General features: G+C 50.3%; 59 protein-coding genes and 1 tRNA gene (1 of these 60 cut by a window edge). 31 read left to right on the top strand and 29 right to left on the bottom strand.

The features are described 5' to 3' along the window. Positions 1-145 precede the first annotated feature (145 nt). The 6 genes from flgB to flhB all read left to right on the top strand — a co-directional run bounded on the left by flgB (position 146) and on the right by flhB (position 3,564). The gene (flgB, locus tag J0M34_01480) at positions 146-550 is read left to right on the top strand and encodes a flagellar basal body rod protein FlgB (protein ID MBN8542917.1); all 405 of its coding nucleotides are present in this window, start codon (positions 146-148) and stop codon (positions 548-550) included. Between the two features lie 7 nt (positions 551-557). Further along, a complete protein-coding gene (gene flgC / locus J0M34_01475; GenBank protein MBN8542916.1) occupies positions 558-968 on the top strand; it encodes a flagellar basal body rod protein FlgC in 411 nt (136 codons plus the stop codon). 43 nt (positions 969-1,011) lie between these two features. After that, positions 1,012-1,320 (top strand): flagellar hook-basal body complex protein FliE, encoded by a 309-nt coding sequence (locus J0M34_01470; GenBank protein ID MBN8542915.1) that lies wholly within the window; start codon positions 1,012-1,014, stop codon positions 1,318-1,320. Positions 1,321-1,389: 69 nt separating this feature from the next. Further along, positions 1,390-1,656 (top strand): flagellar biosynthesis protein FliQ, encoded by a 267-nt coding sequence (gene fliQ / locus J0M34_01465; GenBank protein MBN8542914.1) that lies wholly within the window; start codon positions 1,390-1,392, stop codon positions 1,654-1,656. A gap of 1 nt (position 1,657) precedes the next feature. Beyond that, positions 1,658-2,434, top strand: a complete 777-nt coding sequence (gene fliR, locus J0M34_01460; protein MBN8542913.1) for a flagellar biosynthetic protein FliR — start codon at positions 1,658-1,660, stop codon at positions 2,432-2,434. Continuing rightward, positions 2,434-3,564, top strand: coding sequence for a flagellar biosynthesis protein FlhB (gene flhB / locus J0M34_01455; GenBank protein ID MBN8542912.1), 1,131 nt, complete (start codon positions 2,434-2,436; stop codon positions 3,562-3,564). The genes fliR and flhB overlap by 1 nt, the downstream gene beginning before the upstream one ends. Before the next feature lie 2 nt (positions 3,565-3,566). Here the strand turns inward: flhB and J0M34_01450 are convergent, their stop codons facing one another. After that, the gene (locus J0M34_01450; GenBank protein MBN8542911.1) at positions 3,567-3,980 is read right to left on the bottom strand and encodes a hypothetical protein; all 414 of its coding nucleotides are present in this window, start codon (positions 3,978-3,980) and stop codon (positions 3,567-3,569) included. A gap of 130 nt (positions 3,981-4,110) precedes the next feature. Here J0M34_01450 and J0M34_01445 point away from each other — a divergent pair, with 130 nt between their 5' ends. The 11 genes from J0M34_01445 (at position 4,111) to J0M34_01395 (ending at position 16,743) form a co-directional block, all read left to right on the top strand. Further along, positions 4,111-5,139, top strand: a complete 1,029-nt coding sequence (locus J0M34_01445) for a PAS domain-containing protein (protein MBN8542910.1) — start codon at positions 4,111-4,113, stop codon at positions 5,137-5,139. Then, positions 5,132-6,754, top strand: coding sequence for a response regulator (locus J0M34_01440; protein MBN8542909.1), 1,623 nt, complete (start codon positions 5,132-5,134; stop codon positions 6,752-6,754). Before J0M34_01445 ends, J0M34_01440 begins: the two co-directional genes overlap by 8 nt. A gap of 10 nt (positions 6,755-6,764) precedes the next feature. Continuing rightward, complete coding sequence (locus J0M34_01435) at positions 6,765-7,544, top strand: prepilin-type N-terminal cleavage/methylation domain-containing protein (protein ID MBN8542908.1); 780 nt, start codon at positions 6,765-6,767, stop codon at positions 7,542-7,544. A gap of 103 nt (positions 7,545-7,647) precedes the next feature. Continuing rightward, positions 7,648-8,445: an HAD hydrolase-like protein gene (locus J0M34_01430; GenBank protein MBN8542907.1), complete on the top strand. Its 798-nt coding sequence runs from the start codon at positions 7,648-7,650 to the stop codon at positions 8,443-8,445. Positions 8,446-8,550: 105 nt separating this feature from the next. Beyond that, positions 8,551-9,609, top strand: a complete 1,059-nt coding sequence (recA, locus tag J0M34_01425; protein ID MBN8542906.1) for a recombinase RecA — start codon at positions 8,551-8,553, stop codon at positions 9,607-9,609. 51 nt (positions 9,610-9,660) lie between these two features. Then, positions 9,661-10,434: a hypothetical protein gene (locus tag J0M34_01420; protein ID MBN8542905.1), complete on the top strand. Its 774-nt coding sequence runs from the start codon at positions 9,661-9,663 to the stop codon at positions 10,432-10,434. 62 nt (positions 10,435-10,496) lie between these two features. Continuing rightward, positions 10,497-13,235, top strand: a complete 2,739-nt coding sequence (gene alaS, locus J0M34_01415) for an alanine--tRNA ligase (GenBank protein MBN8542904.1) — start codon at positions 10,497-10,499, stop codon at positions 13,233-13,235. Continuing rightward, the gene (locus J0M34_01410) at positions 13,232-13,645 is read left to right on the top strand and encodes an EVE domain-containing protein (protein ID MBN8542903.1); all 414 of its coding nucleotides are present in this window, start codon (positions 13,232-13,234) and stop codon (positions 13,643-13,645) included. The genes alaS and J0M34_01410 overlap by 4 nt, the downstream gene beginning before the upstream one ends. 125 nt (positions 13,646-13,770) lie before the next feature. Then, positions 13,771-15,240 (top strand): NADP-dependent isocitrate dehydrogenase, encoded by a 1,470-nt coding sequence (locus tag J0M34_01405; protein ID MBN8542902.1) that lies wholly within the window; start codon positions 13,771-13,773, stop codon positions 15,238-15,240. Beyond that, entirely contained in the window at positions 15,240-15,761 is a 522-nt protein-coding gene (locus J0M34_01400; GenBank protein MBN8542901.1) for a hypothetical protein, read from the top strand. The genes J0M34_01405 and J0M34_01400 overlap by 1 nt, the downstream gene beginning before the upstream one ends. Positions 15,762-15,849: 88 nt before the next feature. Then, a complete protein-coding gene (locus J0M34_01395) occupies positions 15,850-16,743 on the top strand; it encodes a hypothetical protein (protein ID MBN8542900.1) in 894 nt (297 codons plus the stop codon). Here the strand turns inward: J0M34_01395 and J0M34_01390 are convergent. Next, complete coding sequence (locus J0M34_01390; GenBank protein ID MBN8542899.1) at positions 16,740-17,423, bottom strand: RNA pseudouridine synthase; 684 nt, start codon at positions 17,421-17,423, stop codon at positions 16,740-16,742. The genes J0M34_01395 and J0M34_01390 overlap by 4 nt on opposite strands. Positions 17,424-17,449: 26 nt before the next feature. Beyond that, a complete protein-coding gene (locus J0M34_01385; GenBank protein MBN8542898.1) occupies positions 17,450-18,079 on the bottom strand; it encodes a NeuD/PglB/VioB family sugar acetyltransferase in 630 nt (209 codons plus the stop codon). A 63-nt stretch (positions 18,080-18,142) separates the two neighbouring features. Here J0M34_01385 and J0M34_01380 point away from each other — a divergent pair, with 63 nt between their 5' ends. Both J0M34_01380 and J0M34_01375 read left to right on the top strand, forming a co-directional pair. After that, on the top strand, positions 18,143-18,739 hold the full coding sequence (locus J0M34_01380) for a sugar transferase (GenBank protein MBN8542897.1): 597 nt from the start codon (positions 18,143-18,145) through the stop codon (positions 18,737-18,739). Further along, the gene (locus J0M34_01375) at positions 18,736-19,863 is read left to right on the top strand and encodes an aminotransferase class I/II-fold pyridoxal phosphate-dependent enzyme (protein MBN8542896.1); all 1,128 of its coding nucleotides are present in this window, start codon (positions 18,736-18,738) and stop codon (positions 19,861-19,863) included. The genes J0M34_01380 and J0M34_01375 overlap by 4 nt, the downstream gene beginning before the upstream one ends. Here the strand turns inward: J0M34_01375 and rnc are convergent. From rnc to wecB, 9 genes are all read right to left on the bottom strand, one after another. Then, complete coding sequence (gene rnc / locus J0M34_01370) at positions 19,852-20,541, bottom strand: ribonuclease III (protein ID MBN8542895.1); 690 nt, start codon at positions 20,539-20,541, stop codon at positions 19,852-19,854. The genes J0M34_01375 and rnc overlap by 12 nt on opposite strands. Beyond that, positions 20,531-21,295, bottom strand: coding sequence for a signal peptidase I (lepB, locus tag J0M34_01365; GenBank protein MBN8542894.1), 765 nt, complete (start codon positions 21,293-21,295; stop codon positions 20,531-20,533). Before lepB ends, rnc begins: the two co-directional genes overlap by 11 nt. Before the next feature lie 2 nt (positions 21,296-21,297). Next, positions 21,298-22,650 (bottom strand): 30S ribosomal protein S12 methylthiotransferase RimO, encoded by a 1,353-nt coding sequence (gene rimO / locus J0M34_01360; GenBank protein ID MBN8542893.1) that lies wholly within the window; start codon positions 22,648-22,650, stop codon positions 21,298-21,300. Between the two features lie 96 nt (positions 22,651-22,746). Beyond that, complete coding sequence (locus J0M34_01355) at positions 22,747-23,712, bottom strand: hypothetical protein (GenBank protein ID MBN8542892.1); 966 nt, start codon at positions 23,710-23,712, stop codon at positions 22,747-22,749. Between the two features lie 133 nt (positions 23,713-23,845). Next, complete coding sequence (locus J0M34_01350; GenBank protein MBN8542891.1) at positions 23,846-24,757, bottom strand: hypothetical protein; 912 nt, start codon at positions 24,755-24,757, stop codon at positions 23,846-23,848. A gap of 289 nt (positions 24,758-25,046) precedes the next feature. Further along, a tRNA-Ser gene (locus tag J0M34_01345) sits at positions 25,047-25,138 on the bottom strand. An 88-nt stretch (positions 25,139-25,226) separates the two neighbouring features. Further along, complete coding sequence (locus J0M34_01340) at positions 25,227-26,450, bottom strand: glycosyltransferase family 4 protein (GenBank protein MBN8542890.1); 1,224 nt, start codon at positions 26,448-26,450, stop codon at positions 25,227-25,229. A gap of 1 nt (position 26,451) precedes the next feature. Further along, a complete protein-coding gene (locus tag J0M34_01335) occupies positions 26,452-28,203 on the bottom strand; it encodes a heparinase II/III family protein (GenBank protein ID MBN8542889.1) in 1,752 nt (583 codons plus the stop codon). Between the two features lie 22 nt (positions 28,204-28,225). Continuing rightward, positions 28,226-29,308: a UDP-N-acetylglucosamine 2-epimerase (non-hydrolyzing) gene (gene wecB / locus J0M34_01330; protein ID MBN8542888.1), complete on the bottom strand. Its 1,083-nt coding sequence runs from the start codon at positions 29,306-29,308 to the stop codon at positions 28,226-28,228. A gap of 48 nt (positions 29,309-29,356) precedes the next feature. Here wecB and J0M34_01325 point away from each other — a divergent pair, with 48 nt between their 5' ends. After that, positions 29,357-29,965, top strand: coding sequence for a LysE family translocator (locus J0M34_01325; GenBank protein ID MBN8542887.1), 609 nt, complete (start codon positions 29,357-29,359; stop codon positions 29,963-29,965). Here J0M34_01325 and J0M34_01320 read toward each other — a convergent pair. The 4 genes from J0M34_01320 to J0M34_01305 form a co-directional block, all read right to left on the bottom strand. Continuing rightward, positions 29,937-30,434, bottom strand: a complete 498-nt coding sequence (locus J0M34_01320) for a hypothetical protein (protein MBN8542886.1) — start codon at positions 30,432-30,434, stop codon at positions 29,937-29,939. The genes J0M34_01325 and J0M34_01320 overlap by 29 nt on opposite strands. An 11-nt stretch (positions 30,435-30,445) precedes the next feature. After that, positions 30,446-31,471 (bottom strand): hypothetical protein, encoded by a 1,026-nt coding sequence (locus tag J0M34_01315; GenBank protein MBN8542885.1) that lies wholly within the window; start codon positions 31,469-31,471, stop codon positions 30,446-30,448. A gap of 114 nt (positions 31,472-31,585) precedes the next feature. Next, on the bottom strand, positions 31,586-31,798 hold the full coding sequence (locus tag J0M34_01310; protein ID MBN8542884.1) for a cold-shock protein: 213 nt from the start codon (positions 31,796-31,798) through the stop codon (positions 31,586-31,588). 228 nt (positions 31,799-32,026) lie between these two features. Next, entirely contained in the window at positions 32,027-32,239 is a 213-nt protein-coding gene (locus J0M34_01305) for a cold-shock protein (protein MBN8542883.1), read from the bottom strand. A 274-nt stretch (positions 32,240-32,513) separates the two neighbouring features. On the opposite strand from J0M34_01305, the gene J0M34_01300 reads away from it, so the two are divergent. The 5 genes from J0M34_01300 to J0M34_01280 all read left to right on the top strand — a co-directional run bounded on the left by J0M34_01300 (position 32,514) and on the right by J0M34_01280 (position 37,722). Next, the gene (locus J0M34_01300; protein ID MBN8542882.1) at positions 32,514-32,705 is read left to right on the top strand and encodes a 2-hydroxymuconate tautomerase family protein; all 192 of its coding nucleotides are present in this window, start codon (positions 32,514-32,516) and stop codon (positions 32,703-32,705) included. Then, a complete protein-coding gene (locus J0M34_01295) occupies positions 32,705-33,727 on the top strand; it encodes an ATP phosphoribosyltransferase regulatory subunit (GenBank protein ID MBN8542881.1) in 1,023 nt (340 codons plus the stop codon). Before J0M34_01300 ends, J0M34_01295 begins: the two co-directional genes overlap by 1 nt. Position 33,728: 1 nt before the next feature. Then, entirely contained in the window at positions 33,729-35,024 is a 1,296-nt protein-coding gene (locus tag J0M34_01290) for an adenylosuccinate synthase (GenBank protein MBN8542880.1), read from the top strand. A gap of 95 nt (positions 35,025-35,119) precedes the next feature. Continuing rightward, entirely contained in the window at positions 35,120-37,225 is a 2,106-nt protein-coding gene (locus J0M34_01285; GenBank protein MBN8542879.1) for a hypothetical protein, read from the top strand. After that, a complete protein-coding gene (locus J0M34_01280) occupies positions 37,225-37,722 on the top strand; it encodes a hypothetical protein (protein ID MBN8542878.1) in 498 nt (165 codons plus the stop codon). Before J0M34_01285 ends, J0M34_01280 begins: the two co-directional genes overlap by 1 nt. Here the strand turns inward: J0M34_01280 and mnmA are convergent. The 4 genes from mnmA to J0M34_01260 form a co-directional block, all read right to left on the bottom strand. Next, positions 37,719-38,834, bottom strand: a complete 1,116-nt coding sequence (gene mnmA / locus J0M34_01275) for a tRNA 2-thiouridine(34) synthase MnmA (GenBank protein MBN8542877.1) — start codon at positions 38,832-38,834, stop codon at positions 37,719-37,721. The two genes, J0M34_01280 and mnmA, sit on opposite strands and share 4 nt — an antisense overlap. Before the next feature lie 39 nt (positions 38,835-38,873). Next, positions 38,874-39,990 (bottom strand): peptide chain release factor 2 gene (gene prfB / locus J0M34_01270; protein ID MBN8542876.1). Its coding sequence is split into 2 segments (ribosomal slippage): positions 38,874-39,920 and positions 39,922-39,990, totalling 1,116 coding nucleotides; the frame shifts between segments, so codons are not numbered across the junction. After that, on the bottom strand, positions 39,990-42,662 hold the full coding sequence (locus J0M34_01265; GenBank protein MBN8542875.1) for a penicillin-binding protein 1A: 2,673 nt from the start codon (positions 42,660-42,662) through the stop codon (positions 39,990-39,992). The genes prfB and J0M34_01265 overlap by 1 nt, the downstream gene beginning before the upstream one ends. Positions 42,663-42,673: 11 nt before the next feature. Next, positions 42,674-43,846 (bottom strand): N-acetylmuramoyl-L-alanine amidase, encoded by a 1,173-nt coding sequence (locus tag J0M34_01260; protein MBN8542874.1) that lies wholly within the window; start codon positions 43,844-43,846, stop codon positions 42,674-42,676. 370 nt (positions 43,847-44,216) lie between these two features. On the opposite strand from J0M34_01260, the gene J0M34_01255 reads away from it, so the two are divergent. The 3 genes from J0M34_01255 (at position 44,217) to J0M34_01245 (ending at position 48,959) form a co-directional block, all read left to right on the top strand. Next, complete coding sequence (locus tag J0M34_01255) at positions 44,217-46,778, top strand: Rne/Rng family ribonuclease (GenBank protein ID MBN8542873.1); 2,562 nt, start codon at positions 44,217-44,219, stop codon at positions 46,776-46,778. 24 nt (positions 46,779-46,802) lie between these two features. Then, complete coding sequence (locus J0M34_01250; protein MBN8542872.1) at positions 46,803-48,155, top strand: M48 family metalloprotease; 1,353 nt, start codon at positions 46,803-46,805, stop codon at positions 48,153-48,155. 66 nt (positions 48,156-48,221) lie between these two features. Next, complete coding sequence (locus J0M34_01245) at positions 48,222-48,959, top strand: thioredoxin domain-containing protein (GenBank protein MBN8542871.1); 738 nt, start codon at positions 48,222-48,224, stop codon at positions 48,957-48,959. On the opposite strand, the gene J0M34_01240 is transcribed toward J0M34_01245, so the two are convergent. Further along, a complete protein-coding gene (locus tag J0M34_01240; GenBank protein MBN8542870.1) occupies positions 48,952-49,794 on the bottom strand; it encodes a 4-(cytidine 5'-diphospho)-2-C-methyl-D-erythritol kinase in 843 nt (280 codons plus the stop codon). The two genes, J0M34_01245 and J0M34_01240, sit on opposite strands and share 8 nt — an antisense overlap. Position 49,795: 1 nt before the next feature. Then, positions 49,796-51,580: a tetratricopeptide repeat protein gene (locus tag J0M34_01235; GenBank protein ID MBN8542869.1), complete on the bottom strand. Its 1,785-nt coding sequence runs from the start codon at positions 51,578-51,580 to the stop codon at positions 49,796-49,798. 82 nt (positions 51,581-51,662) lie between these two features. Between J0M34_01235 and J0M34_01230 the strand changes: the two genes are divergently transcribed. Beyond that, positions 51,663-51,860 (top strand): hypothetical protein, encoded by a 198-nt coding sequence (locus tag J0M34_01230; GenBank protein ID MBN8542868.1) that lies wholly within the window; start codon positions 51,663-51,665, stop codon positions 51,858-51,860. Positions 51,861-51,911: 51 nt separating this feature from the next. On the opposite strand, the gene J0M34_01225 is transcribed toward J0M34_01230, so the two are convergent. From J0M34_01225 to J0M34_01210, 4 genes are read right to left on the bottom strand one after another with little or no spacing between them, the layout of a single operon-like run. Next, entirely contained in the window at positions 51,912-52,349 is a 438-nt protein-coding gene (locus J0M34_01225; protein ID MBN8542867.1) for a periplasmic heavy metal sensor, read from the bottom strand. Next, positions 52,350-52,652 (bottom strand): hypothetical protein, encoded by a 303-nt coding sequence (locus tag J0M34_01220; GenBank protein MBN8542866.1) that lies wholly within the window; start codon positions 52,650-52,652, stop codon positions 52,350-52,352. After that, positions 52,642-53,214 (bottom strand): sigma-70 family RNA polymerase sigma factor, encoded by a 573-nt coding sequence (locus J0M34_01215; protein ID MBN8542865.1) that lies wholly within the window; start codon positions 53,212-53,214, stop codon positions 52,642-52,644. Before J0M34_01215 ends, J0M34_01220 begins: the two co-directional genes overlap by 11 nt. 37 nt (positions 53,215-53,251) lie before the next feature. After that, complete coding sequence (locus J0M34_01210; protein ID MBN8542864.1) at positions 53,252-53,554, bottom strand: hypothetical protein; 303 nt, start codon at positions 53,552-53,554, stop codon at positions 53,252-53,254. Positions 53,555-53,821: 267 nt separating this feature from the next. Here J0M34_01210 and J0M34_01205 point away from each other — a divergent pair, with 267 nt between their 5' ends. Further along, positions 53,822-54,436: an NYN domain-containing protein gene (locus tag J0M34_01205; GenBank protein ID MBN8542863.1), complete on the top strand. Its 615-nt coding sequence runs from the start codon at positions 53,822-53,824 to the stop codon at positions 54,434-54,436. A gap of 2 nt (positions 54,437-54,438) precedes the next feature. On the opposite strand, the gene J0M34_01200 is transcribed toward J0M34_01205, so the two are convergent. From J0M34_01200 to J0M34_01190, 3 genes are all read right to left on the bottom strand, one after another. Beyond that, positions 54,439-56,031, bottom strand: coding sequence for an electron transfer flavoprotein-ubiquinone oxidoreductase (locus tag J0M34_01200; GenBank protein MBN8542862.1), 1,593 nt, complete (start codon positions 56,029-56,031; stop codon positions 54,439-54,441). 139 nt (positions 56,032-56,170) lie between these two features. After that, positions 56,171-56,377: a hypothetical protein gene (locus J0M34_01195; GenBank protein MBN8542861.1), complete on the bottom strand. Its 207-nt coding sequence runs from the start codon at positions 56,375-56,377 to the stop codon at positions 56,171-56,173. After that, entirely contained in the window at positions 56,370-56,657 is a 288-nt protein-coding gene (locus tag J0M34_01190) for a hypothetical protein (protein ID MBN8542860.1), read from the bottom strand. Before J0M34_01190 ends, J0M34_01195 begins: the two co-directional genes overlap by 8 nt. Before the next feature lie 78 nt (positions 56,658-56,735). On the opposite strand from J0M34_01190, the gene J0M34_01185 reads away from it, so the two are divergent. After that, a protein-coding gene (locus J0M34_01185) for a uracil-DNA glycosylase (protein MBN8542859.1) crosses the window boundary here: on the top strand, positions 56,736-57,363 show its 5' portion. It continues 212 nt past the right edge of the window; only the first 628 of its 840 coding nucleotides appear in the window; it begins with the start codon at positions 56,736-56,738; its stop codon lies beyond the right edge, outside the window.

Here is a 57,363-nt window from a genome sequence, read left to right as displayed (position 1 = left end):
TATAGCACCACTCAATTCGCTAGGCTAGCGCAAATAGTTCTTGCAATATAGGTAATAATTTCCTATATTACACTTAACACCAAGAAGAAGCTAGACGTCGGTTGGCATTCCCCTTGCAAAGTATGCACTCAGAGGAGCTAAAAAAATGGACTATAACGACGTGACAATCATGAGTATGGCTAAGAACCATATGCGCTATCAAACGCAGCGCCAAAAAGTACTGTCAGAAAACATCGCGAATATTGATACTCCCGCTTACAAGGCGAAGGACTTGAAGCCCCTCGATTTCGGTAAAATAGCCGAGGCGGAATCCAAGCGCTTAGAAATGCGCGCCACCTCGCCTAAGCACATGGAAGGCGTTCACGCATTTGGTGGCCCCTTCCGCGAGGAAAAACTACGCGAGACCTATGAGACGACACCCACCAAAAACAATGTGGTGCTCGACGAGCAAATGGCCAATGTGAACACTACGCAGGCGCAGTTCCAACTTTCTTCATCGCTCTATCGGAAAATGAACGCCATGTTCCGTAGCGCGATTGGCAACCGATAGGTAATTTATGGATTTAATGGACACCATGGCTATCTCTGCATCGGGCATGAAAGCGCAGTCCGACCGCTTGCGCGTCGTATCCGAAAACATTGCCAACGCAGAATCAGTAGGTACGCGCCCAGGCGAGCAACCCTATCGCCGTAAAACAATTACATTTGAAAATCACCTCGACCGCGAAACAGGCGCACAGTTGGTGGATACAGGCAAAATCGGTTTTGATAACCGCACCAATTTCCAACGCCGCTATGACCCAAGCCACCCCGCCGCCGATGCACAAGGCTATGTCGAATTCCCTAACGTAAACCCCATCGCAGAGATGATGGACATGCGTGAGGCGCGCCGTGGATATGAAGCCAATCTGAACGTGATTGAATCGAGCAAGTCGATGCTTTCACAAACCATGAATTTACTGCGATAGGAGCTAATCAATGAGCATCACCAACGCCAATGTATCCAGCGCCATGAGTGCGTATAATAATGCGCTTAAAGTTGCAGACCGCATCCTAAGCCAAACATCGATTGCGCAACCTGAGCCACAAAAACCTATTGCTGGCCCAAGCTTCAGCGATCTCGTGGGCGGCGCCCTGAAAAATGCCGCAGCAAGCGGCTATAAAAGCGAGGCCACCTCGACCCGCGCACTAGCAGGTAAGGCCGACATTACAGACGTCGTCACCGCCGTATCGAATGCCGAAATCGCGCTGAACACTGTTGTGGCAGTGCGTGACCGCGTCATCAGCGCCTACCAAGACATCATCAAGATGCCGATATAATAGAATTGGTGTCAAAAAATTTTAGAATAAACTACCACTGACAAACAATTTTGGTTAAGCCATGAGCTTATGCAAGAAACCGAAGTCATAGATGTTGCGCGCGAAGCTTTGTGGACGATGATGATCGTCGGCTGGCCGATGATGATTACCGCGCTGATTGTCGGCCTTGCTGTATCGCTCTTTCAAGCACTCACTCAAATTCAGGAAATGACTCTGACCTTCGTACCGAAGGTGATTGCTATGGTCTTCATCATGATGCTCACCCTTCCCTTCATGCTCAACACCCTCAGGGATTTTAACAACAACCTCTACGAACGCATTGCGAACATAGAGTGATATGAGCTTCAACTTACTAGACCACTTCCTGCTTAGCCAAGTTTTCACGTTCATCTTGATTTTTTGCCGTCTTGGTAGCGCTATTATGGTGTTGCCAGCCTTTTCTGAAAACTATGTATCACCGCGCATCAGGCTCATGCTCGGCTTCGCGATGAGCGCGCTACTCACCCCCTTATTACAAAACATGGTTCCCGATGTTCCCAGCACCATGGGCGACATGCTCCTCCTCATCATTGCTGAAATTTTGGTGGGGGTGTTTCTAGGCTTGTTGGTACGGATGTTACTTTCCGCCATGCACGTCACAGGCACTATCATTGCGTCGCAATCCTCACTCGCGCTCGCCAGCGTGTTCGACGTAAGCCAAGGCGGACAATCCGCCATCGTCAGCAATTTCTTGTCGATCACCGCTATCACTTTATTTTTTGCACTTAACATGCACCACATCGTGTTCGCAGGGCTGGTAGATAGTTATCAGGTGTTTCAGGTTGGCAGCTTCCCCATCATCGATGATATGAGCCAAATGATGGTTCGCAAAGCGACGGATGCATTTATGGTCGGCGTACAACTCGCCGCACCACACCTTGTATTCTCACTCATTTTCTATCTAGTGGGCGGCTTGCTCACACGCTTGATGCCCAACTTCCAGATATTCTTCGTACTCGTTCCTCCACAAATTCTGCTTTCCGTGTTACTATTGATCATGCTGCTCTCATCAATGATGATGTTCTACATGACACATGTAGAAGATGAGCTCATGAACCTGACAGGAGGCCTGTAATGGCTGAAGAAAGTCAGGATGAATCCTCTAAAACCGAAGAACCCACGCAACGGAAACTCGACGAAGCCCGCAAGAAAGGTCAAATCCCTGCCTCGCGTGAGGTGAACCACCTCTTCATGCTTCTAGCATTTACTTTTGTGGTGGTTGGGCTTGGCCCCTCATTGTTAGAGCAAGCAGGCAGCATTCTTGCCCCGTTCATTACGCAGCCCGACATGCTAGAGGTAAGCGGCCTAGCATTCGAAGATCAAATGAAAGAGCTGATGACCAATGTCGCCATTCTACTCGTATTGCCGATGTTCCTATTCATTCTCGCTGCGTTTGCGCCCAGCGTTGTGCAGAACAAATTCGTTGTCAGCACCGAACACATCAAACCCAAGTTTGAAAAGATCTCGCCCATGGCAGGCCTTAAGCGGTTGCTTGGCATGCGCGCCATCATCGAATTTATCAAGAACCTGCTTAAAATATCGATAGTGGGCATTGCCTGCGTCTTGGCAATTCTTCCTTTCACTGACCATTTTGCTGTGCTTCTAAATTCTGGCTTAAAAGAAGCTTTGCATTTTGCGCGCATGTTGGTGCTACGCATGCTCATTACCGTAACCTGCATCATCTTCTTGTTGGCGATTGTCGATTTTATCTATCAGCGCTTCATGATGCTCAAACAAATGCGCATGACCAAGCAAGAAGTGAAAGACGAATATAAACAGCAAGAAGGCGACCCGCACGTGAAGGCTAAGGTGAAACAACTTCGCCGCGATCGCGCCCGTAAACGCATGATGGCCAATGTGCCAAAGGCAGATGTTATCATCACCAACCCAACCCACTATGCAATTGCATTGGAATATGACCCAGCCACCATGAAAGCACCCAAGCTAACGGCCAAAGGCGTTGATCTGGTCGCCAAGCGTATTCGTGAAGCTGCTGAAAAACATAAAGTGCCGATTATCCGCAACCCGCCCTTGGCGCGGATTTTATACGACACCACCGATATCGACGAAGAAGTACCCTATGAGCATTATCAAGCGGTCGCGAAAATCATCGGCTACGTCTACAAACTCAAGGGCAAACAACCCAAAAAGCGTGATGATAAATCCGCAAATCCCTTTCAGAACGTGAAGATGAAGAAGAAGTAACTCTAGCCTCTGGAGCGCCTGCGGTTGTTAGAAGGTGCAGGTGGTGCTGGTGGCCTATCATCCGTGCGGCCCCTCAATTCAGGCCCTGGAAGCGAATCAAGATACGCGTCCTCAATTGGCGTTGGGGTAATTGTTCTAGCTGTTTGAATGCCTAAAAAACTTCTACCTATTTCTACAGAATTAGCCCGACTAGTATCTACTTCACCAATCCTTACTTTATCCTGCATATGAAGAAATACTGTCTCCAAGTCCGCATTCGGGATTATATTTCCATCAATGACTAGGCTTCCAGTAAAGCCAGGACCAATCGTCAAAACATCGCGTTCTGCTCCAGACCCTGATTCGAAAATTAATAAATCAACGCCATCACGTGTAACGCTGCGATAGGTAATTTCACCTGCGGTTATATCTGCCATAACGTTCCATAAATTTATGAGCTCTGAGTCATTATCGCTCTGAAATCGTTAATATTTCATTATAAAACCACCAAATTGATACTTTAGGGCAACCCAATAGCTCTAGAATTACCTTAGCGACAGTTTCGCTATGATTTTGATTGCCTTAGAAAATAAGCCCCCTAAACTGCCCTTCATGCGCTTTTCGGACGAAGATTTTAACACACCCAGCCTAATCGAGTTCATGCCGCGCGAGCGCGGAAAACAAATTTGGCGCATTATCATCGCCTTCGCGGTAGTTACCACCATCATCATACTCATCAATTTTTCGCCCAAAACAATGGGTGGCAACGGCATCACCAGCTTAATCACGATTTTGGCGGCTGCATCACTGTGCTTCTATGTAGTGCTACGCAAGCAACAAAGCCTCGACCTTGTCATGATGACGGAATTCCAAAACATGCTGTTTGCGCAAGCAGCCGCGCTTGGCTCAAACTTCTGTATGTTTGTGAAGCGCGACGGCACTATTGAATACGCGAATGAAGGTGTAAAAAACCTGCTACCGCATTATTCGCACGGCGAAGCGCACGCACTGGAAGCACTGCTCAATATGTCCAACGTCAATAAAACGGATATTGATCGCCTCATGGGCGCGATCATCAGTGGTCAGCGCGACCGCCTGATTTTCCCAATCGTAACGAATGACAATAAAGTGCACGAATACATCCTGACCGTGGAACCCCTCACCCGCCCTGCGGGTTATACGGTGGTGCGTGGTCGTGAGTACCGTGATCATCGCGCTGGCTCCGTCGTGATGCCAGAAGTGCTACGCTCCACATCTGCCGAGAAGGTGGACCATCTGCTTACCCATAGCGGTATTCCGCACTACATCGTCAATGAGTATGGAAAATTTGAATATGTAAACCCAGTGTTCGAGCAAGCACTTGGCTACCGCGCAGGCGAAGTGATCGACAGCCGCTTGAGCTTTTATCACGTGATTTACCAGCTTAAAGGCCAGCCTGTTACCGAAGACTTCAAACTCGGCGATATGCTGGAGCACGCAACCTTGCAGCAAAAAAGTGGCGCACTCATACCTGCCGCTATCAAGCAAACCGCTATCCGCGACGAAAATGGCAAAGTCATCGGCGCAACGGGAAGTATTGTACTAGGCAATGGTTGAAATGGTCGCGCAGAGAGGCTTGCAATTCAGCTCCGCCAATCCTACGGGATTGGACATTAACAGCTTCATTGAAAAATCCCCTATCGCGGCAGTACATCTTGACCCGCAAGGCTATATTGTTGAGGCCAACACTGCATTCTTGAAGCTATTCCAGCACACCATTCCACTGAACCGCCCCAGCAAACTACTCGATTTAATCGACAGTGACGACAGGCCAAAATTTACTGAAGCGTTAGAAAAAACCTTCCGCGACCATGCGGAATTGCCGCCATTATCGCTCACCATTCGCTTGAGTAACGGCGCAACGGTTGTTGCCTACACCTATATCAGTCTTATGCAACCTGAGGACAAGCAAAAGCCCGTTCTCTTCTTGCACATGGTCGATCAAACGGAGCAGAAGAACCTCGAATTACGTTTTGCCCACTCGCAAAAGATGCAGGCCGTCGGCCAACTTGCAGGCGGCGTTGCGCACGACTTCAATAACCTACTCACTGCGATGATTGGCTTCTGCGATCTGCTGCTTATGCGCCACCCTGCGGGTGACCCCAGCTTCGCCGATATTATGCAGGTGAAGCAGAACGCCAACCGCGCCGCAAACTTGGTGCGCCAACTTCTTGCCTTCTCACGCCGCCAAACATTGCAGCCCAAAATGCTCGACATGACCGACGTGTTGGCAGAATTGAGCAACCTTATTCGCCGTTTGATCGGTGAGAATATTACTATGAATATGCAGCATGGTCGTGACTTGGGCCTCGTGAAGGCCGACCAAGGGCAGCTTGAGCAAGTCATCATCAACCTTGCCGTTAATGCGCGCGACGCGATGAAGGACGGCGGCAGCCTCTCCATTCGCACTTCGGCTATCACTATCAAAGCGGGTGAGCCGATGGACCGCAAACTCATTCCCCCCACCGATGATGAGGTGATTATCCCAGGCGATTACGTGCTCGTCGAAGTAGAGGATACAGGAACTGGTATCCCGCAAGAGATTATCAAAAACATCTTCGAACCTTTCTTCTCCACCAAGGAAGTAGGTAGTGGCACAGGCCTCGGCCTTGCGACCTGTTATGGTATCATCAAGCAAACAGGCGGCTATATTTACGTGAAAAGCACACCAGGCGCTGGCACGAATTTCCATTTGTTCCTGAAACGCTTCATGCCTGACACGGCGGTCGAGAAACACACCGAAGTCGCTGAAGAAAAAACCACGGGTGACTTAACAGGCAAAGCAACCATTATGCTGGTGGAAGACGAAACACCGGTGCGCATTTTCGCAGCACGCGCCCTACGTAACAAAGGTTATGAAGTGCTCGAAGCAGATAGCGGTGAGAACGCCATCGAGGTGTTCAACGACCACGTAGGCCCCATTGACTTGATCATCTCCGACGTGGTGATGCCTGGCATGAATGGCCCGAAAATGATTCAGCACCTTGAAAACAACCATACGGAGCGTATGAAGGCGATCAAGGTTGTCTTTATATCAGGTTACGCCGAGGACGCCTTTATCGACACATTCGGCCCAGATCGTAGCTTTAATTTCCTCCCCAAACCCTTTACCCTCAAGCAGTTAGCCAGCAAAGTCAAAGAGGTGCTTGATGGTAATGCAGCCTCCGCATAAGATGATATCTATGCGTGGTTTCTCACTTGTTGAGCTCTCAATAGTTCTTGTCATCCTTGGTCTGCTTACGGGTGGTATCTTAGCGGGACGGTCGCTCATCCGCGCAGCTGAGCTCCGCTCAATGCCAACAGAAGTCCACAAATACAATGCGGCTATGATGGCCTTTCGTGATAAGTATTTCGCACTGCCAGGTGATATGCGTAATGCCGTAAGGTTCTGGGGTGCGCAGGCAGGCGGCGCCGCAGATGGCACAGATGCGGCATGCCAAGCTTTGGATTTCTCAAGCCCCGCTACAACCCAAGCGACCTGCAATGGCAACGGTGATGGTATGATCGGATGGCTGGAATCTTGGCGCGCATGGCAACAATTGGCAAATGCAGGACTGATCGAAGGAACCTACACGGGCGTTCCAGGCCTGTTGGCCGACACCACTTGGGGAACGCCCGGACTGAATATACCACGCTCGAAAGTCGACCCGAATGGTGGTTATACCTATACATGGCAGGGCTCGGTAGCGGTTGGTAATCCAAGCCTATTCGCAGGTAATTATGGCAATATGCTGCGTTACGGTGGACAAAATGGTGTGGATCAGGCCGGCTACTTGCTGGCGCAGGAGGCATGGAACATCGACACGAAGATGGATGATGGCAAGCCTTCAACAGGCAATATGCGTGGCCCTAAGAACGCATCACGTCCGAACTGTGTGTCAACCGATGTTGAAACTACTGCGGAATATCAACTTACTACCACGATTAAGCAGTGTAACCTGTTCTTTATTTCTGGTTTCTAGCACCCATCGGACGGCAGCTCCGTCGCAACTGCCTGAGTTTTCACACAATCTTCACATTATCCAATAGCACCATAGGCTAGACTCTACACTGGAGTAGTATCGTATGGCCGAAGACTTCTGGCAGAATCTGGTGAGAGGCGCACAACAGCTTATGGATGAGCTGTCGGGAAAATCGCACGCCATGGCCAGCCAGCGCACTATTCCTGTTCGCGCAATTCTCAGCGATTTTGATGATGTGATTGGCGATAACGAATCCATCATCCATCGTTCCTACGACCAGTTACGCACCGAACTTGCGGGTAAAATCGACTTGCCCGATTACTCGGTAGCCAGAAACTATAAGCACCACCCCAAACAATTTCTCGACCATGAATTGGAAGACTTTAGCCACCGCGAAAAAACCATTGTCTATACGATGGGGCGCCACATTTATGAAAGCATCCCTATGCAATTAGTTGATGGGGCTGCAGAAACCTTGGCTACCTATCACGCCAACAGAAAGCCATGGGCAGTGGTTAGCAATAATCATATGACACATAAGCGTTGGCACGAGACTGGATTAGACAAACTCTACCCGCACGTTCCCGTCTTTGATAACGCCCATAAACCCTCCGAGAAATCACTGGCTAAAGCACTGATAAAATTGGGGCAGCCAGCAGGTTCAGATGTCATCATGGTCGATGAAAATTGGAAAGGCCTCTACGCCGCAGCGAAGCTGGGTCTAACCCCTGTATATATTGGGGAAACACCACATTTGGTACTGCCTATTGTTGAACAAGAATGTAAACTTAACAACATCCCCGTCCCCAATATTCAGATTGTGCGCAACCAAACTGAGCTGCAACAGCTTGTAGTAAATGGTATAAATGTCGCACCTCATGTTGCGCATCAGCACCGCTAAAATAGTAGTGGATAAGCCATTTTCCCGTTGAAGGCCTATCAAGGCAGGTGTAGCTTCTATCCATCATTTAAGGGAGCTATAGACATGTCATCAAAAGAAACAGCAATCAAACCAGCCGAAAAGAAAAAAGCACTCGAAGGTGCGCTCGCGCAAATCGAAAAAGCCTTTGGTAAAGGCTCAATCATGAAATTATCGAACCAAGAACAGAACACCGCAATGGAAGTGATTTCCACCGGTTCGCTGGGTCTTGATATTGCACTCGGCGTGGGCGGTATTCCCAAAGGCCGCATCATTGAAATTTATGGCCCAGAATCATCGGGTAAAACCACCCTCACCCTTCACGCAATTGCCGAATGCCAAAAAGCTGGCGGCACCTGCGCATTCGTGGATGCTGAGCACGCGCTCGACCCATCCTACGCGAAAAAACTCGGCGTGAATGTCGACGAATTGTTGATCTCACAACCAGACTCTGGCGAACAGGCACTTGAAATCGCAGATACGCTCGTGCGTTCCGGCGCAATTGACATGGTGATTATCGACTCTGTGGCAGCACTCGTTCCTAAAGCCGAACTCGAAGGCGAAATGGGTGACGCAACCATGGGCGCGCAAGCACGCCTCATGAGCCAAGCGCTGCGCAAACTCACCGGCACGGTGAACCGCACCAATTGCACGGTGATTTTCATCAACCAGATTCGCCAAAAAATCGGCGTGATGTTCGGCAACCCTGAAACCACCACGGGTGGTAACGCGCTGAAGTTCTACGCCTCCGTGCGTATGGATATTCGCCGCATCGGTGCGCTGAAAGAGAAAGACGAAGTCATCGGCAACCTGACCCGCGTGAAAGTGGTAAAGAACAAAGTGTCGCCACCCTTCAAAGTGGTGGATTTCGATATTCTCTACGGCCACGGCATCTCGAAAGAGGGCGAGCTGATTGATATGGGTGTAAAAGCAGGCGTGATTGAAAAATCAGGTTCGTGGTTTGCATTCAAAGACCAGCGTATCGGCCAAGGCAAAGAGAACACCCGCCAGTACTTCAAGGATAATCCAAAAGCTGCCGCAGAGGTGGAAAAGGCAATTCGCGCTAAATCCGCACAGCTTTCCGCAGCGCTTGAGGGCACCCCTTCGGACGAAGCAGACGAGAAAGAAACCGCCGACGCGGCTTAATTCTAATGATTTCACTAAATATTAACGCCTCCAATGTATATTGGGGGCGTTATGTTGTTTGATCTCACGCAACTAATTTACCGAGCGCAGAATGACGGCGATGATCAGTCGTTCTATTTCGTGCTGAACGATTTATACGACCAGCACCCCGAACGCTTTGGTGATGCTTCAACTCAAGAGCAACTCAAATCAGAAATACAAGAGGCCATCAATACACGCCTTGAGGATTACCCTTTCAGCAATTATCGTTTTGTCAAAGACCTCGTACGCATTTTTCAGGCTCATAACGTGAATCCATTATCAGACACGTCAATCGCCTACATCTCTCCTTATGCTTATATGCAAGATACATTCGGCCCGTTAATCAACATGTGTGCTTCCTATACGGAGACAGGCACATGCGAGCATCTCTACACTCACAATGCCGATCAAGTAACGGGCGGAAAGAAGGTCGATTATGTTATTTCAGGTAACGTCATTAATCATTACCATAATACTACACCACTAGACACGCTCATTGCTTGCGGCATGATGCTCAAAAAGGACGGACGTGCCATTCACCTTATAGACTATGGGCCTGGTGTTATTGATGAGTCTGCTCCTGACGAGAAAGATACGATTGCCCTACAGACTTCTTATGAAAAAGCAGGTCAGCAGCTACTCCATTTCTACCCAGAGAATATGGGTCGTTATGACCGTTTAGGAACCCGCGCAATCGTACTGCGACAAGCACAAGAGCTAGAATTTGCACCTATAGGCTCTATCACTCAAGAGCGTGAAATAGGCAGCACGACCGTCTCTAAGGAAACCAATAGAATAGAGTAAACTACCGTCCTGCGGTGGTGTTATCTCTTGCAATTCCAGTTATTTAACGCCAAATAGTCAGCATGCAATCTGTATCTGACATCCGCAAAGCGTTTCTCGATTATTTCGAAAGCAAAGGGCACAACGTGCTGCCCTCCAGCGCGCTTGTACCGCATAACGACCCGACATTGATGTTCACCAGCGCTGGCATGGTGCCTTTCAAGAATTACTTTAACGGCACAGAGAAACCGCCTGTGCCACGTGTCACCACCAGCCAAAAATGCGTGCGCGCCGGTGGCAAGCATAACGACTTAGAAAACGTAGGCTACACCGCGCGCCACCATACGTTCTTCGAGATGCTCGGTAACTTCAGCTTCGGCGACTACTTCAAAGAGGGCGCCATTACCCACGCGTGGGAACTCGTCACAAAGGTCTATGGCCTGCCGAAAGATAAACTCGGTGTAACCGTTTACCATACGGACGACGAAGCCTTCGAGCTTTGGAAAAAAATTGCAGGCCTGCCTGAAAGCCAGATTCTGCGTGTGCCGACGGACGATAATTTCTGGTCCGCAGGCGATACAGGACCTTGCGGCCCCTGCTCCGAAATTTTCTACGACCACGGCGTAGGCAAGGGAAAATGGGCGCTCGACGCCACAGGTCACGATATGTTCGGCGAACGTTTCGTAGAAATCTGGAACCTCGTCTTCATGCAATATGATGCGCAGGCAGACGGTTCGCGCATCAACCTGCCTAAACCTTCGATCGATACGGGCTCTGGCCTTGAGCGTGTCTCTGCCGTACTGCAAGGCGTGCATGACAATTACGACATTGATTTATTCAAGACCATCATTGCCGCTTCAGTCGACCTCACTGGCAACAATGATACGAACATGCGTGCAAGCCACCGCGTGATTGCTGACCATTTGCGTGCATCTAGCTTCCTGATTGCGGACGGCGTGCTGCCCTCCAACGAAGGGCGTGGCTATGTGCTTCGCCGCATCATGCGCCGCGCAATGCGCCACGCCCACATGCTTGGCTGCAAAGAACCACTCATGCATAAGCTCGTGCCCACACTCGTGAATCTCATGGGCGCTGCCTACCCAGAGCTTGGCCGCGCACAAACGACTATCATCGAAACACTGCGCCTAGAAGAGGAACGCTTCAAACAAACGCTCGAACGCGGCTTGAAGTTGCTGGAAGAAGAGAAAGCGCAAACCAAAGGGAATAGCTTTAGTGGCGAGACCGCCTTCAAACTCTATGACACGTACGGCTTCCCGCTCGATCTGACGCAGGACATTCTGCGTGCCGACAGCATTACGGTGGATACAGCAGGCTTCGACAAAGAAATGGCCGCACAGCGCCAGCGCGCCCGTGAAGCCCACAAAGGCTCGGGCGATGTGGCAACTTCTGCCATCTGGTTCGACATCAAAGATAAAAAAGGCGCTACTGACTTCCTCGGTTACAAAATGACGGAAGCGCAGGCAGAGATTGTCGCACTCATAAAAGACGGCAAAGAAGTTAGCGAACTCAAGAAGGGTGAAAAAGGTTCGTTGATCGTGAACCAAACGCCATTCTATGGTGAATCAGGCGGGCAGATTGGCGATACGGGTACAATAGAAACCAAAGCTGGCAAAGCTATTGTCACCGATACTAGCAAACCCTTGGACGCGTTTCATGTACATGCCGTTGACGTGCAAGATGGTGAATTCAAAGTGGGCGACACAGTCGAACTGAAAGTGGATGTGGCGCGCCGCAACCGCATTCGCGCCAATCACTCGGCGACCCACCTGCTCCATGCCGTATTGCGCAAACAGCTTGGCGAACACATCACCCAAAAAGGTTCGCTCGTGGCAGAGGATAGGCTGCGCTTCGATATCACCAACCCTAAAGCGATTAGCCGCGAAGAGCTTGCCGCAGCAGAGAGCGAGGTAAATCGCCTCGTCTGGCAAGACACCCCAGCTACCACCAAACTCATGACGCCTGATGAGGCGATTAAAGCGGGTGCAATGGCGCTGTTCGGCGAAAAATATGGCGACGAAGTGCGCGTACTCAGCATGGGCGAAAATGATTACTCCGTCGAATTATGCGGCGGCACACACGTATCGCGCACAGGTGAAATCGGCCTATTCAAAATTATGTCGGAAGGCTCGGTTTCCTCTGGCGTGCGCCGTATTGAGGCCACCACAGGCGAAGGTGTTCGCAGCTTTGTGATTGAGCAATTGAACAAACAGAATGAACAACTACAGACTCTACTCAAAGAGAATATGCGACTGGTCGGCGAATTGAAAAAAGCTAGCACCGTGAAAGCAGAAGCACCTGCTATCAGCACCATCGAGAAAGCAGCACTCAAAGACGTCGTCGCCCTTTTCCAAACCGAAAGCGACAAACTGCAACTCACCATCCAAGCGATGACGGAAGAGAACAAGAAGCTCACCAAAGAATTGGCCGAGTCAAAAAAACAAGCAGCCATGAGCGATGGTGGTGGCGAAGTAAGCACTGAGCATGTCGGCAATACGAAACTTACGTTTAAGGTTTTTGGCGAACTGGATGCTAAATCTCTCAGAGACTTAGCAAACAATCTTCAGAAACAACATGAAGACGCTGTGGTGGTCGTTGCCTCACAATTTGAGGGTAAGGCAAACATCATCGTCGCCGTTGGTAAAAACGCCAAAGCTGATGCACCCACACTCGTGCGCGCAGCTTCTGCTGCGGTCGGCGGCCAAGGCGGTGGTGGCAAACCAGACTTCGCGCAAGCGGGTGGCCCTGAAGGTGACAAGCTCGACGCAGCGATCGAAGCGATCAAATCACAACTTGCCGCATGAACTATTGGCTCCTCAAATCCGAACCTTCCGCTTGGTCGTGGGACGAACAGGTGAAAGCTGGCACGAAAGGCACGTTCTGGAGCGGCGTTCGCAACCACCTCGCCAAGAAGCACCTGATGGCGATGAAAAAGGGCGACCTCGCATTCTTCTATCACTCCAATGATGGCAAAGAGATTGTCGGCATCGTCGAAATTATTAAGGAGCATTACCCCGACCCCACCGCCGAGGCAGGCGAGCCTTGGGTGGTGGTGGACGTGAAGGCACGCAAACCTCTCAAACACCCATTCACCCTTGCGCAAGCAAAGGCCGACCCGAAACTCGCCAACATGTCGCTGCTTACCTCTGCGCGCCTGTCCGTCCAGCCCGTCACAAAGACGGAGTGGGAACATATCGTGAAAATGGCTAGCTAGCGCGGCTTAAAAGTGACGTTCATCATTTATTAAGCATTCTGGTGCTATACAGGGCGCGAATTTGTGGCGCAAAAACGCCATATAATTATACTCGCAAGCAATAAAAACATTACAGGGAGTTTCCTATGTCCGCCGTTGTTCAGCTCAACAAAAACACTGCTGCAAAACCCATCACGGTAGCATATGGCGACGGTATCGGCCCTGAAATCATGGAAGCAACGCTGAAAATCCTCGCTGAGGCACGCGTTCCTCTCAAAATCGAAACGATTGAAGTCGGTCAGAAGTTCTATGAAAAAGGCGTGACCACAGGCATTCCACCCGCAGCGTGGGACTCTATCCGCAGCACCAAAACCTTGCTCAAAGCCCCCATCACCACCCCACAAGGTGGCGGCTATAAATCACTCAACGTGACCATGCGCAAATCGCTCGGCCTTTATGCTAACGTGCGCCCATGCGTTGCCTACCCTCCCTATATCAAATCCATGCACCCAAATATGGACATGGTGATTATCCGCGAAAACGAGGAAGATTTGTACGCGGGTATCGAATACCGCCAAACGCATGACGCGTTCCAGTCGGTAAAAATCATTACGCGTTCGGGCTCGGAGCGTATCATGCGCTACGCCTTCGAATACGCGGTGAATAACGGTCGCAAGAAAGTGACCTGTATGTCGAAAGACAACATCATGAAACTCACCGACGGTGCGTTCCATGACGCTTTCACACGCATTGCGGCGGAATATCCGCAAATCGAGAATGAGCATTACATCGTCGATATTGGCTCGGCGCGCATTGCGTCCAAACCACATTTGTTTGACGTGATCGTTACCGAGAACCTCTTTGGTGATATCATCTCCGACATCGCGGCAGAGGTTTCAGGTTCAGTTGGTATTGCTGGTTCATCGAACGTCGGTGCGAACTACGCAATGTTCGAGGCGATTCACGGCTCCGCACCCGATATTGCTGGCAAAAACATCGCCAACCCTTCAGGTCTCCTACAAGGCGCGCTGATGATGCTCTCGCATCTCGGCTTGGCAGAGGATGCAAACAAAATCCAGAACGCGTGGCTCAAGACGATTGAAGATGGTCTGCACACTGCCGACATCTACGGCGAGATGAGCAAAGCCAAACTTGGCACCAAAGAATTCGCTAACGAAGTCGTGGCGCGTTTGGGTGAAACACCAACCAAATTCCGCCCCGCCAATTTCAAAGCGGGCAAGGAAATCAAGATTCACGCTGTCATGGCTCCGCAAAAAGAGAAGCGTGAGCTGGTCGGCGCAGACTTGTTCATGCAATTCACGGGCAAAGATATTAACGAGCTTGGTACGGCGCTCGAGAAACTCTCGAACGACAATCTGCAGCTTCAGTTGATTTCATGTAAGGGCTTAAAGGTCTGGCCAAACATCGTCACCGAGATGGATGTGACCGACCGTTTCCGCGCCCGTTACCTGCCAAAAGAAGGTAAAACCGTGACGCTAGCAGACATCGCCGATATGCTGAAACGCGCCTCGGACCAAGGAATTGACTTCCTCAAAGTCGAAACCCTTTACAAATTCGATGGCAAACCAGGTTACAGCGCCTCACAAGGCGAATAATGCAGCTGGCGGTCACCATGGGCATTATGCTTTCAGTTTTGACTTTGAATACAGCCATCTCCAATTCGGCTCATGATGGTGGATCTGCTCTATCTTGGTTTCCAGGCGGAGCTTCGAATGAAAACAACATAAAGATTATTAAAGACTGCTTAGATAATAACGCAGATAAAAAGAAAGCATGTTCCGATCTCAAATTGGAATCCAACGCAGCAAATTGGGGAGGTAGAGCCGCTCAATTTGCTAATGAATGGTCAATGATTGGGCAGGAGTATCTTGAACAAATCGTCAAAGAAAATCCTGATAAAGCAAAACTAATCCATAAAACTCAGGTTAGTTGGTACACCTACATCAGCAATACATGTGAGCTAGGAAGCCAGCTAGCAACGTATCAGGATGATGACGAAAACGGCAACCATCCGCCATTTTATGATTGGGTAACTAATATAAGCTGTATTTATGACCTTACTATGGATCGAGTTATCTCATTACACACTTGGACTAAGAACCTAAAACACAACTAATCTATTGATATTTATATGATTTTATTTTGTGCGCTGTGCCACGGAAACTTAACGAATTGTTAACCATCCTCATGCAGAATGCCCGCCTATGACGAATTTAGCACCATTGCTTGTAAACAACGGCTACGCAGCCTCTGCTGCGGAGGCGGTGGCTTCTGCAAAGATTGCCGAAACCGCGTCATTGGCACGCGAACGCATTACCGCAATCGTTCATAACTATTACATGCAATATCTGGCCCTTCAACTGTCGCGCTATAAGTTCGATTTGAATCGCCCACGTATTGCGCCAGCAGAACTCATTAAAGCGGAAGCGTTGATTAAAGGCGTATTGGGCAACGAACCGCTCGATAACCCACGACTGGCAAATATCTTGGAATCCGTCATCAGTGACATACTGGCACAACACAATGCCAACCCTATGCTTTGGGAAGAACTCTATAACTACCGCTACCAGACCGACGAAGGCGTGGTCATTCGCGGAGCAGATATCGTAAAAGCGCTGCTACGTTCGAACAGTCTGCATTACGGCACAAAGGCGGATATGTATATCCACCACTATAATGATACCGAATATCGCACGATTTCGATGCACCATGTCATGGCACGTGTGCTCAGCACGCTACGCGTTGCAGTTAAGGGCGTAAATAGCTACGGCATCGCGATTGAGAAAGAGGATGTGGAGCGCCTGCGTAACCTTGCTACACGCCTTACAGCAGTGCGTGACAGCCAGTCGCGCAGCCTGTTTCAACAAAATGGCCACCATCAGGTAAAAGAGAATCTAAAATTGCTCTTCCGCGAATTGCTCAGCCCAAGCACCGACTTATTCAGCGTTTACACACTGAACAGCAAACTCGTTCAGGATAATTTCAACCCTTCGATGTATAACAACGAATGGCGTGGCCTGTTGAATGAAATGCAAGAAGGTCTTGAGTGGATCGCTACACCCTACGCACGGGTGAATCACCACCACGCTGTTCACTAATCACAATATCCGCAACGCTCTAGTAACGCACGCATCGCATCGGGAATCGGCGCGACAACTTCTATGGGCGCATGTTTTGCTGGCAAAGCGATCGCACGCGCATGCAGCATGGTCGTAAAATGCTTTGCGTCATAGGAACCCTCGACGCCATAAAACGGGTCACCCACAAGTGGGCAGCCCAGTGCATACGCCGCATGGACACGAATCTGGTGCGTACGGCCTGTTTGGGGCGAAAACTCAACCCAAGAAATACCATCACCTTTGCCGAGTACACGATATTCGGTAATGGCCTCCTGCCCTGCATCATCAAGGATGATACGCCAGCGCGAGCCCTTACCCGTTTTCAAAATGGAGCGATTGATGATGCCCGCATCCTCCGCAGGCGCGCCAACCACGACCGCCCAGTAGGTTTTATCGATTTTACCTTCCGCAAATTGCTTGCCCAAACGCTTGAGGGCTTCTTTGGTGCGCCCAAGCACCAAACAGCCAGAGGTTTCGCGGTCCAATCGGTGTGCGAGCCACGGCGCATGCTGCAAATCGAATTTTAATTGGTCAAAAAACTGTTCAAGCGCTGTGCCTGCATGTGCACCAATATGCACGGGAATGCCCGACGGTTTATCGATAACAATAACGCCATCGTCTTTGTAAAGAACACGCTTGCTCAACGCACCGCGATTCAATTCCTGAATTAAGTCTTTTTTGGGAGTCACTGGGTAACAACCGTGCCATTGGGCACGTTCTTGGTAACGGTTACACCCGCACCAATGACGCAGGCATGACCAATCGTAATGCCCTGTATGACAATCGCACCCGCGCCAATATGCGTGAGGCTACCAACGGTCACATTGCCACATAAAATAGCCCCTGGCGCAACGTGCGTGTGTTCGCCAATCGTTACATCATGATCAATCGAAGCATTGGTGTTGATGATAGAACCAGCACCAATCACCGCATATGGCTGAAGCGTTGCGCCCGCCATAATCTGCGCACCGTGGTGAATCTTCACCTCAGGCATAATATTCGCATTCGGCGCAATGACTGACTCCATACGCAAACCAAGCGCTTCATAACGTGCCGTAGCAGCCGCGCGAACCTCTAAGCCGCTTCCTTGGCGACTGGCGCGATTACCGACACCATTAATAAGCTGGAACTGACCTTTTTCGATGATAAATTTACCGTCCGTTCCAAGCACGGGCGCATCCATCATACTATTACCAACAATGCTTTCATCCTGCGTGAGGATGCCGTGCACCTGTTCGCCCATCAGGCGCAATACGCCTAAAAGCACACGCGTGTGCCCGCCGCCGCCAATCAGGATATAAGGTAAATCAGCCATTCGTCGAACATAGCGTAGCGGATGCACATTGACAAATAGTCCCTCAAGCCCTACCCCAAACCCATGCAAAAGCTCATAAAACGTGGCTTCGATATCGCGGTAGCGCTCGCATTAGGCGTAGTCTTGTCGCCAGTCCTACTCGCTCTCTATTTTCTGGTGAAGTCGCGCTTGGGCGCACCTGTATTCTTCACCCAAACACGAATTGGTATGGGCGAGAAGCCTTTCACCCTGATCAAATTCCGCACGATGCGTGACGGCGCGGGTAGCGACGCAGAACGTTTAACACCGTTTGGTAAAATGCTCCGCGCGACCAGCCTCGACGAATTGCCAGAACTTTGGAATATCCTGACAGGCGATATGAGCATTGTGGGCCCGCGCCCGCTTTTGCCCGAATACTTGCCCTACTACACCGAAGAGGAAAAGCAGCGCCATGCGATGCGCCCAGGTATTACGGGACTTGCGCAAGTCTGCGGCCGCAACGCTACCACATGGGAAGACAGATTGCGCTATGACCGCGAATATGTGCGTGACTTTAGCCTGATGAGCGATTTGTGGATTTTATGGCGTACCGTAATAGTTGTGTTAAAACGTGAAGGCATCTCGGCCGATGGCCACGTCACCATGCCGCGATTTGATGATTACCGCAAAGGAACGCAATGACCACAGAACGCATATTTCTCTCTCCCCCACATATGGGTGGCAATGAAGAAGCATATGTCAGCGAAGCCTTCGCGAGTAATTACATCGCGCCCCTTGGCCCTATGGTCGATCGATTCGAGCAAGAATTTTCCAAGATTTCTGGCCTGCCCTATTGTGTTGCCTTAACAAGCGGCACCGCCGCACTGCACCTTGCATTGCGCTGCTATGGCGTAGGCGCGGGCGACAGGGTCTATGCCTCGTCCCTTACCTTTATCGGCTCGGTAACCCCCATTTTATTCCAGAACGCGACTCCACTATTCATAGACGCAGATCCGAACACATGGAACATGGATATCGGCCTGCTTGAAGAGCAACTCAAGAAGGACAAAAAAGCGAATAAACTGCCCAAAGCAGTAATACCTACCGATCTGTACGGCCAAGCCTGCGATGTCGATGCCGTGCGCACACTCTGCGACGAATACGGCGTAAAACTAATTATCGACGCGGCAGAATCTGTTGGCTCTACCTACAAAAATAGACATGCGGGCGATGGGGCGCATGCAGCAGCATTCTCATTCAATGGCAATAAAATCATCACCACAAGTGGTGGTGGTATGCTGGCCAGTACCGATAAAAAACTAATCGACGAGGCTCGCAATCTTTCGCAACAAGCGCGTGAGCCTGCAGCGCATTACGAGCACACCACGTACGGTTACAACTACCGTATGAGCAACATCGTTGCAGCGATTGGCGTTGGCCAACTTGAAGTGCTGCCTGCACGCGTGCAACGCCGCCGCGAGATTTTCGAATATTATGAGCGTCACCTGACACAATCAGGCATTGGTTTCATGCCAGAAGCCGCTACTGGCCAAAGCAACCGTTGGCTCAGCGTCATTACGGTGAATGCTAAGGAATTTGGCGCAGATCGCGAAACGATTCGCACGGAACTTGAGAAACACAATATCGAATCCCGCCCCATGTGGAAGCCAATGCACTTGCAGCCAGTATTCAAAGGCGCAGAAATGGTCGGCGGTAAGGTGAGTGAAGCATTATTCAATGATGGGCTTTGCCTACCTTCAGGCACAGCGATGAGCGACGCGACGCTTCAGAAAATCGTCGATATTATCAAAGTTCTAGCTAAGTAACTTCAACAGCTTTTCTGCCGCATCGCGCTCAGCAGTCTTCTTGCTGGTTGCCGTTGCCTGCTGTGCTGCTTGACCTTGCAAGCGTACCTCAATCGTGAATTGCGGCGCATGCGCTGGCCCTGTTTCACTGACCAACACATATTCTGGCAACGCTAGTCCCTTCGCCTGCGCCCATTCCTGAAGCGCAGTCTTGGGGTCTTTGGGCGGCGCTGCCATCTGCAAGGCACGCTTACCCCAGTATTTCTCGATAAAATGACGTGCAGGCTCTAAACCCTGATCAAGGTAGATTGCGCCAATGAGCGCTTCACACGCATCCTCAAGGTTGGAGGGATTATCGCGCCCACCGTGGTCTTCCTCGCTCTGCGCTAGCACCAGATAATCGCCCAGCTTTAGCTCGCGCGCAATCTCTGCCAAGGTAGCGCCATTCACCAGCGCAACTTCACGCTTGCTTAAATCACCCTCTGCCTCATGCGGGAAGTGATGATAGAGCATCTCAGAAATCACTAAGCCTAATACGGAATCACCCAAGAATTCGAGGCGCTGATTACTAAACGGCGAGCCATCAGGAAAAGCTTGGCCAGTCGAACGATGGGTAAAAGCGCGCTTGAGCAACGTAATATCCGCAAAACGCAGACCCAAATTGCGCTGCAAACCATCTAGTTGCGCATCACTCAACATAGCGCACCCAACGGTCATGGTTTATCCATTTCCAAAATTCCCAGAAGCGCGCATGCGTATTGAATGACACAAAAATCAGATCCGCACGGCCAATTAAGTTTTCGGCAGGTACAAAGCCTGGGCCATCCACTGCGTAACGGCTATCCACCGAATTATCACGATTATCACCCATGAAAAAGTAGTGCCCCTCAGGCACTTCATAGGCAGCCGTATTATCGGAATCGAATCCCGTCGCATCCATATTGCCATAAGGCCGCTCGTCGAGCACCACGTGCTTGACGCCATTAGGTAGTGTTTCGATATAACGACGCACAGACTTCACGGAACCATCTTCCTGCACTTCGTTGTAATCCTCAGTACGCTCAAGCTTCACAGCCTCACCATTAATATGCAGGATGCCGTCAATCACCTGAATCGTATCACCTGGCAAGCCCACCAAACGCTTGATGTAATCAATCCCCGTATTATTGGGCAAACGGAAGACGATCACATCCCCGCGCTTGGGCGTTTCTTCCATGATGCGACCATCAAAATAATTAAACACCGTGCCGAACGGGAAAGAATAGCGGCCATAACCATACGACGTTTTGGAGACAAAAATATAATCACCTATTTGCAGGGTCGATAGCATGGAGCCAGAAGGAATGTGGAACGGCTCAAAGGCTAGTGAGCGGAATACGAGTGCTAACAATACTGCGTAACTGAAAGAACGAATCATCCCGAACGTAGATTCTTTTTTAGGTTCATCATTCATGATTATTGTTTCTTTTTCAAAATCCCATAAAGGTCGTATTCACTCGCATCCGTTACCTCGATGGTTACGAAATCCCCAATACGAATGCCTTTTTCAACAGGTGCAGAGATGTTGCCATCAATCTCAGGAGCATCAGCCTCAGTGCGGCATACAAGCTGTCCATCTTCCACGCCATCCACAATTGCGTTGAATGTACGGCCGACTTTCTTTTGTAGCTTCGCAGCCGAAATTTCCTGCGCCTTTTGCATGAAGCGGTCATAACGTTCCTGCTTCACTTTTTCACTTACGTGATTCTCGTGCGCATTGCTGGTTGCGCCCTTCACGTCTTCGTATTTGAATGCACCAACACGGTCGAGCTGCACTTCATCCATCCATTCGAGTAGGAATTCGAAATCCTTCTCTGTCTCGCCAGGAAAGCCCACAATAAAGGTAGAACGCAAGGTAAGGTCTGGGCATGCAGCACGCCATTTAGCGATTTGATTGGCTGTCTTCTCCTGATTCGCTGGACGACGCATCGATTTCAATACTTCAGGCGACGCGTGCTGGAACGGAATATCCAAATACGGCAGAATTTTGCGCTCTGCCATGAGTGGCATCACATTCGCGACATGCGGATAAGGATACACATAATGCATACGCACCCATACACCAAGCTCGCCCAGCGCTGCCGCCAAATCATAGAAAGAAGTTTTTACCTCACGACCACGCCATGTCGAAGGTGCATATTTGATATCGACACCATAAGCACTGGTGTCTTGCGAAATCACCAGCAGCTCTTTCACACCCGCTTTCACGAGGCGCTCAGCTTCTTCGAGTACGTCACCTACGGGGCGACTAACAAGGTCCCCGCGCAACGCAGGAATAATGCAAAACGAGCAACGGTTATTGCAGCCTTCTGAAATCTTGAGATATGCATAATGGCGCGGGGTTAGGCGAATCCCCTGCTCTGGCACCAAATCCATGTAAGGGTCGTGTAGTGGCGGCAGTGCTTTATGCACCGCGTCCATCACCGCTTCGTAGTGCTGTGGGCCTGTAATGGCCAATACATTGGGGTATTTTTCGCGAATAACCTCAGGCTCCGCACCCAAGCACCCCGTCACTACCACTTTACCATTTTCATTGAGCGCTTCACCAATCGCACCAAGCGATTCATCGCGCGCGGAATCAAGGAACCCGCAGGTATTCACAATCACCAAATCCGAACCCGTATAGTCGGGGGCAATTTCATACCCCTCAGCACGCAGTTTGGTAAGAATACGTTCAGAATCCACCAGCGCTTTCGCGCAGCCCAAGCTAACAAAGCCGACTTTAGGGGCAGCAGGTGTACGTTTACTGGTTGTTGTCATGGCCGCCATTAACCACAGCCACCCCAAACTTGCAAGAAAAGCTCAATGAAAAAGGCGCTTTCCACGAAAGAAAGCGCCTTCTGTAACGTCTATTCTATAGTATCTTTAGCGTGCTTCGTACTGGAGGTTTTGTTTGGCAGTGTTTCCTGTATCCCATTGTTCACAGTTGAACACGCAATCTACATGGCTACCTGGGCCACCATTGCCAAAAAGCGACGCATCGGCCATTTGCTTTTGCTTCGCTGCTTCAGCCGCAGCAAGCTGCTCAGCAGAAGGAGGAGCAGGAATCACTGGAGGCGCAGCAGAGGTCGAAACTTCACCACCATTGGTGCTACCCACCAACGTTGGAACACCTGGCAATACTTGCGGAGTAACTGGCGCAGGTTTACCTGCCAATACGCCTTTATCAGGACGAGCGGGTAAAACTTGTGGACCAGCCGCAGGCTTACCACCGATAGAACCACCGCCATCCATAGCTTGCATGCCAGCCAAACCAGCCACTGCGGGTACTACAGCACCACCACCAAAGCCGCCTTGACGTGAAGCAATCGCGCTGCGTGAATTTACAACTGGCGTACGACTACGAACTACATTGCGTGAGCCTTGGTCCGTGACGCGATTAACAGCACTTTGAACAAGTCCACGACCAGCAGAAGTTGCACGTTGCGATACTTGTTGTCTTACTTGATTACCAATGCTGCGGCCAATGCGGCTACCAATAGCATTGCGGCTTGAACCACCAGTCGCTGAAGCAAGCGGAGAGGTTGGAGCCCCGCCAGCAGGTTTACGTGCGCTCGTAGCACCACGAAGTGCACCAAGTGCACGGCTGCTAACTGAACGCGTTGATTTGATTGCACTGCGCGTGACATTAGATGCACGGCTTAACAAGTTGCGTGAGGGACTCGTTGCCTTAGCAACTTTAGCACCCGGTGATTTAGAAAAACTTTTAGTAATACCACCCAAGTTGAAAGCTTGCGCAGGTTGAGGCATAGAAACCGCTAGAAACGCCAACGCAGTGGCAATCAGAATCAGATGTAAAGCGCGGGGACGATGGAGGGCTAAGGCTTTCATTCAGTGCTCCTAATGGTACAAGTTCTTATTAGGATTCATCTTCGCTTATAAAAGTTAATCTTGTATTAAAGCAGCCCAAGAAAGAAGTAAGAAACAACAGCCACAACCAATTAATTCACGCCAAAACAATAGATTAGTGTTGGTTGATCTCAACATAAGGTCGACCACCGCAATTAAATACACAGTAAACCTTACTACCTTGGAGATTATCGTCAGTGCGCGCAACAGTATCTGCACTTGCAATTTCCTGTTCCCCTTTAACAGCGTTGGGATCAGGCTTGCCTGCCAATTCTCCTTTTTGAGGAATCACAGGAGGCGCAGCGGAGGTCGACACTTCACCACCATTTGTACTACCCACCAAGGTTGGAACATCAGGCAATACTTGCGGGGTAAGTGGTGCAGGTTTACCTGCCAGAACTCCCTTAACGCCAGGCAATTGTGTCGGAGCAACTGGCTTACCACCAATTGAACCTGAAGGGCCAACTGCAACAATCGGCGCAACCCCACCAGCTGTACCTACAGTGGTACCAATAGCACCACCCGCAAGGCCAGCACCCGTACCAATTAACCCACCTGCAGCATGCCCAGCAATTGGCGCAATCGCACCAACAGTAGCAATACCCGCACGCGTCATCACACCTTGGCGATGCGTTTGTTCAAGATTGCGCATCACTCCTAATTTATGCTCGGCACCGTCACTCGCCATTTTGCGTACAGTCTTGGATTTGTGTTCCACCAACTGTTTTTTGAGTTTCAGGCCATCAATATGCACTTTTTGTTTGAACTTGGCTGCGTCCTTATAAACATCAAACTTCTGCTTGGCGATTTTGAGGTGAGCACCGCGCACCGCCGCATGGCCCTTATTACGCGCTGCGTCCAATTTAGTGGCCGTCTTTTGCAATGGCTTTGGCAATGTCTTGATAACGCTTTGAGTCACCTTCTTTTTTAACTTACTTAGCATCGAAGCCTCTGCTTCGTAAGCAGGCATTGTAAATGTAACAGCAAGCGCCGCGATTAAAGCGTAATATTTTTTTGGTGTGTGCATGAGAGGAGCTCCTAAGGGGACAGACTCCCAACTTAGCTAAGAAAGATTAATATTTAATTAAAATGCGCTGTATCCGTATTAACAATCATCAATAGAAGTAAGCAATCCATCTAGGATTCTAAAGCTTATACAAAGGTTAAGGAACCACACCTAAGCCTTGAGGAGAGAGGATGGATTGGCGCGCTAGGCTTGCCTCTCTCGCGCGATGCTATGCGCTCGAGTCGAACGGTGTCCTGTATCCATACAACATCAATCCATAATAAAAGGCCTCAGAAGAGGCCTTTTATTATGGAGGAGAGGATGGGATTCGAACCCACGTTACGATGTTACTCGTAAACCGGTTTAGCAAACCAGCGCCTTCAGCCACTCGGCCACCTCTCCATCACGGTTACGCGCAGGGTTATTGCGAATAAGGGAATTCATGTCGATTGTCAAAGCGTTATGCGTAGGGCACATGCAAAGGCCTTTTCTAGGCCAATTCAGCCTCTAGCTCTAGCCACTTACAAAATTGCTCCGCCAATTGGTCGCGGGAGAACGCCGTACGCGCCAGTTGCCTTGCACGTGGCCCCATTGCCTCAAGCTCGACACGATTATTGGCCGCATACTCGAGTGCATCGGCAAATGATTTGGCATTTTCTGGCGTCACCACAAATCCACATTGGTGCAGCGTGATCATCTCCGAAACCCAACCTGGGTAGTTACAGAGCACAGGCGTTCCAGAAGCAAGGTAGTCGAAAAACTTGTTCGGGCTAGTGCCATAATAAAATGCAGGTATGTTCGACAAAAGCTGCAAGCCAATATCGGCAGATGCCATAAGCCCAGCAAGTTTAGTTTTGGGAACCGATTCAAGAAATATAACGTTATCAAGCTTCTCTCGCTGCGCACGCGCAACAAGACTTGCCTTCCTATTGCCGCTACCCACCAAAACAAGTTTAACATGCGAATGCCCACGGCGTTTAAGCTCTGATGCTGCATCGAGCGCCGCATCGAGGCCATTAGCTTGGCCATGCGCCCCTGCATAAACGGCCATGATATCATCGGCGCGCACTTCTACAGGTCGCCATGCAGAAACAGGTGCGGCAAAAAGCGCCATGTCACAGCCATTGGGAATCATTTTGATGTGAGACGCGCTAATGCCACGCTTTGCGATAGCTTCAACAATACCAGGCGACAGCCCAATCAACCGATTTGCACAACGATAGGTCACCCATTCCAACGCTGAAAAAGCCCACAGCAATAGAGGGTTCTTGATCACGCCCATCGCCTTGGAAAGCTCTGGCCACAACTCACGCACTTCAAAAACAAAGGGCTTACGTCGAAGTAGTTTTGCGAAAATACCAGGGATACCCACCGTAAGCGGCGTGCTGGTCGAGAAGACGACATCATACTGCTCAGCGAGCGCGATGACCGTACTACGCAGCGCGAATAACGTATGCGTCACAAACGCTTTGATGAATGTATCAGGATTCGCAAAACCAAGATTCAACTCAATCACGCGAATGCCATCCACCTTCCCTTCACGCCGGCCACGACGAAAAGAGACGTCCAACCCCGTGCTGGTCGTATGGTGACTGCCACACACCATCGTTACTTGATGACCACGCTCGACCAAACGTCGTGCCGTTTCGTATGAGCGCGTGCTGGCAGAACCTTGCGGCGTTGAGAAGTGCTGATGGAAATAAAGAAGGTGCATACTATCCGATAATAATGTCGCAAATGAGGCTTTGGTGGCTTGCTTCGGGCGTAACCAGAATACGGCATGAAGCCGCCTTAACGTCATAGCATGGCGCGAAGCCTGGGGAAGATATTTTTTGAGTCGAAGCGTCGGGCGTCATCAACGTTACATTCGACGCTAAGTGCCAACGCCCTTCGCGGAACGTGTCGGCGGTCATCGCGCCAGGAAAATTAAAAGCGCTGCCCCATTGCTGACTACCTGAAACTGAATCTTCAATCGTCAAACTGGTAACGCCGAATAAGATCTTCCGCGTCACAATCACGCCATGATGATTGGAAACACTCATCTCCAACTGATTTTCCTTCTGGCTGACCTGTGCATTCGGCCAGTAGCGATAAAGATAGGGCGAACGCTTCGTGACAAAGGGTTTATCGAGCGGCACGGGCGCGTTATGCGCGACACCATCATCATAATCATCAACCGAAGTAGGGTTAAAACTGAATGTGCCAGAATCATGCAGCACATTCACGCCATTCACCCATAAATCCAGATGCAAGAAATCCTGCTGCATGGGACGGAAGCGACTACGAGGATAGTGAAGATAGGCACGATATGCTGGCTTATCGACGATGATAAGGCCAAAGTCATCAAAGCGTGACGATGCTTGTAGCGAAGCAAATAATGGGCTTCGCCCATAGAGATATACATCCTTCACACGCGATTTGAATCGCTCATGCACGGGAATCTGGAATACCGCGCTCATCAAGAGCAGTGATGGCACATAGTCATCAGGCGATGTGAATTGCAGACAATGCAATGAGCCATCATTCAACCCAATATTAGGAACACGGCCTGATACGGGTTCAATCACCGACTCCAGAAACTTGCACATTCGTGTAACAGCGATGCGCATGACACCACCGCGCCATAAACCAATATGCAAAAAGTCATCCAGCAAGCCACAAAGCGAGGCAATATCGCAAAACACACGGTGATAACTAAGTGACGGCATCGCGCATGATCCATCGGGCTGGATAAGCCATTTAATCAGCGTCATCACCTGCTCGCGCTTGGGTGCGCCTTCAACCACTACGCCATATTTACTAAGGAATCGCTCGACGTAGAAAAGAAACAAAATCTCGGTAAAGCTATGATGATTCTGCTGGGCAATCGCATACGGCAAGGTCGCGCGCACGCGTGAATAGGATTGTTGTAACAGTTCCAACAACGCAGACGTAGGGTTAGCGTTGAGCAGCGATGTCGTCAGCATCAAGTGCAGGCCACGTATGGCTACTTCATGCGAACAGCTCCACAATACACCCGCCTGGTAATCATGCTTGGATAGCCAATCATTGGTAAGCGCATGCAACACGTTCAGATGCTGCTTAGGTTCTTCTGAATGCAACGCTGCCAGCGCTACTTGCGTGACCCACTCAAAGCGTGACGAATTCCACGTATGCTTAACATCTTGCCCAACCACGTCATTGATTGCCACCTGTGACCAGTGGAGATTCTGACGCTCTGCATAGACCCCATGAAGCCACGTGACGGGCCGATGCTCCGCCCACGCATTGGCGCGGGAAATAAGCGCTGCATGTGGCGTTGCTGGTTTTAGCGAAACATCCCAAAACGGTGCAACTTGCGATGGCGCGGTAATAGGCAAACGCTTCACAAAATAATTGGTTGTGAGACGGCGGCGATGGCGCAATGTCGTGACAACATTGCCGACCCCGAGGCGACGCATCAGCGCAATACTACCAAGTAGGCTCACTACATAGCCTTTCGTATAGCCATCATGCTAATACCTTGGCGATACGCTCAGCAGCACGCCCATCACCGTACGGGTTAGCGGCCTTAGACATTGCAGCGTAGGCATTTGCATTTTCCAGCAACTCGGTCACTGCTGCGACGATTTTATGCTCATCCGTTCCAACAAGCTTCACCGTGCCTGCCGCCACTGCTTCGGGGCGCTCGGTCACATCACGCATCACCAACACAGGCTTGCCGAGTGACGGCGCTTCTTCCTGAATTCCACCCGAATCCGTAAGAATGATGTAGGCGCGTTTCATCAGCGCCACGAATGGCAGATAATCCTGCGGCGCAATGAGCTTGATAGAAGGATGCCCAGCCAGCAAGCGATTCACTGGTTCTTGAACATTGGGGTTGAGGTGCACGGGGTATACGATCTCAACATCCCCACGCACAGCAAGACGCAGCAGCGCATTGCAGATGCTCTCGAAACCAGCCCCAAAATTCTCGCGGCGATGGCCCGTCACCAAAATCAGTTTCTTGCCAGCATCTAGCTCCAACGGCAGGGTATTGGCTTTCTCTGCTGTCTCCAGCAACGCATCAATCACCGTATTACCTGTGACGTGAATCACCTCATCCGAGATACCTTCACGCAATAAATTCTGGCGCGAAGTTTCCGTGGGTGCAAAATGAATATCGGCAATCGCACCCGCGAGTTTGCGATTCGCCTCTTCTGGCCATGGCGCATATTTGTCACCCGTGCGCAGCCCCGCTTCGATATGGCCAATCGGGACTTTGGCATAATACGCTGCAAGCGCCGTTGCCATGGTCGTCGTCGTGTCACCATGCACCAAGACCATGTCGTAGCGCTGCTTGGCAAATACATCGCGCATTCCCAACAGCACGCGGCTGGTGATGTCGCTCAAATCTTGCTTTGGCTGCATCACGTTCAGGTCAATGTCGGGCACAATATTGAAAAGTTCGAGCACTTGGTCGAGCATCTGGCGATGCTGCGCCGTCACGCACACACTCACCTGCACCGTACCTAGTTTTTTAAGGGCATTGACCACAGGCGCCATCTTGATGGCCTCCGGCCGTGTACCGAATACTGCGAGAATATGCTTCATGGCTTTTTCATTAGCTGTTATACAAGAAAAAACAAGTATTTGGCCGCCATGACACCCGAAATATTCCTCTCCTTCGCCCTGACATGCTTCGCCATCGAGCTTACACCGGGGCCGAATATGACGTATCTGGCCTTGCTGAGCGCCATGAAGGGCCGCAAAGCGGGCTTCTCAGCAATTGTGGGCATTGGCCTCGGCCTGTCGATCATCGGCGTCGCCGCTGCATTAGGCGCGGCCGCCATCATCACGCAATCACCGATTTTGTATAATACCATGCGCTGGGTTGGCGTCGCCTATTTACTCTGGCTGGCCTATGATTGTTGGCGTGGCGAAGACGGCGTGGCAACGTCCGATGAGGGCTATGACCCGCGCTATTTCACCCGCGGCCTCATCACCAACTTGCTCAACCCCAAAGCAGTACTGTTTTACATCACGGTAATCCCCGCCTTCACGCAGCCTGAAGCGGCCATACTGTCGCAAGCACTCACCCTCACCGCCATCTATGTCAGCGTCGCCACGGCCATTCATATTGTAATTGTGCTGCTGGGCGCGCGCATCAAACCCTATTTAGAAAATAAGCGTATCGCGAAACATGCGCGCTATTTTTTCGCAGCCTTATTGGTGGTGATTGCTATTTGGTTTGCGCTGAGTACGCGCTAGCCTTGTTTTGGTAGTCGCAGATGTGTTTATCGGTCTGCGCAGGGTTTTCGACCACAGCGCGAATATCCGTAAACATTGGGTCAGCGAGCAAATCTTTATATTGGTCGGCGCAGGCGCGCACGCCTGCATATTCTTTCGTTTTCATCACCGACTTCGCATAACGCATTTGTGCAGCCAAGGCTTCGTCGCGCGCACCAGCGGCACAAAGCGGTTTCACTTCTTTGCCCAGTGCTGTGCCCCACTCACCAAGGCGCTTGATGCCCGCATCGCCAATTTTTTCCTGCATGCAACTATGCATACCCATCGCCGCCATGATGGTCGTCGTGTTAATCTTCACGCGACCGCCACCGTATTTTTTGGAATCCTCAATCATCTGCTCAATCTGCTGCGCAGATACACTCGCACCATCTTGAGCATGCGCAGCGCTAGTTGCGAGCATGATTGCGGTTATTATCAGGAGTTTTTTCATATCCATTTAATTTACCCCCGCTGTAGCCAATAAAATATGTAGCTTCCTACCAAAGATATACAAAGAGCTGAAAACCAAGATACAAGTACTGGCCAACTTCTAGAGAACCAATTTGGCTGTTTTTCGCTCATTGTAACAGAAGCCATTGGTATATACCTTGTGTGAACCCAAAGTAGAATTTGTAGCAACGCTAATATAGACAGCGCAAAAAATACTCTATCTTTTATCGCAGCAACACTAGGCATGACCACTAGCATGGCAAAGAAGATCAGTTGATTTAGACCAAGTCCAAATTTTTTATAACTTGTAGCTAAAGGGCTTTGATACCTTCTTAGGTAAACAGCAAGACTCTCGGCCTTTCCTATCACCCAAGACTGTTGAACGCCCTGTACCCTAATATCATTTGAACTATGCGCCCTTAATTCAATAACAACGCTTCTATTGATTCCATAAGCATCGGGTTCTTGGATGTTTATTTTTAAATAAGATAAAATACCAAGCCGATTATTTTGTAAGAAATTTTCAGCATAATCTGTAATTTCACTGCCATCATTATTATAGGTAACAATCAATTTTCCTACAGTGAAATCCCGCTTAACATGTTCAAGCAGCTGCCTAACATCTTCTGCGAATAATCTTATAGATCCTAGAGCTATATTTTTTGTATGAATCTGCTCTGGAACATCATTCTTTGTCTCTTGTTTTTGGGTGGTTTCATCGTGCGGGAACAGCGTAAACGCTCCACCGGTGCCCAACGTCGTCTCCCATTTTCCTTGAATATTTCCTTCTGCTGTTAAATCTGCCTCAGCAGTTAATTCACCAGCCGTCACATTCTCTTCGGTCTTAGTTGGAACGCCCTTTAATTTTAGCTTACCATCAAATGTTCCAGTAATGTCGTATAATGCTACGCCAAACTGCGTGTCCATGAATCTTAGAATGCCTTTGATTTCAGGCTCTAGTTCTGTGAACTCAATAAATATATTACCAGTATTAGTTCCAAAAACCCTACCAGCCCATAATTTTGATAACGTGGTCATTTAAAGCCTTTGTAATTTCATTTAGAAAATAGAACGCTTAGCACTAAACTCAAGAGATAAAAAAAGGCCGCTCTTTCGAGCGACCTTTTCATTTCCGTATAATCCTTAAAAGGACTACGCAGCGTCCAGTACTTGGAGGTTACCGGCCGAGGTCTTACCCTTTTCCGATACCAACTCGTAGCTTACGCGCTGATTTTCGCGCAGGTCACGCAGACCAGCAGCTTGAACAGCGGTGATGTGAACGAACACATCTGCACCACCTGTTTCAGGCTCGATGAAACCAAAACCCTTCGTTGGGTTAAACCATTTTACTTTACCAGTTGCCATTATGAACTCCTATCATGGCGTTTCGCTCCCACCACTATGGTGAGCACGTTGAGCGAAGACTCTTTGACAAGGCAGGAGAGCGGCAAGGCCGGCGTCGCGCGACAAGGCAAATCAAATCAAAACTCACGGCCTATATAGCCTAACCCTGTGGATAACGCAACGTAATAAGGCAAACAAAAAGGGCGGCTCATAGGCCGCCCTTTCATTCTTCGTTAATCCGAGATCGGATTAAGCAGCGTCCAGAACTTGGAGGTTACCAGCCGAGGTCTTGCCTTTTTCGGTAACGAGTTCATAGCTAACGCGCTGATTTTCTTTCAAATCACGCAGACCAGCAGCTTGCACAGCCGTGATGTGTACGAATACATCTGCTCCGCCGCCTTCTGGCTGAATGAAACCATAACCCTTGGTTGGGTTGAACCACTTTACTGTACCGTTTGCCATTGAGAAACTCCTATCATGGCGTTACCACCCGCCACCATAGCGGGTGTTGACGAGGAAGACGCATTGACAAGTCGGGAAAGAACGGCGTGGCCTCTTCCAGCATCACTAGTCTAGTCATTCGACACTGCTCTTTTGCTCAAGACCCAAGGGTCAGAGCAAGAGAAGCCACATCTCACTCAAGGTCGCTTTTAGCGCAAAACCGCCTTACCAGCAATAAAAAATGTTGCTTCGACCCTTATTGCAGCGCATAAACAGCCGCTTGCAAGGAGACTCTATGCCGATAGTTCAAGTACATATGCTCGAAGGGCGCGATATTGAAAAGAAACGCATTTTGGTCAAAAAACTGACCGATGTCATTATGGAAGTATGTGGCTCACCGCCTGAACAGGTGCGCGTGATTCTTTCCGACATGGCATTTGAAGATTATGCCGTCGGCGGTGTACTGAAAGCGGACGCCAAGAAATAATGAACAGCTCACCCCTACTCCCTTCTGGTCTGATGGATGTATTGCCTCCGCAAGCAATGCAGGAGTTCGGGTTGATTCATCACCTGCTCAAATCCTTCACGGGCTTTGGCTATGAACCTGTCATCCCACCCGTGATGGAATTCGAAGAGCAACTGCTGAGCGGTCAGGGTGAAGCAACAGGGCACCACGCCTTTCGCGTGATGGATCCACTGGCCAATAAAATGCTCGCCTTCCGCGCCGACATGACTAGCCAGATCACGCGTATCGCTAGCAACAACCTTTCGCGCAGCCCTCGCCCATTGCGCCTTTGCTATGCTGGCTACACGCTGCGCACCACACCCGAGGCATTGCAAACACGTCGCCAGCACACACAAGTGGGCATCGAGCGCTATGGCAGTAAGTCACCCGCAGCACAGGCAGAAATCATCTCCATCGCCGTGCACTCGCTCAAGACCGCAGGCCTTGGCGACATGACCGTTGATATTCATTTCCCATCACTGCTGTCGCCATTACTCAAAGGCGTAAAAGAACGCGATGCCGTTATCGAAGCCGTCAAACATAAAGACACCGCAAAGTTACGCGCACTCGGCGCAACCGATATCGCCGCAGTGATAGATGCTGTGGGCAGTGCAATGCCTGCGCTAGAGATTCTGAAAACCATCAAGAACGCCGATGTTGTCAAAGCAGTGGAAGAAGTGACTGCGCTAACAAACGAATTGCAGGTACGGCACGTACCAGCACACATCACGGTCGATTTGCTGGAGCTGAGTGGTTACGGCTATTATGCAGGCGCTGGCTTTGCGCTATTCCTCAACAACCCTGCACTCGAATTGGGTCGTGGCGGCGCGTATCTGACACCTTCGAACGAAGAAGCCGTGGGCTTCACGCTTTATGCAAATGATTTGCTAGAAATTTTGCCTGCATCGGCAACAAAACCTGTTAAGAAACTCCCTGCCAATACCTCGGCAGAGGAAGCGGCGAAAATTCAGTCACAAGGGTTTGTGACCTTACTCGGAGAATAATATGCGTAGCGTTGTAGTAGTTGGTTCACAATGGGGTGATGAAGGCAAAGGCAAGATTGTCGATTGGCTTTCTGAACGCGCCGACGTGATTGTGCGCTTCCAAGGCGGTCACAATGCTGGCCACACACTCGTGGTCGACGGCGTAACGTACAAACTCTCGCTCCTACCATCAGGCGTGGTGCGCGGCGGCAAAATGAGCATCATCGGCAATGGTGTGGTGATTGACCCTTGGGCACTGTTCCGTGAAATTGAAAAAGTTACCGAACAAGGCGTGAAAGTAACGTCCGACAATTTGAAAATCGCCGAGAACGCATGTTTGATTCTGCCCATTCATTCGAAACTCGACGCCGCAAGCGAAGCCTTGCTGGGCGATGGCAAAATCGGCACTACAGGCCGTGGCATTGGCCCATCGTATGAAGACAAAGTGGGGCGCCGCGCGATTCGTGTCTGTGATCTGAGTGATAAAAAGCTACTCACCGAAAAATTGAATGCCATGTTGGCGCGCCATAACGTGCTACTCAAAGCTGCAGGCGCAGAAGAAGTGAAATTGGAAGAATTGCTAAACCCACTTCTAGAAATCGCACCAAAGATTCTTCCGTTCGTTGCACCCGTGTGGCGCTTGCTTGCGGACTATCGCAAACAAGGTAAACGCATTCTCTATGAAGGTGCGCAAGGTATCATGCTTGATGTGGATTATGGTACTTACCCGTTCGTGACCTCATCAAACACCATGGCGGGCGAAGCGACCATCGGTTCAGGCTCTGGCCCTAACGCCATTGGTTACGTGCTCGGTATCACCAAAGCCTACACCACGCGCGTGGGCTCCGGCCCCTTCCCAACCGAACAGGAAAACGAAATCGGCCAACGCTTGGGCGAGCGTGGTCATGAATTCGGCACGGTTACGGGTCGCAAACGCCGTTGCGGTTGGTTTGATGCAACGATGGTGAAGCAAGCCATCACTATTAGCGGTATCGACGGCATCGCACTCACCAAGCTCGACGTGCTGGACGGCCTTACGACCATCAAAATCGGTATTGGTTATGAAATCGATGGTAAGAAGTATGACTACCTGCCCGCTTCCACTGCACTTCAGGCAAAAGCGACCGCTATTTACGAAGAAATCGACGGGTGGAGCGAGTCCACCGCAGGCGCTAAAAGCTGGGCTGAGCTTCCCGCTCAGGCGATTAAGTATGTGCGTCGTATCGAAGAATTGATTGGCTGCCCTGTCGCCATTCTATCGACCAGTCCGAAGCGCGAAGATACGATTCTGGTACGCGATCCATTCGCCGCAACCTAACGAATCGTTAATAAGCGCCTGATTCCGTTAACCTTTCAAGCATTGTGAAAGTGTAATTCTTTCGCTATAGTGAAAGAAAATAATGGAAGACATGTATGTCACCAGCAGTCGCACAAAAAGAAGAGGACGATCTCCCGCTCATCGAAGAGCGTGTGGAGACGGGTCTTGCAGACCTGCTTAAAGACTATCGTACAAACTATGAACTAGGCGGCAGCGACCAAGACGAATTGGAAGAAGGTCGCTTCACCATTCACGTCAATAACCCTCTTCCATCATTAGATCATGCGCTAGCCAAAGCCTACGCTGTGACAGACAGCACCAACCCCAATCGCAAAATATATGCGATGGTGTTGGACAACACGATGCCCTACCGCACCGATGTTGCTGAAAAATTATTGAATTTCCAGCATCCCCACTTGTCGATGATTCTAGGTAGTGGGACCGTGAGGCTCAGCCACCTGAAGGAATCTCGCCAAGTCATATTATGCGACAAGCCCGCAGGCCAATCGCTCACCGAGATTCTAAAAGCCACGCCGCGCATCCCCGAACGCCGCACAATCGACAATATCGTTAGGCCACTATGTAAAGCCCTCATCGCGCTTCGCGATAAAGGCATCGTTCATGGTAGCATCAACCCTGACACTATCTTTTTGGGAGATGAGATCGTATTAAGCGAGTGCGTATCCGCACCGTCAGGATACTTTCAGAACTACATTTATGAGCCGCTAGAACGCTTAATGTGCGACCCTATCGGCAAAGGTACGGGTGATGAAAAATCCGACGTCTATGCACTCGGCATGCTTGCCTATGATTTGATTTATGGGCTCGACAAGGCCAGACAAATTCCTAAAGAGCAGTTCGTGCGCATGGCGCTCGATGTTGGTATTTACCACGTACTCTCGAACAATATCGATTTCTCCGACGCATTTGCCGATTTCTTCCGTGGCATTCTGAACGACAATATCAGTGAACGCTGGGGTCTAGACCAACTTAATGCGTGGCTCGAAGGTAAACGCTTTAACATGATCGTTCCCCCCGCCCCGCGTGAGTCAGCGCGTCCACTAGGCTTTGCACACATTGATTATTTCAGTCGCAAATCATTGGCGAATGCACTCCACCGCAACTGGAAAGAAGCGCTCAAGGAAGTCAAGAACATCAAAATTGATCGCTGGTGTGAAATGAGTCTGCACCGCCCTGAACTAAGCGAAAAGATCGAACGTATTCTGCGCATCGGCGGTGGCGCCAGTACCGAAAAACATAATACCGACATGATGACGCGCCTACTGGCGATTTTAGATCCGAACGCGCCTATCCGCACCATGAGTTTATCGATAAGACCCGAAGGGTTTGGCCTACAGCTCGCCGAATTCATGCGTCAAGGTAACCCGATGGAAATGAATCAATTGCTTGATGCCATCGAGCAGGACATCCCCAATTATTGGTCCATGCTTTCCGTTAACACCAAGTCCCCAGAACTTTCGCAAGCCATCTTCCGCCTACAGCGCGTGCGTCCTTATGTTAAAATGAAACAGCTTGGTTTCGGATTAGAGCGTGTATTGTATGACCTCAACCCCACGCTGCCATGTCAGTCACCACTCGTGAAGAAATACCATATTACTAATCTGATTGATTTGCTCAAAACACTGGATGCGATGGCTCCACAAATGGCGCCTGATACTAGCTTCGTGGATCGCCACATCGCCGCGTTTGTCGCAAGTAAGCTTGACATGGCGAAGGAAATCAAACTCAACGACTTGAATTCCATGCCCAATCTAGCACGCAATCAAGAGCTGATTATTTTACGCTTGCTGAACAAAGCACAACAAAAACACGACAAACTCTATCTGGTCGGTCTTTCAACATGGGCTGGAATGCGCATTGAGCGCTTAATGGACGAAGTACATAACCGCGTGATTCGCAAGCGCATGAAGATGGAATTGAAGCCGGCCGCAAGCGAAGGAATATTGGGTGATGTGGTATCGATCATCGTCAATCGTGACGCCGTCAGCCGAGACCAAGACGGTTTCGCGATGGCGATTAGCCTGCATGCCATGAATAAAAGCCGCATTGAACGACTACGCAACAAGCAGGTGATAACGAGCTACTCAAAGCATTTTGGCGGTCAAATATCGACAACAATTGCCTATAGTATTTTGTGTATCATTAGTTATTTCGTTCTTTCCGATTTCATGGGGTGGTAATGGCAAAAAAGAAGAAAGACCAAGCCGCTCAGGCAAACATTGAGAAGCGCAGCAAACGGCTCTCTTTTGCGCTGATTATTCTGAGCATATTCCTGATTGCCTTTATGCGCACAGGATTCGTGTTTTTCATTCTGTCGATCCTGCCATCGATCGTCGCTTACTACCTTGATCGTAGTGCGCAGCGCTACACATTCCATACCGTATTTGCGTGCAATCTTGCAGGCACGCTTCCTTTTGTTGGCCAAATTATCAAAAATGGCGCCGCGCAAGCTGAGATTCAAATCGTCATGGGCGATACACTAAACTGGCTAATTATTTATGCCGCAGCAGGCTTTGGCTGGCTCTTGGTGTATGCCGCTCCCGCATTCGCGCAGGGCTTCATCAATGTGTTACACGAAAATCAAATTGCACGCCTGCAGCGCATGCAAGACCGCATCATCAGCGAGTGGGGAAAAGAAGTCGATAACTTCAACGCAAATCCAGAAGATCGGCGCTAATACTTTGATAAGTGTTCAGTCGTAATCCACCCACCACCTAGAACCCTATCGCCCTCATAAATCACGCAGGCCTGACCGGGCGCAATACCCTCGTAGGGCGTATGCAGTTTAATCGTCGCCTTCTGCTCGGAGAAACCGAGAATATCTGCCGTGACAGGTGACTGCATCGAACGCATTTTAACGCGAACATTGCTAATCTCTTTGCGCGCATCCGAAAGCCAGTTCAATTCCTTGATGGTAAATTCAGGGTGCGCCAACGCCTCTTTCGGCCCAACGATGACACGCTTCTTTTCAGCATCCAGCTTCAGTACGTAAAGCGGGTCTTCCGTACCGCCAATGCCGAGGCCTTTGCGCTGCCCAACCGTGTAATGAATAATACCTTGGTGTGCGCCAAGCACTTGGCCATCCAGATGTACAATCTCTCCCGGATCACTCGAACCTGGACGCAACTTCTCAATCACCTTCGCGTAGCCGCCCGTTGGCACAAAGCAGATATCCTGACTATCCGGCTTATCGGCAATCGCGAGTTGGTATTTCTCAGCCAAGGCACGTGTTTCCTTTTTCGTGAGCTTTCCAAGCGGGAATCGCAGAAAGTCTAATTGCTCCTGCGTCGTCGCAAACAGGAAGTAGCTCTGGTCTTTATCGGGGTCAGCACCACGGCGCAGCTCGGCGCGCCCATTCTGTTCAACACGCTGCACGTAATGTCCTGTCGCCATACAATCTGCGCCCAAGTCACGTGCCGTTGCCAGTAAATCCTTGAACTTCACCGACTGGTTACACCGCACGCACGGAATCGGCGTTGCACCACTGAGATAGGTATCAACGAAATCATCCATCACCGATTCTTTGAATTTCGATTCGTAATTCAGCACATAATGCGGAATGCCCAAACTATCGGCTACACGGCGCGCATCGTGAATGTCTTGCCCTGCGCAGCACGCGCCTTTTTTGCCAACCGCCGCACCATAGTCATAAAGCTGCAGCGTGATGCCGATAACCTCATAACCTTCCTCATGCAGCATCGCCGCCACGGTGGACGAGTCAACGCCCCCCGACATGGCCACCACCACGCGCGTATCTTTGGGCTGCTTATTGAAACCTAATGAATTCATGGCGTTTACCTAGCAAATCGCTCAGGATTTGCAAGAAACCTAGCTTCTTTCGGTCTGGCCCTTCAAGCGATTCATGAGTGAGGCATTGATAAACCTATCAATATCGCCATCGAGCACCCCTTGCGTATCGCTGGTTTCCACCTCGGTGCGCAGGTCTTTGACCATTTGATAAGGGTGCAGCACGTAGGAGCGAATCTGGTGACCCCACGCATTATCGGTCTTGCTGGCGTTGAGCGCGTTAGCCGCCGCTTCACGAATTTGTAATTCACGCTCATATAAGCGTGCGCGCAACATATTATAGGCTTCGGCACGATTCGCATGCTGGCTGCGCCCTGCTTGGCACTTCACCACAATACCAGTTGGCACATGGGTAATGCGCACGGCAGATTCGGTCTTATTCACGTGCTGACCACCCGCGCCACCTGAACGCATGGTTTCAATATTCAAATCTTCCTCTTTGATTTCAATTTGAATTGAATCATCAATCACAGGATAGACCCACACGCTGGCAAAACTCGTGTGACGACGGGCATTCGAGTCAAACGGCGAAATGCGTACTAAGCGATGCACACCCGACTCGGTCTTCGACCAGCCATAGGCATTGAGCCCTGTCAGTTTAATCGTCGCCGATTTAATTCCCGCTTCTTCGCCCGCCAATTCATCGACAATCTCAACTTTGAATCCACGGCGCTCACCCCAGCGAATATACATACGGAACAACATAAACGCCCAGTCTTGCGATTCAGTACCACCCGCGCCTGGGTGAATCTCGATAAAGCAATCATTCGCATCCGCCTCACCGCTCAGCAAGCTCTCAAGTTCAAGCTGCGCGATATCGGCAGCGATTTTCTCAAGCTGTTGAATGGACTCCTTCACCAGCGATTGATCGTCTTCCACTTCGGCCAGCGCAATCATTTCCAGCGCGTCGTTCTTGCCTGCTTCCATTCGGTTGAACGTTGAGACCAAATGCTCCGTGCGCGTACGTTCGCGCATAACAGCTTGCGCGTTTTTGGAATCATTCCATAAATTTGGGTCTTCAGCCTTGGTATTTAATTCACCAAGACGTACGAGCAGATTGTCCCAGTCAAAGACACCTCCTCAGCACCGCTTGCGAAGCTTCGATTTTATCTTTTAGTGCTGATACGTCGTTTCTCATTAATACAGTCCGCCTGTGCCTACTTCTGCTTCCGAGTCTGGGTCGAAGCCCTGCTCGATAACAGAGTCTGATGGGTTTTCAACCGGTCTTTGTGGAATCTGATAAGGTGCCATTTCACCTGGGCCTGGCGAATATTCATTGCCGTAGGGGTCAGCGCCTTCGATGACACCTGTTTGCTCAGGTGCGTAAGGGTCATAGATCCCCTCTGTCATCTCGCCACTCGTCATATTCTCTAGACGATCTTTCAATTCTTCTTCGAGTTCGTTCTGTGGCTTGAAAATCGGCCCACCCGTCAGGAACGCTTCGCTAATCACTTGCGAACCATCGGCAGCTTCGCCTTCAAATAGTGGCTGGCCTGTATAACGATTCACTGGGATTTCACGAATCCCCTCAGGCACACGGAAGCTAGAACTTTTCACCAGCTTAGCATCCATCGCTTGCTGCATGAACTTTACAAACCCTTGAATGGCCACACGGCCACCCGTTTCCTTGTCACCCATTGGCTTAGGCGTATCAAAACCGATATACGTACCCACCACCAAATCGGGCGTGAACCCAATAAACCACGTATCGCGCGATTCATTGGTGGTTCCAGTCTTACCTGCCACAGGTATGCCAAGCACCTTAGCGGCCGCACCCGTACCGCGCGACACCGCGCCTTCAAGGATAGACGTCATCTGATACGCCACACGCGGATCAACAACCACTTCACGATCATCTGGAATAATCGGCGCTTCTGTACTCAAATCATTTTCAACATCCACGATACAGGTTGGGCACTGACGTGTATCACGACGGAAAATCGTTGTGCCATTGCGATCATCGATACGCTCCAGCAACCAAGGCTCAACACGACGACCACCATTGGCAATCATTGCATAGGCATTGGTGAGTTGTATCAGTGTGGTTTCTTTTGAGCCTAGGACCATCGAAAAATCAGGCACTACAGCTTCATCAAAAATTCCCATACGCTGCGCCACACGCTTCACACGCTTGATGCCAATCATCTGCGACAAACGCACTGTCATCGTATTGCGTGACTTTTCTAGACCCATGCGGAAGGTGGTTGGCCCCAAAAACTGCCCTTCATAGTTTTTAGGTTTCCACATCGGCAGGCCTGGGCCCTGAGAAATTTCAATCGGCGCATCCAGCACGATCGAGGTTGGGCTAAACCCATTCTCAAGCGCCGTCATATACACAAATGGCTTGAAGGTCGAACCAGGTTGGCGCTTCGCTTGCGTGGCACGGTTAAATTCAGAACCCGCGTAAGAATAGCCACCACTCAGTGCAAGCACTTTGCCAGAGTGCGGGTCTATCACCACCATTGCGCCATTCACAGCAGGAATTTGCAGCAAACGATAGGTGGATGTTTCAGTATTCGCAGGCTCAACCAAAATGACGTCACCCACTTTCACCACTTCGTCGGCGCGGCGAATAGCTGGCCCAATGCGCGTATCGCTGATCATGCGCTGCGCCCATTGCATTTCGCTGAATGGAATCTGTGCGCGTCCGTGATCAAGCACACCAATATCAGCCTTTTGATTCGTAACACTCAGCACCACCGCAAGTGCCTGATTATCATAAAGACTAATTTGTTTTTCCTTCATCACGCGAGCAAGCGCTGGCTCCCACGTACTTGTCTCTTCGGGAATTTGCGCGATCGGCCCACGATAGCCATGACGACGATCATAAAGGAAGAGCGCGTGGCGCAATGCGCGATCAGCAAAATCCTGAAACTCAGGATTCAACGTTGTTTTCACAAACAATCCGCCCTCATAAAGCACATCATATCCATACATCTCGCGCAGTTTACGGCGCACTTCCTCGGCAAAGAAGTCAGCACGCGCCACTTCTTCTTTTTCACGAAGGCTGGTGATGATAGGGGTTTTATTGGCAGCATCTGCCTCGGCTTGCGTGATGAAGCCATCTTCTAACATTCGGCCAATCACATAGCCTCTGCGTTCAAGCGCGCGGTCATAATTCTTTGCAGGGTCGTAACTCGATGGAGCCTTAGGCATTGCCGCAAGCAGCGCTGCTTCTTCAATCGTCAACTCATCAAGCGACTTGTTGAAAAACTCTACCGACGCCGCCGCCACACCATACGCACCTTTGCCAAGGTAAATCTGATTGAGATATAATTCCAAAATTTTATCTTTTGAGTACACGCTCGAGATTCGGTACGCGAGAATGGCTTCTTTGAATTTGCGCTCCAGCGATTTTTCAGAAGTCAGCAAAAAGTTCTTCACGACCTGCTGCGTAATGGTTGAACCCCCAACCATGCTTCGCCCTGAACCGATATTGGTGATATTCTCGCGCATCGCCCGCGCTAGACCCCAAAAATCAATTCCCTGATGCTCGTAGAAATTTTTATCTTCCGCCGCGATAAAGGCTTGCTGCACACGTTTCGGAATGGCCGAGAGCGGCAAGAAGAAACGCTTCTCAATCGCATACTCCGCCATCAGCTTACTATCATTCGCGTAAAGTCGCGTCACAACGGGCGGGTCGTAATTGGCAAGCTTGTCGGCGCTTGGCAAATCACTCATGTAACTTTGAATAATGAAGGCAATCGCCATCACCGCCAGCAAAAACCCTGCACAACCAATAGCGAACAAGGTTGCAAGAATACGAGCAAGCCGTGAAACCTTCAAAACACTACGAATGCGTGATAACATCCCTAAATCCTTCACGAACGCTTATCAGCGAAGTGGTTATCAAGCGCTTTGAGTATTGAGCCTGAGAATAATCCTCGGAATTCTTTTGAGCCCAGCAATTGTTCGTCTTGTGGATTGGAGAGAAACCCAATCTCCACCAGAATCGAAGGTGTATCAGGCGCCTTCAGAACGCGGAAGCCCGCATAGCGATGTGGGTTCGGCAATAAATTGATTTTATCATGCATCGACTCGACCACATGGTCAGCAAGCACGCCTGATTTGGTCATAGTCTCGCGCTGCACGAGGTCAATGAGGATATTGGCAACCTCTTCGTCCACTTTTGGCAAATCCATACCGCCAATAATATCGGATTTATTTTCTTGCTCCGCCAACGCTTCCGCCTCTGCGTCCGATGCTGTTTCCGAAAGTGTATACACCGAAAGTCCGCGCGCATCTTTACGTGGGTTCGAATCAGCATGTAGTGAAATGAAAATATCGGCCTTAGCTTTACGGGCAATATTCACGCGCTCACCCAACATAATGAATCGGTCATCACTGCGCGTTAGCAGCACACGGTAGCGCCCACTACGTAGCAGCACGTCGCGCACTGACTTCGCATAATCAAGCGTGATGTGTTTTTCGTAGCTGCGCTTAATACCAATCGCACCCGGATCTTGGCCGCCATGGCCTGCATCAATCACGATAAGGGGTTTTTTGGCGGCAGGTTTAGGGGTAATCGCTGGCGGTACGGGGGTTTCCTGTGTGGAAATGGGCTTCGGCCATGGAATCGCCCCACCCTTTGGTGCGGGATTACCGGCTTGACCCGCAATATCGAGCACATATTGCCAGCCACCACCCTTCGCATTAGGCACACTATAACTGCCCTTTACGGTCACAGGGTATTTCAAATCAAGTACGATACGCGAGGTCTGGGCATCAAACCGCCCAAAACGAATACCTTGAATAGCCTGCCCTTTATAATCAGTGGGCAATTGTAAGTTAGGGGCGCTAATCGCAGGGAAGTCGACGACCAAACGGTCTGGTTTCGCGAGCAAAAAGAGTTTCTTATGAGCAAGCTGAACGTCCGAATGCAGGATAATACGCTCTTTATCTGCGCCAATTTGCACGTCAACGCCCGACACATCCGCTTGCGCGATGGCGGGTATTAAGAGAAAACCAACAATGAGGGTAAAAAGCTGACGCATAAGAGTCGTGAACCTAGCCTAACCATCATGAACTTCAACTGCTTAATAAAAGAAGTTGCACCACTGGGCACAACTACCTATAGTGGCCTCGGAATTCGGCTGTTGCCTGCGAGCCCATGCAAACATAACGGGTGTACGCGGACGTGACGGCAGGGTTAAGTTAACATCAGGTGCCTAAAGCGAAAGCGGCATCGTGCGGACGGGAAAATATGCAGCAGCCTCAGCATCATGTGCGGGGTTGCGCGAAGGTGGACTAGTCCACGACCAGCATAGCGGCGGGTAATCTATATAAAGCCGCATCTCAAGAACCACGCTCGTAGTGGTTAGCACGACCCTAAGATTGCAAGGCTCCTGTAGATAGGAGAGACACATGGCTACTAAGCGCATGTTTATCGACGCGGTGCACCCAGAAGAGTCACGCGTTGCAATCGTCGATGGGGACAAACTCTACGAATATGATTTCGTTACCTCGTCAAAATCACAAATTAAGGGTAACGTTTACCTCGCGAAGATTACGCGCGTTGAACCCTCCCTTCAGGCTGCCTTCGTAGAATATGGTGGCGGCAAGCAGGGCTTCCTTCCCTTCTCAGAAATTCACCCTGACTATTACCAGCTCCCCGTCGAGGACAAGCAGAAGCTGCTTGAGGAACAAATTGCCGAAGCGGAAGCCGAAGAAGCTGCCGAGGAAGCCGCCTTTGAACGCGAGCAAGCTGCCCGTGAAGGCCGCCGTTATGTAAAAGATGATGATGGCTTCGTTGAAGGCCCGTCGGAAATTAGTTCAGAGCCCGCCAGCGAACTGCTGGACGAAGCGACAGAGTCCGACCGCATTGACCAACCTCTCCAATCCCTCGATGCGCCAGAATTCGCTACCTATAGCGACCCACTACCCGAGGATTCAGACTTCACCCCTGAAGCCAACATCAACGACGTTCCCGCCGAAGCCTTCAGCGATTTACCTGAAGACGCACAGGGCGCTGCCGCAGATGGTGATAGCATCACCGGTGCGGAAGGTGAGCGTAGTGATCGTGGCCGCCGTGGCGGCCGTCGTGAACGCGGTGATCGTGGCGAGAATGATCGTGGTCGTGGCTTCCATCGTCGCTACCGCATTCAAGAAGTGATCAAGCGCAACCAAATCGTATTGGTACAAGTGATTAAAGAAGAGCGCGGCAATAAAGGCTGCTCGCTGACTACGTACATCTCTCTCGCTGGCCGTTATTGCGTATTGATGCCAAACTCGCCAAAGGGCGGCGGCATTTCCCGCAAGATTACCGACCGTGAACAACGCCGCAACCTGAAAGAAATGGCAAGCGACCTGCGCGGCCATAAGGGTATGAGCGTGATTATACGCACCGCAGGTATCGACCGCGAGATTGCCGAAATCCGTCGTGATTATGAATATCTCATCAAGCTCTGGAACCAGATTCGCGAACAGACGCTGAAATCAACCGCCCCTGCCCTCATTTATGAGGAAGGCAACCTCATCAAGCGTTCACTGCGCGACCTGTTCACCAGTGACATCGAAGACATCGTGATCGAAGGCGAAGCGGCGTATAACGACGCTAAAGAATTCATGAACATGCTGATGCCGCAAAGCGAAGGCAAAGTGAAGCTGCACAAGGAACACTTGCCACTCTTCACGCTCATGGGTGTTGAAGAACAGCTAGAGTCGATGTTAGAGCCACAAGTACGCTTGCGCTCGGGTGGTTACCTCATCATCAACCCAACCGAAGCATTGATTTCTATCGACGTAAACTCGGGTCGTTCGACCAGTGAGCGCAATGTCGAAGAAACAGCACTCAAGACCAATCTCGAGGCGGCGCATGAAATTGCCCGCCAATTGCGCCTGCGCGATTTGGCTGGTCTGATTGTCATCGACTTCATTGATATGAATTACGGCAAGAATCGCCGCACCATTGAACGTGCGATGAAGGATGCACTCAAAAAAGACCGCGCGAAAATTCAAATCGCCCGCATCAGCATGTTTGGTCTGATGGAAATGTCACGCCAACGCCTGCGCCCATCACTAGCTGAAGCGATGGGTCAGCCTTGCCCACATTGTAAAGGTTCGGGCTATGTGCACTCGGTAGAGACTGTAGGTATCCAAATCGTTCGCACGCTCGAGAAGGAAGCGGCATCTGGCCAGTTCGTAACTCTGCGCGTGACTGCCTATCAGGAAGCTGCATTACACCTGCTCAACGAAAAACGCGATATGCTTCGCGCCATCGAGGACCGCTACAATGTTCGTGTTGTGATTCTGACCGACGACACGATGTTGAGTGGTGTTTACCGCCTGATCAAAGTGAATGCGGAAGGCAAAGAAGTCGCGCATGATGATGGCAAAGGCAATAAAAAGCCGCGTCGTCGTGGTCGTCGTGGCGGTAAAGGCCGCAGTGATGATGCGGGCCCAGAAGATTCAACTGACGAAGACGTGGTCGAGGCTGAGGCAGCAGAAGGTGAAGAAGCTACTCCGAGCGACAAACCACATCGCCATAGTAAAGCACGTCACGAACGCCCAGCGCGTGAACCACGTGAAAACGCTGAACCACAACCTCCTGCACTTGATGCAGAGGGCAACCCAATTCCCGTAGCTGAAGGCGCTGGTAAACCACGCCGTGAACGCGGTGAACGTGGCGGTCGTCGTGGCCGTCGTGGCGGTCGTGGCCGTAACAACCGTGATCGCAACCGTCCACCACGTGAAGAAGGTGGCGAGCCGCGCGCACCACGTGAGCAACGTGAGGCACGCCCTCCTCGTGAGCCACGCGCTGATGATACGGCAGGCGTTCCACGCCCACCGCATTTACGCGATTTCACGAAGCCAAGCGCACCTCAACCTGCGAACATTATTCCAAACACCGTCGTGCCACTCAATGCACCAACGCAGGAAGAAAAGCCTAAGCGCAAAGGCTGGTGGAGCAAGATGCTCGAAGGCTAAATCATCTACGTGGGAGCCCCCTCGATGATACGCAGAATCATTGCCTATCTTAGCGTTGCAATCGCTGCGTTTACGCCAATGATTGCACATGCAGGTGGCTTGATACGCGACGCTGAAGTCGAATACACACTCCGCGCTTACGCCAATCCTATTTTTCAAAGCGCAGGCATACCGTCCGAAGATATACGCATCCTCATCGTCAATGACCCTGCTGTAAACGCATTCGTTGCTGGTGGTCTCAATATTTTCATCAACACTGGCTTGATACGCGTAACGAGAAATCCTGGCATGTTGATTGGCGTTATCGCCCACGAGACAGGACACATTAGCGGCGCGCACCTATCGCAATTCAGCGCCAAAACGAATCGTGCATTACTTGGTTCCGCGATTAGTGCGGTGCTGGGTGCAGCAGCAATTGCAGGTGGCGCTGGCAGCGCGGGCGCTGGCATTATTACGGGTGGCCAGAACATCGCGATGCGCAATTTCTTCACCGAAGTTCGCATCAATGAGCAATCCGCAGACCATGCGGCACTCAAATTCCTCGATGATAATGAGATATCCTCGGCTGGCGTGCTAGAAATGTTCGAAACGCTGCGCCGTAATGAATCTGGCGCCGTCAGCAAACGTGACCCGTATTTACAGACCCACCCACTTACCTCTGAACGTGTCGCCACAGTGCGCAATCACATCAAGGAATCTACAATCCCCAAGAACCAAGTGCCTTCCCAATTCGTACCTATGCACGCACGCATGGTCGCCAAGCTCGCCGCATTCATGGAATCGCGCGATGTGATACGTAAGCTTTATCCCGAATCACGCAAAGACATTGCCGCACGCTATGCACGCGCCATCGCTGACTTTAGAGCCGCTGAATCGAAGAAAGCCATCGCCGCGATGCGCCAACTCATCAAAGAAAAACCAAATGACCCCTTCTTCCAAGACACGCTTGGCCAAATCCTTTTCGAGACGGGTGATTTGAATGGCGCCACCACCGCGTATCAGCGCGCCTCCGTATTGTTGCCAGACTCAGCATTGATTATGACCGATTATGCAAAAACCCTTATCGCACGCGATGACCCTGCACTACTAGGCCGCGCCATTGCACTGCTTGAGCGTGCCACCGCACTAGACGACAGCAACGATTTCACCTGGCGCCAACTGGCAATTGCATATGGTAAGCGCGGCGATCTTGGCACTTCTTATGCAGCCTTGGCAGAGGAAGCCGCCCTGCAAGGGGATTTTGAAACCGTACTTCAACATGTTAAGCGGGCGCGCAGCCATGTGCAGGGCGAATCAGCCATCGCCTTGCAGATTGATGACCTTGAACGTGATGCGCGTGAACAACTGATTGAACAGAAAAAGAACAGTCTGTTCTAAACATAGTTTTTCACTTGCTTAATTAGAGCACTCGTATTTGATTACCACCATTCACGGAGGATCCCCATGCAAACCAAACAAACTCTTATTACTGCTGTTATCGCTGCTATTATTGGTGCGGGTAGCGCGCACTTCTTGCCACAACAATCTGCTGGCACCAGCGACGAAACCATCAAGGCATATTTGATGGCAAATCCAAGCGTTATCATGGACTCCGTGCAAAAATGGCAAGAGGACCAGCGCAAAGCAAAAACTGCAGACGCAACCGAAGCCCTCAAAGATCCTGAAGTGCAAAAAGCGCTTTATGAAAATCCAAATTCACCCTTCATTGGTTCAAAAGACGCGAAAGCCGTCATAGTTGAGTTCTTCGACTATAACTGCCCTGCTTGCAAAATGGCGTTCAAAGCCATCGACGAACTGGCGAAAAAAGATAAAGACGTGAAAGTTATCTTCAAGGAATTCCCAATCTTTGGCCCTGTATCAGAAACCAACTCGAAAATCGGCCTTGCCGTTCACGCGCTTGCCCCTGAGAAGTATTTCGAATTCCACAGCAAGATGATGGGCTTTGAAGGTCGTGCGGATGAAGCAACCGCCCTCAAGTTCGCAGCCGAAGTGGGCCTCAAAGAAGCAGATGTAAAAGCTGAGATTGCTAAGCCAGAGTATCAAGAAAAAATCGAAACGGTGCGCCAGCTAGGCACCAAAATCGGTGTTCAGGGTACACCTAGCCTCGTGATTGGTAACGAGTTCGTACCACACGCGCTTGATTTCGCAGGGCTTGAAGCAAAAGTAGCGCCACTTAAATAGTTCGCGTCACTTTTACCCACCAATTGGGATAACGGCGTTCTATATCTTTTGCCATACGTTCGGCAGACGCCATGTCGTGCGTGATAGCGAAACAGCTTGAGCCGCTACCGCACATTCGCGAAATCTCAACCTGAGGATAGCCAGCAACCACCAATAGAACCTCAGCTACCTCAGGCACAAGCGAGATAGCCGCACGCTGTAATTGGTTATGAGTTGGACGCAAGTCATCCAAAAAATTTGCTCGCGATATGCTGGGTGATGCAGGTGTATATTCATGCTGATAACGCCCATAGACCTCAGGCGTTGCGAGGTGGATGCGCGGATACACCAACACCATTGGCAATGGCGCGAGAGATTCGTTGAGAAGCGCCACCTCATCACCTACACCACGCGCGATGAGTGGTTTACTCTCCAAACACATGGCAACATCTGCACCAAGTGCTACAGCAATCGTTTGAAGCTGCTCGCGCGAGGGAATCACCGCCCAAAGCTTGCACAGTAATTTGAGTGCCGCCGCCGCATCCGCAGAGCCACCACCAAGACCAGCACCAACAGGGATATTCTTCGTAAGGGTAAGCTTCGCACCTTGCGAAATATGACATGCCGACTGCAATGCCTGCGCAGCACGCAACACCAAATTATCCGCAGTGTTGCCTGAAGCATCGGCAAATTCGCCATGGATAGAAAGCGTCAATGCATCAGCCTGCTCTGCCGTTAGCACATCGCCAAACTCGGTGAACACAACAAGCGACTCAAGCAGGTGATACCCGTCCGCGCGCTTGCCTTGAATATGTAGATAGAGATTAAGTTTCGCAGGTGCGTGAGTAGTTAGCATATTACTCGGCCGCAAAATGTTTGTCCTTAACACCATTGGACGATTGCTGCTGTTTTAAGAACGGCGACAGACCGTCCTTTAACTTCTTCTTGATCAGCTCAGCCGCTTCATTTTCTGGTTTAAAATTCAACGCGCGCTTCCATTGGAACTTGGCTTCCGTTTGGCGGCCGACGCGCCAATATGCGTCTCCCAAATGGTCATTGATCGTCGCATCATCAGGAATAATTTCTGCTGACTTTTCAAGATATTCAACAGCTTTATTAAAGTCCCCAGACAAATAATATGCCCAACCCATACTATCAATAATATGTGCATCATCAGGGCGCATTTCTACAGCCGTTTCAAGATACTCTCGAGCCTTGTTAACGTTTTTATTTAGCGTAAGCCAACTATAGGCAAGGTAGTTCAGAACATCAGGTTGGTTAGGCTCCAACTTCAGTGCATGCAGCAAATCAATTTCTGCCTGCTCCCATTCACCCGCCCGCTCGTAGCAAATACCGCGCGCATAAAGTAGCGGCCAGTCAGTATTCTTGAGCGTGCCGATACGTTCAATCGCCGCACTATAGGCACTTGCTGCCTCTTCAAATTTTTCCTGCTCACGCAGAATGTCACCCTTCGTGATGAGCGCCGACTCGTCCTGCGGGTAATCTTCGGCAATACTGCTTAGCAGCGCGAGTGCGGCTTTTGGCTTACCCATCGCCTCTAGATTCAGTGCTTTGCGAATCTGCCCACGACGAAAGAATACATTACCACGCTCAATGCCATCATAGACTTCAATCGCGCGCTGATAATCGCCAGACTGCTCATATAAACTCGCCAGCATAAGCTGTGCAGGCGGCAGATTTGGGCGTAAAAACAGTGCCGCACGCAAATAGACAAACGTATCCTGCGAAGCTTCTTCACCAAACAAAATGCTGGCCGTGGTGAAGAACATCTCCGCCATACCTTGGCGCACATCACCCACCAAAGGCGCAACGTTCTTGGATTTATCAATCGGCTCAGGAATTAAATTCGAATCAGGATTCGCCTTCGCATACATATCAAATACGTTCTGCGCTTTGCTGAAATCCCCACGTCGTTGATAGAAATTCGACACAGCCTCCACCACGCGATACGGCGTAACCGCAATGTCCGCGCTGGCTTTTTTGTAGGACTTAATCGCCGCCTCTTCTTTACCAAGCACGTCATTCATTAGCGCGACGTGGTAGGTCAGGAATGGCGCAAAGAAGCCTGACTTTTCAATCGCGCCCTTGAGATTCACCTCGCCCTTCACTTGACCCTGCGCGATGTATAACCACGCATCCATTACGGGTTTGATGATACCAAACAATCCACCATCGGGTGCTTTGCTAATCGTCAGCTTGGCGGCTTTGTAATTCTTGCGATCTACCTGCTCCAACATACGCACAATCACGATGAGCGGATCTTTTTCATACAGCGCATCCAGCTCATGGCTGAGGACAATCGCGTCTTGAATGTTTCCTGCCAGCACATGCAGGCGAATACCCTCATGTATCAAATCTTGGTTTTTAGGGTCGTGCTGTAGCGCCTCCATAATATACTTGGAAGCCTCTCCAATATCTTGATGTTTGCGGGCAAATCGGCTGGAAAGGAAGCTCCCCGCCAAGCCTGTTTTGACCTTCGGCGCAGCCAATACTTCGCCAGAACTAGGGACTTCGGCAGGCTTCTTAGCCGTTTTTGGCTCATCTGCATGGGCATAAGACACCATCAGCAAAGCCGCAGCCACACTGGATAAGAGCCGTTTTTTGAGGGAGAAGCTTTGCATAGCGCCTAAAATGTCTTGCGGATTCAGAAAATCACCCTATATTCCGCGCCCAGATTTAGCAATACCTAAGCGTGAGGACGTTATGAGCAGTAAGAACAACCCAGAAATGCGCGGTGAAGTAACCGAATTGCGCAAATATAAAGGCAAAGAAGTAAAGCCTGTGCGTATTATCGACCGTGAAAACGGCATTAACTTCATCGGCGCTGCATTCGACAATGGCCAAATCGTTGTGGATGACAACACCAAGCGTCCTATTCCGTACCAGCAAATCTACGGATAATCGCTTCCGATAAGAGATACGAAAAGGCCGCCAATTTGGCGGCCTTTTTTATTACTTGGCTGGTTCTTCACCACGTGGCGGTGGCATCACCAACGCGCGTGACTCGGGCGGCAAAGCGTCTGCGATATCCATCATCATCATCTGCGCGTTTTCATACGCATATTCGGCGGATTCACTGAGGGTGGCAAACAACATCTCTGACTCTTCGCGTGTATAGTCTTCGCTTCTCATCAACGAATCTAAATCCTCGCGCGCAGCACGCATATCATCAAAGCCCTCGCGCACTAGAGGCTTATAGAATTTGATAATTTCTTTCACTTTCGCACGCTGATCCTCGGGCAGTTGTTTGACCTGTTGCAGGATGCGTTCAAAATGCGGCTTGCGGTCCATTGGTGGCTGCGGCGGCTTGCCAAGCATAAAGCCCAGAGCAAACAGGTTGAAGCCAAGTGACGCAAAGAGCGCGATGTTGATCCATTGCTTGCGTTCCATCTATTCCTCCATCCAACCTTGTGCCATCACAAAGCCACTCATATCAGTTGTGGTAGGTTTTGCATATGGATTGCTTTGGTTCTGCGCGGTCATGACACCCAAAAGCAACATCGCCGCTAACGCCATTCCCTTATAGGCAAACGCTGCATTTGATTGGCCCATCATGCCTGAGAGGATCGCAGCCAGACCACGCTGCTGCGGCAACGCTGTCGCATTCGCGATGATTTTCTGCGCCAGATAGCTGGGCGGCATCACCTCAAACGACGCTAGCATCGCTCTCATCTCTTTATCTTCATGCGACATGACGCACCTCCTTCAACTCACTCAATTTTTCGCGCAGGGTTTTACGTGCCCGCACCAATAATCCTTCCAATGCTTTAATATGCAACCCCATCAGCTTTGCCGCTTCGGGATTCGTGTATTCCTCAAAATAACAGAGCGATACAGCTAGTCGCTGTTGCTCTGGAAGCGCAGACACTGCTTCGCGCACCAAATCAGCCTCCTCCGTGTTGCTTGCCAGCGACTCAGAGCTTTCGCGTTCATCAGCGACCATTGCTAACGCATCGTCGCCATCATGGTATTTGCGCTGGCGTATCCGATCGAGGCACAGGTTCACCACGATCCGATGCAGCCATGTGGCAAAGGCTGCTCGCGACGCATCATAATCACGCGCTTTAACCCACACTTTCGTGAACGCTTCCTGCGCGACATCTTCAGCTTCCGCCGAATTCATGAGCGTGCGATACGCCAGCGCATAGGCGCGTGGAAGGTGCTGCTTCACCAGCGACGCATAAGCCTGCGTATCACCACTGGCAACACGCTGCATGACGTCGGCGTCGGACTGATTGGTAATAACCATCAGCATGAAGCTAGCACCTTCTGCCTAAAAGTCAGCCTAAATGCTACTCAGCCGCCTTATCTGCCTTCTTTACAGCCCACTGGGCTTTCTTCGCTTCCCAATGCGCTTTGCCTTCTTCCTTGGTCACGAAACCATCTTTGTTCGCGTCCATCTCAGTGAATTTCTGATCGGCATGTGCCAAATGCTCCGCCTTGGAAATTTTACCGTCTTTATCGGTGTCAATTTTCTCCATCATTCTACCATGGTGACCACCGGGGCCTTTTGGGCCGCCTTCATGATGCTCTGCCAATGCAGGCGTTGCAAATAATACCGCCGAAAGAATCGCAACCGTCGTAGACTTTTTCATGTGATAACTCCTTGAATATGCGGGGTAACAGCACCCCGTCTGATAGTGATACGAATGGGATCACAAAACCCCTGCGCAAACGGAACCAAATAACTTTTATACAACATTATCAGTCCATTATGGCCTGCTGATTCGACTTGCTGATAAATAATGCTTGATGTTAATTTTAGTTTAACTATTTATCTGCATTATACAGGTATATCCGCTCGTCGCGTGCGGCGAGCCGCAAAGGCACCGAAAGGTGCCTTTGCCATTTCTGGAGCAGGTATGAAAAGAACCTATATTTACGTGGATGGGTTCAATCTCTATTACGGTGCCCTTAAGGATACCGATCACAAATGGCTCGATCTTAAATCGCTGTTTGAAAAGCTCTTAGCTCCAGGCAATGAAATTATCAAAATCAAATATTATAGCGCCCGTGTCTCGGATAAAATAAAAAAAGGCGCATCAGCACGACAGCATGCCTATATCAATGCAATTAAGACTATACCCGAAGTAGAAGTAATATGGGGTAATTTCCTATACACTGAAAAAACACGCCGCATGGTTGAGCCGCCACGCTCTTACGTTAAGGTAGAAATAGCTGAGGAGAAGGGGTCAGATGTAAATCTTGCAAGCCATCTCATTAATGACGGATGGAAAGATTTGTATGATGTTGCCGTAGTAGTATCGAACGATACTGATTTAGTTGAGCCGATAAGAATAGTAAAAGAAGAACTTCACAAAACGGTGGGTATTATTTGTCCCCATAAAAGACTTGCCGAGAATTTAGCATCGATTCCCCCATCATTCATACGTCACATCGATAACAAGATGCTTAGGATGTCCCAATTTTCTAGAGTAATCACCCGCACCAGTATCAAGAAACCAGATTCTTGGTAAAATCACATATTCGGATAATTTGGCCCGCCACCGCCCTCAGGCGTTGTCCATACGATGTTCTGGCTGGGGTCTTTAATGTCGCAAGTCTTACAATGAACACAATTTTGCGCGTTGATTTGTAGGCGCTTTGCCCCTGCTTCCTCGACAATCTCATACACACCTGCGGGGCAATAACGCTGCTCCGGCGCATCAAAAAATTGCAGATTATAGTTAATGGGCACCGTTGCATCTTTCAGCGTGAGATGCGCTGGCTGGTCTTCTTCGTGATTAGTGTTCGATATGAATACCGAAGATAAACGGTCAAAGCTCACCACACCATCGGGCTGCGGATACGCGATTGGTTGGTGGCAATCTTTGTTCTGCAACGCTTCGTGATCAGCGTGATGCTTGAATGTCCAAGGCGCTTTGCCACGGAAGAGATAGGTATCGAGTGCACTGTAAAGCAGCCCCGCCCACAAACCATAACGAAACGCAGGGCGGATATTGCGCACGCCTTTGAGTTCATCCATCACCCAACTATTAGCAATCGCTGCCTCATAGCTCGTGTGGTCGCCGCCATGCACCGCTTCAGCCGCTAACATGCCCGACTTCATCGCCGTGTGCGTACCTTTGATTTTTGGCACGTTCAGAAACCCTGCCGCGCAACCAATCAGCGCGCCACCGGGGAATGTGAGCTTGGGAATCGACTGATAACCACCCTCGTTAATCGCCCGCGCGCCATAGGAAATGCGCTTGCCGCCTTCAAAGAGCGTACGAATTTTCGGGTGCGTTTTGAAACGCTGAAATTCTTTGAACGGGTCGAGATAGGGATTCGCATAATCCAGACCAACGACAAACCCCACCGCCACTTGATTATCTTCGAGATGGTACAAGAACGAACCACCATAAGTCTTCGCATCCATCGGCCAACCGATGCTGTGTTCGACCATGCCTAGCTTGTGCTTCGCAGGTTCAACCTGCCACAGCTCTTTAATGCCAATGCCGTACGTTTGCGGGTTGACATGATCGCGCAATCCATATTCTTTCATAAGCTGCTGCGAAATCGAACCACGACACCCTTCGGCAAACAGCGTCACTTTCGCGCGCAATTCCATCGGCGGTTGGTAGCTATGTTTTTGCTCACCATTTTTACCAATACCGAACGCGCCCGTGCGCACACCCTTCACGACACCGTCTTCGATGATGGCGGATGCTGCCGCAAATCCTGGAAAGATTTGCACACCCAAGCTGGCCGCCTGTTCACCCAACCAACGCACAAAATTCCCAAGTGAAATAATATAGTTACCATGATTGTTCATCTGTGGTGGCGTGGGCAAAGTGATACGCTTTGATGCTGTTAAGAAACTAAAACTGTCCGTGGCCACAGGCGTATGAAGCGGCGCGCCCTTCTCTTTCCAGTCAGGAATAAGTTCATTGAGCGTGCGGGGCTCCAGCACCGCACCTGATAAAATATGCGCCCCGACTTCGGAGCCTTTTTCCAGCACGATGATATTGGCGGATGGGTTAAGTTGCATGAGACGAATCGCGGCAGAAAGACCCGCAGGCCCCGCCCCAACAATCAGCACATCACATTCCATGATTTCAGATTCGGACATTTAGGCAGAGTAACACGCAGCTTAAGGCTTGTCATTCCTGTGAAAGCAGGAATCTGGATTCGAGGTGATTCTAAATTACGATGAAGCTTCATTACCACGGTTGCGCGTGGATTGCTTTAACTCAGCAATTGAAGGGAATTTAACTAATGTATGAAATTTTCTGGCCGTTCGCTTGAGCTATTGCAATAGCATCTTGAATATTTGCTTGCGCCTTATTGAAATCGTTATCAGCATTGACCACTGTGTCAGCCACAGGAGCAGCTGGGCGAGCCACTGCAATGATGCTGTTGTTAAATTCGCACGCTTCTAAATATCCCGCACATGCAATTTCTGATAAATTACCCACGGGTGACCTCCATCTCATGATCAAGAGCATCTAGGAATTCGATTGCTTTACGCTGCGCGTCCATTAGAGGCAGCGACGCAGGTAACATACCTTTCGCTACTTTCACCTGACGCATATTGATACCACAGGATGCAAAATGACCACGATTCGACGCCATGCGCGGATCCGCCAATAATGCCTTAGCATATTCCACATCAGCGAACGCGCGAAACGCCTTCGTGAATTCAATCACCGCCTTTGCCGAAATATCGGAGGGGTAATATTGTTCTTGTGCGGACATAGCTTCCCTGTATTGTTTTTGTCTCACCTACCAAATTAGCTAAAATTCGTTAAAAATTCGTTTACGAAATCCTCTAAAATGCCAACCAATCCTAACTTATCCACCGATATTGAAGCCTATGAAGCCCTACACTGGCTCATGGAGATTGGCGCGAGTGAGGCAGTAGAGGCCGAGCCAACCAAACCGCTTGAGGTAAGCGCCCAGCCGTTGGAAATGGATGTGCAAGAGGATGGTAAAGCCCCAACCTCTAGCGTGAATGCCGAAACCGCCCCCCTTAGTGCGAGCTTGGCGCAAATCATCAGCGAAGCGCGCACCGCCGCAGACGCCGCAACCACGCTTGAAGAACTCTACACTGCCATTCGCAACTTTAATGGCTGCACGTTGAAGAAGACTGCGCAAAACACAGTGATTTTCGAGGGAATCGCCCAAAGCCGCCTCATGTTTATTGGCGAAGCACCTGGCGCAGATGAGGATCGGCAAGGCGTACCATTCTGCGGAGCAAGTGGCCAACTGCTCGACAAAGCCCTCAGCTTCATTGGCCTTAACCGTAAAGAGAATTTTTATATCACCAATACCCTATTCTGGCGCCCACCAGGCAACCGCACCCCAACCACCGAAGAGCTAGAGATCTGCAAACCATTCGTGGAAAAGCACATCGCACTTATCAAGCCGCATACGCTTGTTCTGGTCGGCGGGACCGCCACCA

This window comes from Alphaproteobacteria bacterium (assembly GCA_017302575.1).
GTDB lineage: Bacteria > Pseudomonadota > Alphaproteobacteria > Rickettsiales > UBA3002 > JAFLDD01.
Note: the sequence above shows the minus strand (reverse complement) of the source record. Positions and strands in the feature narration are given on the sequence as shown.

Excerpts from the sequence above, each read along its gene's own strand:
- flgB (MBN8542917.1), top strand. The coding sequence starts at position 146 with ATGGACTATAACGACGTGACAATCATGAGTATGGCTAAGAACCATATG.
- flgC (MBN8542916.1), top strand. The coding sequence starts at position 558 with ATGGATTTAATGGACACCATGGCTATCTCTGCATCGGGCATGAAAGCG.
- J0M34_01470 (MBN8542915.1), top strand. The coding sequence starts at position 1,012 with ATGAGTGCGTATAATAATGCGCTTAAAGTTGCAGACCGCATCCTAAGC.
- fliQ (MBN8542914.1), top strand. The coding sequence starts at position 1,390 with ATGCAAGAAACCGAAGTCATAGATGTTGCGCGCGAAGCTTTGTGGACG.
- fliR (MBN8542913.1), top strand. The coding sequence starts at position 1,658 with ATGAGCTTCAACTTACTAGACCACTTCCTGCTTAGCCAAGTTTTCACG.
- flhB (MBN8542912.1), top strand. The coding sequence starts at position 2,434 with ATGGCTGAAGAAAGTCAGGATGAATCCTCTAAAACCGAAGAACCCACG.
- J0M34_01450 (MBN8542911.1), bottom strand. The coding sequence starts at position 3,980 with ATGGCAGATATAACCGCAGGTGAAATTACCTATCGCAGCGTTACACGT.
- J0M34_01445 (MBN8542910.1), top strand. The coding sequence starts at position 4,111 with ATGATTTTGATTGCCTTAGAAAATAAGCCCCCTAAACTGCCCTTCATG.
- J0M34_01440 (MBN8542909.1), top strand. The coding sequence starts at position 5,132 with ATGGTTGAAATGGTCGCGCAGAGAGGCTTGCAATTCAGCTCCGCCAAT.
- J0M34_01435 (MBN8542908.1), top strand. The coding sequence starts at position 6,765 with ATGCGTGGTTTCTCACTTGTTGAGCTCTCAATAGTTCTTGTCATCCTT.
- J0M34_01430 (MBN8542907.1), top strand. The coding sequence starts at position 7,648 with ATGGCCGAAGACTTCTGGCAGAATCTGGTGAGAGGCGCACAACAGCTT.
- J0M34_01420 (MBN8542905.1), top strand. The coding sequence starts at position 9,661 with ATGTTGTTTGATCTCACGCAACTAATTTACCGAGCGCAGAATGACGGC.
- alaS (MBN8542904.1), top strand. The coding sequence starts at position 10,497 with ATGCAATCTGTATCTGACATCCGCAAAGCGTTTCTCGATTATTTCGAA.
- J0M34_01410 (MBN8542903.1), top strand. The coding sequence starts at position 13,232 with ATGAACTATTGGCTCCTCAAATCCGAACCTTCCGCTTGGTCGTGGGAC.
- J0M34_01405 (MBN8542902.1), top strand. The coding sequence starts at position 13,771 with ATGTCCGCCGTTGTTCAGCTCAACAAAAACACTGCTGCAAAACCCATC.
- J0M34_01400 (MBN8542901.1), top strand. The coding sequence starts at position 15,240 with ATGCAGCTGGCGGTCACCATGGGCATTATGCTTTCAGTTTTGACTTTG.
- J0M34_01395 (MBN8542900.1), top strand. The coding sequence starts at position 15,850 with ATGACGAATTTAGCACCATTGCTTGTAAACAACGGCTACGCAGCCTCT.
- J0M34_01385 (MBN8542898.1), bottom strand. The coding sequence starts at position 18,079 with ATGGCTGATTTACCTTATATCCTGATTGGCGGCGGCGGGCACACGCGT.
- J0M34_01380 (MBN8542897.1), top strand. The coding sequence starts at position 18,143 with ATGCAAAAGCTCATAAAACGTGGCTTCGATATCGCGGTAGCGCTCGCA.
- J0M34_01375 (MBN8542896.1), top strand. The coding sequence starts at position 18,736 with ATGACCACAGAACGCATATTTCTCTCTCCCCCACATATGGGTGGCAAT.
- rnc (MBN8542895.1), bottom strand. The coding sequence starts at position 20,541 with ATGTTGAGTGATGCGCAACTAGATGGTTTGCAGCGCAATTTGGGTCTG.
- lepB (MBN8542894.1), bottom strand. The coding sequence starts at position 21,295 with ATGAATGATGAACCTAAAAAAGAATCTACGTTCGGGATGATTCGTTCT.
- rimO (MBN8542893.1), bottom strand. The coding sequence starts at position 22,650 with ATGGCGGCCATGACAACAACCAGTAAACGTACACCTGCTGCCCCTAAA.
- J0M34_01355 (MBN8542892.1), bottom strand. The coding sequence starts at position 23,712 with ATGAAAGCCTTAGCCCTCCATCGTCCCCGCGCTTTACATCTGATTCTG.
- J0M34_01350 (MBN8542891.1), bottom strand. The coding sequence starts at position 24,757 with ATGCACACACCAAAAAAATATTACGCTTTAATCGCGGCGCTTGCTGTT.
- J0M34_01340 (MBN8542890.1), bottom strand. The coding sequence starts at position 26,450 with ATGCACCTTCTTTATTTCCATCAGCACTTCTCAACGCCGCAAGGTTCT.
- wecB (MBN8542888.1), bottom strand. The coding sequence starts at position 29,308 with ATGAAGCATATTCTCGCAGTATTCGGTACACGGCCGGAGGCCATCAAG.
- J0M34_01325 (MBN8542887.1), top strand. The coding sequence starts at position 29,357 with ATGACACCCGAAATATTCCTCTCCTTCGCCCTGACATGCTTCGCCATC.
- J0M34_01320 (MBN8542886.1), bottom strand. The coding sequence starts at position 30,434 with ATGAAAAAACTCCTGATAATAACCGCAATCATGCTCGCAACTAGCGCT.
- J0M34_01315 (MBN8542885.1), bottom strand. The coding sequence starts at position 31,471 with ATGACCACGTTATCAAAATTATGGGCTGGTAGGGTTTTTGGAACTAAT.
- J0M34_01310 (MBN8542884.1), bottom strand. The coding sequence starts at position 31,798 with ATGGCAACTGGTAAAGTAAAATGGTTTAACCCAACGAAGGGTTTTGGT.
- J0M34_01305 (MBN8542883.1), bottom strand. The coding sequence starts at position 32,239 with ATGGCAAACGGTACAGTAAAGTGGTTCAACCCAACCAAGGGTTATGGT.
- J0M34_01300 (MBN8542882.1), top strand. The coding sequence starts at position 32,514 with ATGCCGATAGTTCAAGTACATATGCTCGAAGGGCGCGATATTGAAAAG.
- J0M34_01295 (MBN8542881.1), top strand. The coding sequence starts at position 32,705 with ATGAACAGCTCACCCCTACTCCCTTCTGGTCTGATGGATGTATTGCCT.
- J0M34_01290 (MBN8542880.1), top strand. The coding sequence starts at position 33,729 with ATGCGTAGCGTTGTAGTAGTTGGTTCACAATGGGGTGATGAAGGCAAA.
- J0M34_01285 (MBN8542879.1), top strand. The coding sequence starts at position 35,120 with ATGTCACCAGCAGTCGCACAAAAAGAAGAGGACGATCTCCCGCTCATC.
- J0M34_01280 (MBN8542878.1), top strand. The coding sequence starts at position 37,225 with ATGGCAAAAAAGAAGAAAGACCAAGCCGCTCAGGCAAACATTGAGAAG.
- mnmA (MBN8542877.1), bottom strand. The coding sequence starts at position 38,834 with ATGAATTCATTAGGTTTCAATAAGCAGCCCAAAGATACGCGCGTGGTG.
- J0M34_01265 (MBN8542875.1), bottom strand. The coding sequence starts at position 42,662 with ATGTTATCACGCATTCGTAGTGTTTTGAAGGTTTCACGGCTTGCTCGT.
- J0M34_01260 (MBN8542874.1), bottom strand. The coding sequence starts at position 43,846 with ATGCGTCAGCTTTTTACCCTCATTGTTGGTTTTCTCTTAATACCCGCC.
- J0M34_01255 (MBN8542873.1), top strand. The coding sequence starts at position 44,217 with ATGGCTACTAAGCGCATGTTTATCGACGCGGTGCACCCAGAAGAGTCA.
- J0M34_01250 (MBN8542872.1), top strand. The coding sequence starts at position 46,803 with ATGATACGCAGAATCATTGCCTATCTTAGCGTTGCAATCGCTGCGTTT.
- J0M34_01245 (MBN8542871.1), top strand. The coding sequence starts at position 48,222 with ATGCAAACCAAACAAACTCTTATTACTGCTGTTATCGCTGCTATTATT.
- J0M34_01240 (MBN8542870.1), bottom strand. The coding sequence starts at position 49,794 with ATGCTAACTACTCACGCACCTGCGAAACTTAATCTCTATCTACATATT.
- J0M34_01235 (MBN8542869.1), bottom strand. The coding sequence starts at position 51,580 with ATGCAAAGCTTCTCCCTCAAAAAACGGCTCTTATCCAGTGTGGCTGCG.
- J0M34_01230 (MBN8542868.1), top strand. The coding sequence starts at position 51,663 with ATGAGCAGTAAGAACAACCCAGAAATGCGCGGTGAAGTAACCGAATTG.
- J0M34_01225 (MBN8542867.1), bottom strand. The coding sequence starts at position 52,349 with ATGGAACGCAAGCAATGGATCAACATCGCGCTCTTTGCGTCACTTGGC.
- J0M34_01220 (MBN8542866.1), bottom strand. The coding sequence starts at position 52,652 with ATGTCGCATGAAGATAAAGAGATGAGAGCGATGCTAGCGTCGTTTGAG.
- J0M34_01215 (MBN8542865.1), bottom strand. The coding sequence starts at position 53,214 with ATGCTGATGGTTATTACCAATCAGTCCGACGCCGACGTCATGCAGCGT.
- J0M34_01210 (MBN8542864.1), bottom strand. The coding sequence starts at position 53,554 with ATGAAAAAGTCTACGACGGTTGCGATTCTTTCGGCGGTATTATTTGCA.
- J0M34_01205 (MBN8542863.1), top strand. The coding sequence starts at position 53,822 with ATGAAAAGAACCTATATTTACGTGGATGGGTTCAATCTCTATTACGGT.
- J0M34_01200 (MBN8542862.1), bottom strand. The coding sequence starts at position 56,031 with ATGTCCGAATCTGAAATCATGGAATGTGATGTGCTGATTGTTGGGGCG.
- J0M34_01190 (MBN8542860.1), bottom strand. The coding sequence starts at position 56,657 with ATGTCCGCACAAGAACAATATTACCCCTCCGATATTTCGGCAAAGGCG.